The sequence below is a fragment of the Candidatus Planktophila sulfonica genome, from assembly GCF_002288065.1.
Taxonomy (GTDB): domain Bacteria; phylum Actinomycetota; class Actinomycetes; order Nanopelagicales; family Nanopelagicaceae; genus Planktophila; species Planktophila sulfonica.
Genome location: NZ_CP016773.1, coordinates 339,924 through 397,594 on the forward strand (window position 1 = coordinate 339,924; position 57,671 = coordinate 397,594).

Here is a 57,671-nt window from a genome sequence, read left to right on the forward strand (position 1 = left end):
CCAGATCGCCTACGTATCTACGATCATCCTAAAGAGAAGTTGTCGCACTATTCAAAGCGCACAGCCGATATCGAATACAAGTTTGAATTTAACGGCACTGAATGGGGCGAGCTCGAAGGAATTGCAAACCGCACAGACTTCGACCTTAAGGCTCACTCAGCAGCATCTGGCAAGGACCTTTCATACTTCGATCAAGAGAAGAATGAACGCTGGACTCCTTACGTCATCGAACCTGCAGCTGGTGTTGATCGTTGCACCCTGACATTCATGATGGATGCTTACACAGAAGATGAAGCACCTAATGCAAAGGGTGAGATGGAGAAGCGCGCAGTGATGAAGTTCGATCACCGCCTCGCACCTGTAAAGGCTGCAGTGCTTCCACTTTCACGTAACGCTGACCTTTCTCCAAAGGCACGCGACCTTGCTGCGCAATTGCGTAAGAACTGGAACATTGATTTCGATGATTCAGGTGCAATTGGCCGTCGTTACCGTCGCCAAGATGAAATCGGTACTCCGTACTGCATCACTATCGACTTCGAGACACTTGAAGATCAAGCAGTCACAATCCGCGATCGCGACACCATGGCGCAAGAGCGCATTGGTATTGATCAAGTAGAAGCATGGCTAGCGCCACGTCTACTCGGCTGCTAGATCCCTTACAACTCCCGCTCAAAGATGGAGTCCATCTAGTAGACCCTCCTGTGGTGCTTGCACCAATGGCAGGAATTACCAACGCTCCATTTCGCATGCTCTGTCGCGAACAAGGCGCTGGTCTCTTTGTCTCTGAGATGGTTACTGCTCGCGCACTTCTAGAACGTATTCCTGAAACGCTGCGCATGATTGAACCAGGTGCAGGCGAATGGCCTCGTTCGGTGCAGCTCTATAGCGTCGATCCACACCACATGGGTGAAGCGGTAAAGATGATCGGTCGCGAAAATTTAGCTGATCACATTGATATGAATTTTGGTTGTCCAGTTCCGAAGGTAACTCGTAAAGGCGGGGGAGCAGCGCTTCCCTTTAAACGTAATCTCTTCCGCGAAATTGTGAAGGCAGCAGTTGATAATGCAAAACCTTACGGAATTCCTGTCACTGTAAAAATGCGCATTGGTATCGATACTGATCACCACACATATCTAGAGGCAGCAAAGTCAGCCGCAGATCTAGGTGTTGCCTGGGTAGCATTGCATGCACGTACTGCACAGCAGATGTATGAAGGCAAGGCCGATTGGTCTGCTATTAAGAATTTAGTTGAACATCTGAAACCAACCGGAGTACCCGTACTAGGAAATGGCGATATCTGGTCAGGCGCTGATGGCGCAGAAATGGTGCGCCAAACAGGCTGCGCAGGCGTTGTTGTAGGTCGTGGATGTCTTGGACGCCCATGGCTCTTTGCAGATCTCGTCGAATCTTTTTCTGGCGGAGATAATCGCGTGCTGCCGACTTTGCATGAAGTGCGCGAAGTGATGTTCCGTCACGGTGAACTCATCGTTGATTACTTTGAATCTGAAGATCGCGGATGTCGCGACCTTCGTAAACATATGGCTTGGTATCTCAAAGGTTTCCGCGTTCCATCAGAGCTCCGTCGCCAATTCGGCATGGTGGGCTCACTTAAGGAACTTCGCTTCTTACTTGATCAACTCGATGATCAGCCATATCCCATTGAGATTGGCGATAAACCACGTGGACGCACAAGCAGTGGTCGTCCGCCAACCTTGCCTGATGGTTGGCTCAATGATCCTGACGAGATGATTCATCTCGATGCTGAAGATATGTTCTCGGGTGGCTAATGTTTAAGCTCATTCGTCGCCTGATTTCTCTCGTACTTGCCATCGTTGTCATCATTCCTACATACGCACTCTTCGTTACTTGGAACTCTGCAAAGAACCCAACAATTCGCACCTCAGCTGATGTCATCGTTGTGCCAGGAGCCGCTCAACTTAATGGCGCACCAGGTGAAGTTCTTCTTGCGCGCTTGCAAGAGGCGAAGCGAATTCAGAAACTTGGATATGCACCCCTCATCATTACCGTTGGCGCAGGTGCACCAGGAGATCGCACAACAGAGGCAGCTGCTGGTAAATATTGGTTAACCCGCAACGGAGTTTCACGCAGCAAAGTAATTTCACTTCCAGTTGGCCGCGATACTTTGACGCAGACAAAGAGTTATATCGATGAGATGCGCAAAAGAAAACTGACCAATGTCATCATCGCAACTGATGCCTATCACTGCCAGCGCGCAATGACGATGGCAAATGATTTTGGTGCAGTTGCAACATGTTCACCTGCTCAAACAGGGCCAAATACACTGGAAAATTCAAGGTACCGATACTTAATTCGCGAAGCGGGCGCTTATCTTGCCTACATCACCTTAGGTCGCCGAGGTATTCATATCTCAGACCATCTCACCAATAGCGGGCTTGTAAGGTATGTGTATGACATCGTCCAGTAATTACAGCGCAGCAGATCAAGAGCGCTATCTCGACGAGCCGGCAAAGCGTCCTGGCCGGACAGAATTCATGCGCGATCGCGCACGAGTTATTCACTCAGCTGCACTTCGCCGTCTAGCCGCAAAGACTCAAGTAGCTGTGCCGTGGGAGAACGATTTCCAACGTACACGTTTATCTCACTCACTCGAATGCGCACAGATTGGTCGCGAGCTCGGTGAATCACTGGGTGCAGATCCTGATTTACTTGAAACAGCATGTTTGTCGCACGATATGGGCCACCCGCCTTTCGGACACAATGGTGAAGAAGCGCTGGCAGAAGTTGCCGCCCCTTGTGGTGGCTTTGAAGGCAACGCGCAATCTTTCCGACTGCTAACTCGCATTGAGGCAAAGACAGTTGATACAGATGGAAAGACAATTGGATTAAATCTCACTCGCGCATCCCTTGATGCCGCAACGAAATATCCATGGGCGCGCGCAGAGAATCCTCGCAAGTTCGGCGTCTATGACGATGACACAGAGATCTTTAACTGGGTTCGCCAAGGCGCACCTGCAGGACGTAAATGTATTGAAGCGCAGATCATGGATTGGTCTGATGATTGCGCTTACTCAGTCCACGACCTCGAAGATGCAATCTTTGCTGGACAAATCACTGTAAAGAACTTTGATAATGACCTCGACATTCTCTACACAGAGATGGTCAATGGCTATGGTTCGGATGCGAGCAAAGATGAAGCAGCTGCTGCACTCACACGCCTGCAGGCTCTTTCCTGCTGGCCAGCATCATTCGATAGAACTCATCGCGCACTTGCTCGCTTGAAAGATACAACTTCACAGCTCATTGGTCGCTTTGTTCTTTCAGCCGAACTGGAAACTCGCAAGATTCATGGAGATGGTCCACTTACTCGATACAGCGCAAACCTTGAAATTCCGCGCGAGCAGAAGATTGAAGTAGATTTCCTTAAGGCTGTTGCTGGGCACTATTTGATCAATGCAGCAGCGTCGCAAGAGCGATATGCAAAGCAACAAGTAGTAATCCACGAACTCGTCGAGATGCTCTTTGAAGCAGCGCCTAATGAACTCGACCCCATCTTCGAAGATGATTGGAAGCTGGCCACTACCGATTCCGAACGCCTACGCGTTGTCGTAGACCAGATTGCCAGCCTGACTGACCCTGGCGCATATGCGCTCCATGCACACCTTTCAAAGCGTCGCTAAGGTAGGAACATGAGCGGTCGTATCAAGGCAGATGACATCGTTTATGTGCGCGAACATGCACATATCGATGAGGTCGTCTCTGCAGCTGGCGTTGCTCTCAAAAATGCTGGTGGGGGACAGAAGAAAGGTCTCTGCCCATTCCACGACGAAAAATCACCCTCGTTTCACGTAACTCCTTCTAAGAATTACTACCACTGCTTCGGTTGTGGCGTTGGTGGCGATGTCATCGACTTCATGATGAAGACAGATCACCTTTCATTTACTGAAACTATCGAACGTCTGGCATCTCAAATCGGTTACACACTTCGCTACGAAGAAGGTGGCCCTACCCAGCCAACGTCACAACGCTCACGTCTCTATGCAGCCAATCTTGCAGCGGCGAAGTTCTTTCAAGATTTACTCAACACATCTCCTGACGCAGCACATGGTCGCGACTTACTGACCAAGCGCGGCTTCGATAAGGCTGCATGTGATTCATTTGGAGTTGGGTATGCACCGAATGGTTGGGATGGACTTACCAAACATCTTCGTGCAGCTGGCTTCACAATCGACGAACTTGAAGAAGCTGGACTTTCCAAGATGGGCGAACGTGGTCCTATCGATAAATTCCGCAATCGCGTTATGTGGCCGATTAAAGATATCTCAGGTGACATCGTTGGATTTGGTGCACGCAAGCTAGCAAGCGATGAAGAAGATCAAGGCCCTAAGTATCTCAACACCTCTGAAACTCCTATCTATAAGAAGTCACAAGTTCTATACGGACTTGATATGGCAAAGAAAGATATTGCTAAGAATCGTCAGGTAGTAGTTGTTGAGGGTTACACCGATGTGATGGCCTGCCATTTAGCGGGAATTACAACTGCGGTTGCAACCTGCGGAACCGCTTTTGGTGATGATCACATCCGCATCATCCGCCGTTTGCTTATGGATGCCGATGCATTCCGTGGCGAGGTTATCTTCACCTTCGATGGAGATGCAGCCGGACAGAAAGCTGCCATGAAAGCTTTCGGCGATGATCAGAAGTTTGTTACCCAAACATTCGTTGCCGTCGAACCCGATGGCCTTGATCCATGCGACCTACGTCAACATAAAGGTGACTTAGCTCTGCGCGATCTCATTGCAAAGCGAGTACCACTCTTTGAATTCGCAATCCGCACCGAGCTCAAGAAGCACAATCTAACAACGGCTGAGGGTCGAGTTAATGCTCTCAATACTGCAGCACCATTAGTTGCGGCTATTCGCGATAAATCACTTCGCCCTGAATACATTAAATCTCTCGCTGGATGGCTCGGTACAGAAACTGAAGTCGTAACCGCTGCCGTTAACACCGCGCTTAAGAAAGTTTCAACAACATCTGCGCCTGTTGAAGCACCTTCCGCAGATACTGCCTGGCGACCAAACCCAACAGAACCAACGTTGATGTTGGAACGTGAAGTATTGAAGGCAAAACTTCAGATGTCAGGGTTAGTTACCGACTGGAAGACAATCGAGGATGATGCCTTCACGCATCCTGCCTATCTCGAGCTTCGTCGCATCATTGATTCATTTGGTACCGAACCAGTTCTGCTTGAAAATGTCACAGATGAACGTATGCGCCAACTCTTTACCGAGCTTTCTGTAGAACCGGTGCGAACAGATGGAGCGGTATCTGAGAAATATGTTTCCAGCATTGTCGCTCGCCTGCGCGAAGTATTGGTAAGTCGCAAGATTGCAGATCTCAAATCTAGTTTGCAGAGACTTAATCCTGTTGAAAATGAGGAGCAGTACAACGCAGCTTTTGGCGATTTGGTAGCCCTGGAAACCCAGAAGCGCGGCCTTCACGAACTCTCTATTGGTTCGCTCTAGTTCCTTTCCCTTCGCTCATTTCTTCTCATTTTGGCAGGGGTTAAACCCTGAGGTAGAGTTGCGCCCGATACATTCCCTGATAGCTCAACGGCAGAGCAGTCGACTGTTAATCGACAGGTTCTTGGTTCGAATCCAAGTCAGGGAGCCATTTACACCCATTTGCCTTACCCTTTTTCCATGAACGTTAATCCCAATTTTCAGCGTCGTGGTTTCTTAGGCGCCCTTGTGGTTTCGGCTCTTGCCGCAATTTCTGGAAGCAAACTTTCACCTGCAACAGCTGCTGCAAAGGGAAAGAACATCGTCAAGCTCGCAAAGGTTCCTGTGGGTGGAACATTTAATTTCACGCACTCAGCGCAAGGAATGCCAGCAATTCTCTTTCGCACCAAAACCGGAGTCTTCGCATATTCAGCTATCTGCACACACCAAGGTTGCACCGTGGCCTACAACCCATCTTCAAAACGACTTCGCTGTCCATGTCACGGCGCTGAATTCGATCCACTTAAGGGTGCCAAGCCAATCGGTGGCGTGGCTGAAGTTCCGCTTGGAAAAGTTAAGGTTGCAGTCAAAGGCGCGTGGATAGTCGAAGCGTAGGCAAGCCGAAGCTGGAAATCCCCCACAAGTCCAAAAGTAGTATCAGGAAAATCTCAGGAAGATAAGACAGGATCATTTTCATGAAGAACACAAAAACAATTGGCGCATTTGTAGCCGGAGTCGTTTTAGCAGGCTCTGTTGCAACTGCTGCGATCACACCTACCGCCGGCACTCTCAAAGCTTGTGCAGATAATCGCACTCAGGCTTTATACCTCTCTTCCAATGGCACCTGTTCTTCCAGCCGCACACTCGTAGAAATCGGTGGCAACGGCATGAACACCAAGACGATTTCATCTCTTGTTACTCCTTCTGTTGTCTCCATTTCGGCCACAACATCAAGTGGCGAAGGAACCGGATCAGGTTCGATTTACAAGAGCAATTCATCTTCTAGCTACATCATCACCAACAATCACGTGATTGAAGCAGCTGCAACTACTGGCACCATCAAGGTTGAACTCACAAATGGCGAGCAGTACACCGCCAAGATTGTGGGACGCGATCCTGGTTATGACATCGCCGTGCTACAGATTCAAATTGGCAACTTGCCAGCTATCGCACTAGGTGATTCTTCTAAAGTCAGCGTTGGAGACCCAGTTCTCGCTATTGGTTCTCCACTTGGCTTAGCAAGCACCGTGACAAGCGGAATCATTTCCGCGCTTAACCGTCCGGTCTCTACCGGAACTGCTGATGCGCAGTCATATGTGAATGCTATTCAGACCGATGCTGCAATTAACCCTGGAAACTCAGGTGGAGCCCTTATCGATTCACAAGGTCGCATCATCGGCGTGAACTCAGCAATTGCAACGCTTTCTAGTGGATCTGCCAGCGGTTCAATTGGACTTGGTTTCTCAATTCCAATCAATGAAGCAAAGCGCGTCATCGATGAAATCATTGCAACAGGTAAATCAACTCGTCCAGTACTCGGTGTCTACTTCGATCCAACCTTTACAGGCATTGGTGCGAAGATTGCACGATTGAGTGCAGGTGAAGGTGCCGAGAAAGCTGGCATCCCAGTTGGTTCAGTCATTCGCAGTATCGATGGAGTGAAAGTTATTGATAATGACACTGCCATCGTGCGCATCAGATCCTACGTTCCTGGAACTGTCGTTTCAGTACTCGTCGATCTGCCAACAGGCGGAAGCAAGACTTTCAAGGTCACTTTAGGGTCGGCGCCGTCGCTCTAAGAATTCTGTAAGAAACATACCCGTTACCTTAAATACACAGGTAGCGGGTATCTTTCTGCCATGGCTCTCTTCACATTGCAGGTATCTCTTCCAGACCGTCCTGGCTCACTCGGAATGCTCGCATCTGCAATCGGTTCTGCAGGTGCAGATATCCGCGGACTCGAAGTTCTTAAGAGCGAAGATGGAACTGGCTACGATCAAATTACAGTCGCTGTCCCAGGAACTGATCCTTCAGATCTCGTTGAAATTCTTAACTCAATTGGCGGAGTCGAAGTACTCTCTATTGAGCCCCTCGCAAATTAATTCTTAATTAAGCAGGTTTGCGCTAGCACCAGCACTCGGTAGCGATGTAAAGAATCGTGGCTTCTTAAAGCCTTGTGATTCAAATGCCTCAGAGACCGCTTCTCGTGTCTTCTGAACGTCACTGGCTTTAATCAGCGCAATAGCGCTTCCACCAAAGCCGCCGCCCACCATGCGCGCACCCATGGCACCTGCTTCAAGAGATGCATCGACTGCAACATCGAGTTCAGGGCAAGAGACTGTGTAATCATCGCGAAGCGAAATGTGGGATGCGTTAATCAATTTCCCTAAAGTCACGAAATCTGATGCTCGAAGAGCGGTCACAGCATCAAGGACTCGCGCAATTTCAGTAACAGCGTGACGAGCGCGGATGAACTCTGTTTCGGTCAACTTGTCGCGATTTGCTTCTAGCGATTCGAGAGTTAAGTGGCGCATTGATGGAATATTTAACTTTGCAGCAACAGATTCACAGGAAGCGCGACGTTCTGCATAACCGCCATCTACTAGCGCGTGGTGTGCTTGTGTATCGATAATGAGAAGTTCAAGCCCAGCATCGGCTACGTTAAAGGGAATTGATTCGGTGCTGAGGTCGCGACAATCGAGAAGAAGCGCAGCTCCCGCTTGAGCCATAAGTGAAACAGATTGATCCATGATTCCGCAGGGCATTCCAACGTAATCATTTTCAGCCTTCTGTGTTGCTCGTGCTAAATCTTCCTTGCTCTTACCGAGCTCGAAGAGAGTATTGAGGGCCACAGCGACTGAACATTCGAGGGCGGCAGAGGATGAAAGTCCGGCACCGGATGGAACAGTTCCGTCGACCAATATATCTACGCCGGTTGAAATGCCAAGAGTCCAGATAACGCCGAGAACATATTTCTCCCAATCACCTTTACTGCCAGGCTTCACATCGTTGATATCAATAGTGAAAATCTTCTCTTTACGTTGATGAGATGCGATGCGGACTAAACCATCTTTGCGAGCAGCAATTGCCGCGTAGGCGCGATCGGCAATAGCAAAGGGGAGAACGAAGCCTTCGCTGTAATCGATATGTTCGCCGATGAGATTGACGCGACCTGGAGCTTCAGCGAGAACTTCGGGTTTACGGCCATAAAGCTCTTCAAAGGTACGTGCAATGGACGCCATGGTTTAAAGCTTTACATCTTTTAGCTGCTGGGCAGATTGCTCTGGCTTCATATCCATAATGAATGCACCCATGGCAGATTCTGAACCAGCGAGATATTTAAGTTTTCCAGGTGCGCGACGCACGCTAGTGATTTGCCAATGAAGGCGAAGGAGATCACGACCTTCGCGCACTGGTGCCTGATGCCATGCAGCGATGTAGGCCATATCAATACCAAAGACGCCATCAAGACGTTGCATGACTTCGATTGCAATCGATGGGAATGAATCACAGGCAGCTGGTGCTAGCTCGGTCAGATCTGCTACTGGCTGCAACGGAACAACATGAATTTCAAATGGGTAACGAGATGCATAAGGTGTGTAAGCGACCCAATGTTCATTACGAGCAATGATGCGGACGTCATCGCGAAGTTCGCGGGCTAGAACGTCATCAAATAAGACGCGACCGGTTTTTTCATGGTGCTTACGCGCAACTTCAAGCATCTTGGTGACGCGTGGGGGAAGGTATGAATACGCATAGATCTGACCATGTGGGTGCGCCAGAGTCACACCGATTTCTTCACCGCGGTTCTCAAAAGGTGCGATGTGAGAAATGAATGGAAGTTTCGAAAGTTCTGCTGTGCGATCGCGCCACGCTTCAAGAAGAGTGCGTACTCGCTGAGGTGAAAGGGATTTGAATGCGCCACCGTGGTCTGCGGTAAAGCAGATAACTTCACACTTTCCTGCTGCAGCACCTTCATCGGTATCTGAACCGACCATGTCAGGAAGAGCGAAATCGCCATCAGGTGGTCGAAGAGATGGTGAACGATTATCAAAGACAACAACTTCAAAATCATTTTCAGGAATTTCAGTGAGAAGTTCGCCTGTTGTTGGGCAGAGTGGGCAGAGTTCTTTTGGTGGCAAGAAGATGCGACCTTGGCGGTGCGCAGCCATTGCAACCCATTCGTTGACCAGGGGATCGAGGCGAAGTTCACCGATTCCAGGCTGCTCTTCTTCAGGGCGTTGATCAGGAACGGTACGGGTCTGGCCCGCTGTGTCGTAATAGCGGATGGTGCGACCGTCGTTCATAGTGCGGCTTGTGCGCACTACACCTGCTGAAAGTTCGACTATCTCATCCATGATGAACGTACTCTACCTTGGGTTAGGCCCAGTTGAGGGTGCGTTCAATCGCTTTCTTCCAACCGGCATATCCAATTGCGCGATCTTCGCTACTTGATGTTGGGTTCCAGCGACGAGATTGTTTCCATTGTTTCTTCAACTCATCAGTATCTTTCCAGAATTCAACTGCGAGACCTGCTGCATATGCAGCACCAAGTGCGGTTGTCTCTGTAATCAATGGTCTGGTGATATCGATTCCCATAGTGTCTGCCTGCATCTGCATGCAAAGCGCGTTGGCAGTGATTCCACCATCGACGCGCATTTCTGTCATGGGCACACCGCTATCTGCAACCATCGCATCCATGACGTCACGAGTTTGATAACAGATTGCTTCAAGTGCTGCGCGCGCCAGGTGTGCCTTTGTGGCTGCGCGAGTGAGTCCGACGATCACACCACGTGCATCGCTGCGCCAGTATGGAGCAAAGAGCCCAGAGAATGCTGGAACAAAATAGACACCTGCTGTATCGGTAACAGAGGAAGCAAGAGATTCAGTTTCGGCTGCATTAGTGATGATTCCAAGCTGATCGCGTAGCCACTGAATGGCAGAACCAGTAACAGCTACTGAACCTTCGAGCGCGTACATCGCAGGCGCATCACCAAATTTATAGCAGACAGTCGATAGAAGACCGTTCTTGGATCGAACAATCTCTTTGCCTGTATTAAGAAGCGCGAAGTTTCCGGTGCCGTACGTTGTCTTTGATTCACCGCGTTCGAAACAGACTTGGCCAACCATCGCAGCATGTTGATCGCCCAAGATTCCTGCGATAGGAACAGCAGATCCAAGAGGTCCATGCGGATCGGTCAACGCATATTTTTCAGATGAAGATTTGATCTCCGGAAGTACAGTGCGAGGAATATCGAAGTAACCCAGAAGTTCGTCATCCCATTGCAAGGTTTCGAGGTTCATTAACAAGGTGCGGCTTGCGTTGGTGACATCGGTGAAATGGACTCCGCCTTGAGTTCCACCGGAAAGGTTCCAGAGCAACCAGGAATCAATCGTTCCAAAGCGCGCTGAACCTGATGCAATAGCTGCCTTTACGGCATCAGAATTTTGAATCAACCAGTTCATCTTGCTGCCCGAGAAGTAAGGGGCGATGGCTAGACCGGTCTTAAATGTAATTGCATCTTTAGCGCTCTGCGCAAAACCTTCGAGGTAATCAGCTGTGCGAGTGTCCTGCCAGACGATTGCGTTATGAAGTGGACGTCCTGTTGTGACATCCCATGCGACAGTGGTTTCGCGCTGATTGGTTATTCCAATTGCAGCTAAATCCGAACCCAAGATATCGGCTTGTTTGAGAGCTCCGGCAATGACCTCTTTGGTGCGATCCCAAATTTCTGCGGCATCATGTTCGACCCAACCTGCTTGAGGAAGTATCTGACGGTGCTCCATTTGATGTTGGCCGACAACTTTTCCATCAGCATCGAAGATCATGAATCGTGTGCTGCTAGTTCCTTGGTCCAAACTTCCGATGTATGCCATATAGTTAAGACTATTCAAACCCTTGAAAGTACTCAAGCACACTAAGGAATTGGTAGCTCTCAACACCGATGTTTACTTCACAGCTCAATGCGCAGCAACGCGAGAAGGCCATCGCCTCGCTGACCTCTGAAGAATTCGACATCCTGATTATCGGTGGCGGAGTCAATGGCGTCGGAGCAGCCCTCGATGCAGTTTCGCGTGGATTGAAAGTTGCCCTCGTTGAAGCTCACGATTATGCAGCAGGAACATCAAGCCGTTCCAGCAAGTTAATCCATGGTGGCCTTCGCTATCTCGAACAATATGACTTTAAATTGGTGCGCGAAGCTCTTCACGAGCGCGAACTCATGGTTTCAACTCAATGTCCTCACCTCGTAAAGCCAGTCAGCTTCCTCTATCCGCTCACGGAAAAAGTTAAAGAGCGCACCTACGTTGGTGCGGGGCTTGCTCTCTATGATGCACTACGCGGATTTAAGCGCGCACTTCCTTCCCATAAGCATTTAACTGGCAAAACCATTGCAACAATTTCACCTTCGTTGCGCCAAGACATCATTACTGGTGCGATCCGTTACTTCGATGCACAGGTCGATGATGCCCGCCACACCATGATGATTGCTCGTACAGCTGCCCGTCATGGCGCGGTGATGGCAACAGGCGTTCGCGTTGAAGATTTAATCCGAACCGGCAAGAAAGTTACTGGCGTCGTTGCTCTCGATACCCACACAAATAAGAAGTTAAAGATTTCTGCCAAAGCAACCATCATGTGTGCTGGCGTCTGGAGCGATGAGCTTCACGAGCAATTCGGGCTCACAGCAGGCTACTCAGTTGCGATGTCTAAAGGTGTGCACATTGTTGTTCCAGGAGATGCCATCCACTCTAAAGATGGAATCATCTTGAAGACTCCGGTATCAGTGCTCTTCCTTATTCCTTGGGGAGATAAGTGGATTGTTGGAACTACAGATACTCCTTACGAAGGAGATCGCGCTAAGCCACTTGCTACACAAGAAGATGTGCAATATATCTTGGATCAAGCAAACCGTGTTCTTGAACCAAAACTAAAGAGCGAAGATATTCTCGGAGTATTTGCAGGCCTTCGCCCACTAGTAGCTAATAAGACAAGCTCTGCGACAACAAAGCTTTCTCGCGAACATACTGTCGATCGTCCTGCACCAGGATTTGTCAGCATTGCAGGCGGTAAATACACCACCTATCGCGTCATGGCTAAGGATGCTGTTGATCTTGCAGTTCTAGATCTTCGCCGCTTAGTGAGTGACTCTGTTACCGAAAAGCTTCCGCTCATCGGAGCAGATGGATACTTTGCTTTGAAGCAGCAGGTAGCAAAGATTGCCGAAGAGAATTCCATCTCTGAAGCAACTGTTACGCACCTACTCGATCGTTACGGCTCACTCATCGAAGAAATTCTCGGACTCATCGCCGATGACGCATCACTTGCCGAAAGACTTATCCCAGATCTGCCTTATATCAAGGCTGAAATTCTCCACGCAGCTTCTCATGAAGGCGCACTTTCGGTCGAAGATGTACTTCTTCGCCGCACACGAATTTCTTTTGAAGCTGCCGATAGTGGGGCAGAAGCTGCAAAGGAAGTTGCCAAGATTATCGGCGATGAACTTGGCTGGGGCACAAAGGAACGTAACGCTTCAGTGAGCGCCTTCCTTGAAGTAATTTCTCAAGAAGAGGCTGCTTTAGTAGAGCTAATTAATTCTTAATCTGATTTCTACAACTATCTGTCGCTGGCTTCACTGAAGGCTTCTTTGTTGGTGCAGGTGGCGGAGTTGGACCCTGTTCGATAGTCAAAGTCAGGGGCGCTTTAACTTCTGCGTGAGTTCCTGATGCATCTTTAAATCCAACGTTGCCAACCCATGTACCTGCAGGAAGTCCAACAATAGATAACTTCCATGAACCGCTTGTTTCGCGAGCAATAGTCTGAGTTACTTTTGGAATAACGGAATTAGATGAGTGGAAGTAATACTTAACCGCTCCTGTAACCACCGGTGAATTATCTGGTCGTTTTACTTCAACAGAAATCACGGCGTTCTTATTAGTTGTTGATGCGCTGACGGCCGTGATGGTGATGGTCGACGTTTCACCTTGTGGCATAAAGTCAGCGGTATCAGGCAACCATGTGCCAGTTAGCAGACTCTGGAACTTCTCTGGTCCGCCGCCAAATACATTGAGATCTAAGCGACTACCGGGAACTCCATACTTAGGCGCAATTCCACATGATGTGTACTGCCAGACGGTCCAGTTTGCAGTACATCCTGCTGTTGTCCATGAATGAACATAACAACCCGCTGCCTTCACATGTGAGCCCAATTTAAAGTTTGGAAGCGCTCCTTCTTTTGCTGGATCGATCGCATATTGCGCAATCCAGAGTGGATACGAGCTGAGCTCCTTATCTCTAATCAAGGAATTTTCAAGGAAGTAAGGCGATGAGTAGATCAACGGGGTTCGGCCCGTCTTCTCCTTGATGGTCTTTAGGAATGTCTTAGACCAGAGAGTGGCAGCGCTGCGGGTCGCTGTCTTCTTGCAAACCTTTGTGCTGCTAAGGCGCACGCAGTTATTTTCAATGTCGAGTGCGACAGGTAGATCCATCTCGTTATAACCGCCCAATGAAGCGATACGCCAAATTACTTTCTGCGCTTGAACTTGGGCATCTTTGATAAGAGCAGAAGGTGCTGTGACATCCGGAAGAATCGCGTAGTGATAGAAGCCGGTATAGATACCAGCTGCTTGCGCGCCCGTGCGATCCATCTTCACGTACTTGGCTGCAAGTTGATCTGCATCATCTCGAGAATCTGAAGCTTTGATCATGACAAATGCGACACCTGCATCGTGCATCTTGACGAAGTTAATTGGCTTTCCATTGGGATGTTGCCATCTACTGATGTCGGCGCCATGAATGCGACCACCAGGACCATTTACATTGAGGTCTTTGGCTGAAGCAGGGGAGATGCTTGTCAGTGAAAATGCTGCAATAACTGAAGCAGAGAGGAGCGCGCCAAACTTCTTCACTTTTCTACAACCACAGCTGTGATGCCAAAAACATCGAAGATTGCACTTTGTAGCAGGGAACGGTGGCGCAGGCGCGCTTCCTGATAATCGTGGCCAGTTGCCAACTTGTTGCTATCGCGGAAATCTAAGGTGAGTCGACCATTTTCGAAGGATTCTAAACGCGCATCAAAGTATGCAATCCAGACAACACGATCGCGACTTTCAACGAGGTCGAGAACTTCATTCCATCGCTGGCGTAGATCAGTGAGGGTCAGTTCTGCGGACATGCGGCGACTTTACCGCACGAGAGTTAATGTCTAGGGGCGCCGAGCCATTTGAAGTACTCGCCGGCAAGAATCACTCTCAGGTTACGACTGCGATCAGGTGAGATAGAAAGGTGTTGAGCGATGCGCGCCACAATCTGTTCAACAGACTTTTCAGAAACATAGCGAATGCGTGCAATTTCAGAGTTACTTAAGCCCTGTGCAACCAACCGCAGAGTTTCAATTTGAATATCAGTTAAATCGCTCAGAATGCTGATGAAGGAGTTTTCATGAACAGCTGAGTGTGCGCTGATCCATTTCATGGCAGATCCATCGTGAGCAGAATCAATGCTCTCTGAAAGTGCGTAGGTAATGATGGAAAGGTCTGAAACCGATCTCTTGAGAATGATTTTACTTCCGTGCGGGATATTCTTTTCGAGAAGTCCGAAGAGTCGAAGATCTGGGCACGATGTAGTGATGACTATTCCTAAATCAGGTTCTACTCTACGAAATTTTTGAAGCAAAGCCACCGCTTCTTCGCCTGAAAATTGCAGATCAATCATCACCACTTCAGGCTGTAGTGAATTAAAGAGATTCTCGGCCACAAAGACATTAGCCGCTTCGCCAACTACGTTGATGCTGTGCAATCGAAGCGAAGCAGACATAGTCGCGAGCTCGAAAGCATCATCATTCACAAGTAAGACGCGAGCAGGGTTTGCCAGAGTTTTAACCATGGATAAGGGTAAATCTCCTCTCTTGCTTTCGTGGAGAGGGGATATCCCTAGAATTTACTTAATGATTTTTCGGATTGCGTTCTGAATCTCATCAACGATCATCGATGCTGAGATAGGAGCGCCTTGCGAAGCAAGAAGAGCTGCTTGGTTATGAATATATGCACCTGTTGCAGCAACGTCCGCTAATCGTTCCGGAGAGTTGAGAATTTCAATGTAATTAGTAGCAACCAGGGCTCCAATTATTCCGGCAAGGACATCTCCTGAACCAGCTGTTGCAAGCCATGGAGTTGCTTTAGAAAGAGCGATAGCGCGATCGTTATAAGCCACAACTGTCTTCGAACCTTTGAGCAGAACTGTCACATTAAGCAGCTGTGAAGTCTTCTTTGCCCAAGTTTGCGGATCGGCTTCGATTGCTTCAGAACTTACTGTTATTGAATGCGATGCCAGCAAGCGAGAAAGTTCACCAGCATGTGGCGTAATGAGCGTTGGCTGACTTAACTTTCCTGCATACGAAAGAGCTCCTGCATCAAGAACTGTCGGAACAGTTTGCGCCTTCATGAGCGTGAACCAACGATGACGAAGCCATGTCGTGAAGTCGCTGTACTTCTTATGATGGATACCCGAACCTGCAAGCCAAGCTGTAACTGGACCAGGTTGCACAACGGTTTCAGGTGCATCGTGCAAGACAAGATGGGCTAAGCCTGATGAACTGTGGAAGCGGACCATGCCGATACCTGTGGCAAGGGCTGCAGATGTACTGAGTACGGCAGCGCCTGGATATTGCGCAGAACCAGTGATTGCTCCTAGTACTCCACGAGAGTATTTATGATCAATATCGCTAGGAGTAATGATGCATCGAGCTGCATCTCTTGCGGTAAATGTGCGAACGCTTTTCTCAGCCATAGATTGATTCTACGCCTCGAACTTGTAACCCAATCCACGAATAGTTTGAATCAAGAGCGGATTAGCTGGATCGACCTCAATCTTTGAGCGCAAACGTTTAATGTGAACATCGAGAGTCTTTGTATCACCGTAATAATCGCCGCCCCACACGCGATCGATGAGTTGACCGCGCGTAAGGACGCGTCCCGCGTTTCGCATCAGGAATTCAAGAAGTTCAAACTCTTTGAGAGGGAGATTGATAGCGACTTCATTTACCGTCACTTGGTGGCGCTCGATATCCATTTTGATTCCAGCAATGCTGTGCACGCTTGTGCTATCAGAAATTTCACCATCGCTGGTTCCTCGACGAAGCACAGCTTTGATTCTTGCCACTAGCTCACGTGATGAATATGGCTTAGTTACATAATCATCAGCACCAAGTTCGAGACCAACGACCTTATCTATCTCAGAATCCTTAGCCGTCAACATGATAATCGGAACTGCTGAAGTCGTGCGGATTGTTCGGCAGACATCAATTCCAGAAACTTCAGGAATCATTAAATCGAGTAGGACTAAATCAAAATTATCGCTCTTAAATGCATCGAGTCCTTGTTTCCCAGTTTCTGCGACAACAGTGGAGTAGCCCTCTTTCTCAAGAAGAAAGCTGAGTGCTTCTGAAAATGAAATCTCATCTTCAATTATCAAGATCTTTGTCATGATAGGGACTCTCCAGGGCTTGAGTAGATTGGAAGTCGAAGTGCAAATGTAGAACCTACATTTGGCGAACTCCAGACTTTAACTTCGCCACCATGATTGGTCGCGACATGTTTAACAATGGATAGACCTAATCCCGTACCACCGGTTTCACGCGAACGGGCAGGATCTACTCTGTAGAAACGTTCAAAGATGCGAGCCTGGTCGCTCTCTGGAATTCCAATACCCTGATCGGTAACAGAGACTTGGACAATTCCATCTTCGAGGCTCGTAGTCACCGAGACCTTCGTATTCTCAGGTGAATAGTTAATGGCATTCTCAATCAAATTATGAATTGCCATGGTGAGTTGTTCAGGGTCACCTAAGACATTTGCATCAGGGGAGTCTGCGACCGCAACTTCAATTTTTCGAGCCGATGCAATCGTCTGACATTGATCTATAGCTACCTGGATCATGTCGTTGACGCTATTTTCATGAGCAATAGAGAGCGGGTCAGAATCTTGCAGCCGTGAAAGATTGATGATTTCTTGAACCAAGTCAGTGAGTCGCTTTGCTTCGTGCTGCATTCGAGATGCAAATTTTGTGACAGAGTCCGGATCGTCTTTAGCTGATAGGACAGCTTCGCTGAGCAGAGAAAGTGCACCAATGGGAGTCTTAAGTTCGTGAGAGATATTGGCGACAAAATCTCGTCGCACTTCATGTACTCGTTGAGCTTCAGATTCATCGCTGATAAGAATCATTACTAGTGAGTGCTGCTCTAGCGCCACAACTTTAAGAGTGAGTTCTCTTGTTCCTTCACCGATAGGGCCGCGTGGAATATCTAGCTTGCCCGTGTGCTGATTACCTGTGCGCCGCACAGCGCGCACGATGGCAAGAATCTCCGGAGAAAGAAACTTTCCGTCACGCAAAATATTCAGATTTTCGACTCCCGCCGATGCGATTATTGGAGTATCTCCGCCAGATAGCAGCAGAACATCCTGATCTAACTCATTGATGAGATCGAAGAAGAGATCCGGGGCAGGACTCTCAGTAATTTCATCCGAGCCCTTGCGAAACCACATGATGTAAGCCTAATGCCGCCTCACCCCTGTTTACCTTCCGTTCACGTGAATGATTTCCATAATTCACCAATACCCCTTACTTTTGCCCAATGGCTCTTATCCGCTCGATATTTCAAGAAGAACTCGATGCCGTTTCTCAGACTCTCGTAGACCTGACAAAGATGGTGAGTGATTCAATCAATAAGGCGACGACTTCTCTTATTGATGCCAACATCACTTTGGCCGAAGAAGTAATTTCCTTTGACGAAAAAATCGATCAGATTCAGCATGACTTAGATGCACGCATCATCGACATTGTTGCGCGTCAACAACCGGTGGCCACAGATCTTCGAGCCCTGCTAACAGCCCTTCGTATGAGCGCAGATCTAGAACGCATGGGCGACTTGGCTCACCACGTTGCAAAGGTCGCACGTCTTCGCCATCCTGATTCGGCAGTACCTCTAGAACTTCAGACAACGTTGCAACGCATGGGACATGTCGCAGAAAACATGGCTCGCAAGGTCGGAACCGTTATCGAATCTCGCGACACTGCTCTGGCTTTGGAAGTAGAGACTGATGATGATGAGATGGATAAGCTCCATCGTGACCTCATCTCGATTCTAGTTTCATCAGAATGGAAAGCAGGAGTTGCATCAGCAATCGATATCACTCTCCTGGGTCGCTACTACGAGCGATTTGCAGACCATGCGGTCTCTGTCGCCCGTCGCGTTTACTATCTTGTAACCGGCGAGTTCGCTCCACAAAAGTAAATTTCGCTAAATACTTTTGAAGTAGCGCAATTTCCAATAGGGTCAGAACATGACCTACACACCCACACCTGCGGATAAATTCACATTCGGTCTCTGGACTGTCGGCTGGCAAGCTCGTGATCCCTTCGGAGATCCAACTCGTGAAGCGCTAGACCCAGTTCGCACAGTCAATGAACTTGCAGCTCGTGGCGCCTATGGTGTGACCTTCCATGATGATGATCTATTCCCATTTGGTTCCGATGATTCAACACGTCAGGGACATATCGATCGATTTAAGAAAGCACTCGCTGAGACCGGAATGAAAGTTCCGATGGCAACAACAAACCTCTTTAGCCATCCCGTCTTTAAAGATGGCGCACTCACCAGCAACGACCGCGATATCCGCCGCTTTGCTATTCGCAAGGCGATGCGCAATATTGATTTAGCAGTTGATCTAGGCGCCAAGATCTATGTCTGCTGGGGCGGGCGCGAAGGCGCTGAATCTGAAAGCTCAAAGGATGCCTACGTTGCTCTCGAGCGTTATGCAGAAGGCTTCAACATTCTTGGTCAGTACGTCATCGATAAGGGTTATGACATTAAGTTTGCTATCGAACCAAAGCCAAATGAGCCACGTGGAGATATCTTCCTTCCGACGATTGGCCATGCACTTGGATTTATCGAGATGCTCGATCACCCAGAGATGGTTGGTCTTAACCCAGAAGTTGGCCACGAGCAGATGGCGAACCTCAACTTTGTTCACGGAATTGCACAGGCGTTGTGGCAGAAGAAGTTATTCCACATCGACCTCAATGGTCAGCGCGGTCCAAAGTATGACCAGGACTTCGTCTTTGGCCATGGCGATGTAAAGAGCGCCTTCTTCCTCGTCGATCTTCTTGAGCGCTACGGATATTCAGGACCGAAGCACTTTGATTACAAGCCTGTACGCACCGATGGTGACTCAGGTGTCTGGGCATCTGCAACATCGAATATGCGCATGTACTTAGTTCTCAAGGAGCGTGCAGCTGCATTCCGTAAGGATCCACGTGTCATTGCAGCGATGAAGGAATCAAATATTCCAGGTCTTTCAGAGCCAACTCTTGCAGCAGGTGAGACATGGAAGGATCTTGCAAAGGATTCATTCGATGCAGATGCAGCCGGTAAGCGCGGTTATGGATATGAAATCCTCGACCAACTCGCTATGGAGCATTTGATGGGCGTTACTCCCTAACACTCGTTAGACTTCGCAAATGCGACTTGGTGTACTAGATGTTGGCTCCAACACCATTCATCTACAGGTAGTCGATGGCCACCTTGGTGGACCGCCAGTTCCTAACTCATCGCACAAATCAGTTATTCGTCTTACTGAATATCTAGATGAGACCGGTGCAATTACCGATCTTGGAATTAATCGCATCACGGATGCAATTCAGAGCAATATGAAGAGCGCTGAGCACTTAGATATCGATGAACTTCTAGCTTTTGCAACTTCTGCAATTCGTGAAGCAACAAATTCGGATCAAGTTATCGCTCATGTAAATAAAGCATGCGGTATAGATCTTCAAGTATTGAGTGGCGAAGAAGAGGCACGCTTTACATTTCTCGCCGCCCGACGTTGGCTCGGTTGGTCTTCGGGAGATTTACTTGTACTCGATATCGGTGGGGGATCTCTTGAAATCGCGCGAGGTGCAGAAGAAGACCCAACTTTTAAGACTTCGATGCAGCTCGGTGCAGGGCGTCTCACTCGTCAATTTCTTAAGGGCGATCCATTTACCTCGAAGTCGCTTAAAGCGCTGGAGGAATACCTCGAAGAGAAAATCGAACCACTTGCATCTTCGCTATCTACCTTTGAGAAAGATAACGCAGCCGGAACAAGTAAAACCTTCCGCACTTTGGCGAAAATTTCACAGAATATGTTTCCGAAATTTGGCCCACATTTAACTCTTGCGGCACTTGATGCAATGGTCCCAAAGCTGCAAGCACTTGATATCCAATCACGAAAAGAACTTCAGTCAGTATCTGCAGAGCGCGCCCCGCAGATTGTTGCTGGCGCCATGGTTGCTAAACAGTTAATGCAGACACTTGAGTTAAAAGAGATTCGTATCTGTCCGTGGGCTCTTCGCGAAGGAATTGTTCTCCATCGCCTCGACTGGATTGAGCGTTAATTCCCGATACTTAAGTAATCGAGCCCAACTATCTCTCCACGTACGCGATGCACGATCCAAGCATCACCTGGTTCAAGCTTGATTAAATCTTTATTCTTCAACTTGGTATTGAGAATCCCGCGCAACATTGTTGGAATCACCGGGTTGTGGCTGCAGATAAGGATGTTCTTCTCATCTTGCTTGAGTGCATTGGCGAAAGAAACTGATCGAAGTGGGTCTGTCTCAAAAGTCTCTTCATTAAGACTAGGTACTTGAGTGATAGTTAAGCCGCGTGAATGAGCTAGCGGCGTAACAGTCTGGACACAGCGAACATAATCTGAGGTGTAGACCTCTTCGATTGCAAAAGGCTCGAGGTGCTTCAGTAGAAGCTGTGCTTGATCAAATCCAACTTCACTGAGCGTACGTTGAGAGTCTTCCTCATCCCAATCACCGCGTTCGAGAGCTTTTGTGTGGCGAAGGATGATGAGAGTATCGGTGCGCCCTTCTTGGCTCATGAAGTTCTCAATAATTTCTTTATCGGATCCATGTGTTGCGGCGACAAGTGCATCCTCGGCACTCAGCCAGCACATCTCATCAACTTCTTCATTTGGGATAAATGCGCTTGCGTCGAGTGCGCAATGAGCGGCCCAGAAGATAACTCTCTTACGTTGTCCACTTTCTTCATATTCAACCGAACCAAGCTGGCGAGTAAATGCCGCCTTGATTCCAGTCTCTTCAATCAATTCTCGATATGCGCACTGCAACGCGGTTTCGCCTTCTTCAATCTTGCCCTTTGGAAGGGTCCAATCGTCATACTTTGGTCGATGGATAAGTGCGATCTCTATAGATCGATCGCCTAGTTCGCGCCATAAAAGTGCGCCAGCGGCTCTCATCATGCGCGATTGAATTTTTCGATGAAGTGATCTTGGAAATTAGCCAAGTACTTACCCTCGTGATCTTTCACATTACGGACCCATCTATTTTCATCGTTGAGGCTCCAGGTTGAGTAAACATCTGAGACGGAGTCATCAAGAATAGATTTCAGCGATTCCTTATGTTTTTCAGATTCAATTCGAACCAGCGCTTCAACGCGGCGATCTAGATTTCGGTGCATGACATCGGCGCTACCAATGAAGTAATCCTCCGCGCCATCATTTCGGAAGTAGTAAATACGTGAATGCTCAAGGAAACGGCCAAGAATTGAGCGTACTTTGATGTTGTCACGACGTGCTTGATTGTTGAGTTGAATTGCACAGATACCGCGGACGATAATTTCAATCTTGACGCCTGCATCTGCTGCCTCATAGAGAGTGTCGATGATTTGCTCATCGAGCAATGAATTGAGCTTGAGTCTGATCCAAGATGGTTTTCCGTCTAAGTGATTCTTTGTCTCGCGCTTGATTCGCGCGATGAGTCCGTTACGAAGACTATGAGGCGCCACTAGAAGTCGCGAGTATTCATGCTTAGCTGAATAGCCAGATAGCTCATTGAAGAGCCGTGAAAGATCTTCACCAAGAACGGAATCTGAGCTTAAGATTCCAAGGTCATCATAGAAACGTGCCGTCTTGGGGTTGTAATTTCCGGTTCCCACATGGCAGTAGCGGCGAAGTACATCGCCTTCATCACGGACAACAAGTGAAAGCTTGGCGTGCGTCTTAAGTCCCATGAGGCCGTACACAACGTGCACACCAACTTCTTCCAATTTTCTTGCCCAACGCACATTCGCCATTTCATCAAAGCGAGCACGAATCTCAATGACTGCAAGTACTTGCTTGCCTGCCTCCGCTGCTTCAATCAAAGCCTCGACGATTGGTGAGTCACCAGATGTGCGATAAAGCGTCTGCTTAATCGCTAAAACATGTGGGTCACGAGCAGCGTTTTCAAGGAATTTCACAACCGATGAAGTAAAGGATTGATATGGGTGGTGAAGAAGGATTTCGCCCTTACGGACTGCAGAAAAGAATGAATCTGTTGATTCAGGATCTACATCACGGAGTTCGTGCGCAGTCTCACTTCTAAATGGCTTGTACTTCAAGTGCGGGAAATCGAGGTCTGCAATCTGATTAAGGCTACGAAGATCAAGGGGGGAGTCGTACTTAATGACATCGTGCGGTTCAATCTGAAGCTCGTCCATGAGTTCATTGAGAACATCTGCGTGAATGACTTTATCCACCTCAAGGCGAACAGGTGGTCCAAAGCGACGGCGAGTGAGTTCTTTCTCCATCGTTTCTAAGATGTCATCAGTCTCATCTTCATCAAGATCAAGATCCTGGTTACGAGTCACACGGAAGAAGAAATGATCCTTGAGCTTCACGCCTGGGAATAGTTCAGCAAGGTGCTCAGCGATAAGTTCGTCAATCAAGACAAATCTAAATTTAGTTGTATCTGAAGTTCTGATGAAACGTGGCAGATTTGAAGGAACTTTTACTCGAGCAAAGCTGATGTCGTGGTCTTCACTTGATTCGATATTGACGCCGATGTTGAGTGAGAGACCAGAGATATATGGGAAAGGGTGTGATGGATCAACCACAAGCGGAGTAAGAACAGGGAAAATTCGGTTGTTGTAATAATCCTTCAGTTGATTTCGTTCTTCGTCGGTGAGGTCAGCAATCTTTACAAATTCGATTCCTTCGGCACGTAGCTCAGGAATGATGACATCGCGGAAGCGATCAGCTTGTGTGTTGACCAACTCTTGAGTGCGCTTAAGTACAACCTTGAGAAGTTCTTTTGGCGCATAGCCTGCCGAGTTAACGGTGGTGCTTCCGCGTTCAATTTTGGCTTTCACTGAAGCAACACGAACCATGAAAAATTCATCAAGGTTCGAGGAGAAGATGGCTAAGAAGCGAAGTCGTTCGAGAAGGGGAATAGTCGGATCCTCAGTGAGTTCGAGGACTCGGGTATCGAAGTCGAGCCACGTAAGCTCTCGATCTTGATATGGCGCTACTACTTCTTTCACGGGATAAGAATGGCTTATAGAGGTGAACATCAGGTAATCGCTGGATGAACCTAGCTTTTGAATACCAATAAACGTGAGGCGGGTCGGGCTCGAACCGACGACGACCGAATTATGAGTTCGGGGCTCTAACCAACTGAGCTACCGCCTCGTCCTGGCCAATCTTACGGGGTGGCTCATTAGGATTAAGCCATGATTCATCTCAGCCAATCGCGCTCATCAATCATCTTCGCTCATAATGGAGACTCACTTGAAGTTCTTTATTGGGGCAAGAAGTTAGGTGCTATTGATAAGGCAGCTGCTGAATCAATTCGTGCAGCGCGCACCAAGCCTGCTTTCCATGGCGGCCTTGATGTTGCACCTGGCAACCTGATTCTTCGCGAACATGCACGTGGCTGGATTGGTCATCCTGCACTCCGCGGTCATCGCGGGGGAGTAAACGCAACTAACTCCTTCGCAGTAACGAGCGCGGTTCAAAAAAATCAATCGATGATTGCGGTCTTCACAGATGCAATCGCTGGCATTGAAATTGAAATTACATACACGCTCACACCATCAGATATTTTGTTGATGGATGCGAAGGTCACCAATACATCTGAAGGAGATTATTTCCTCGAGCAATTCCTTTACTGGTTACCGCTTGCCGAGCAAGCAGATGAAGTTCTTGATTTCTACGGACATTGGACAAAGGAACGTCAGCCGCAGCGTCGTTCGATTGATTATGGTGTTATTACTCGCGAAGGTTTCGAAGGACGTTCAGGCCATGATTACACAATTACGCAGGTAGCGCTTAACCACAACACAGGATTCCGTCATGGTGAAGCATGGTCACTTGCCATGGCATGGTCTGGAAACAATATTCATCACGTAGAACGTTTGATTGATGGACATAAATCAATCGGAGCGGGCGAGTATCTGCTTCCTGGTGAAGTAATTTTGAAGAAGGGCGAGAGCTACGCAGCCCCTCGCGCAGTTGCAACATTTAGTGATCGCGGTCTTGATGGCCTCACCAATAATCACTATTCCTGGATTCGTTCGCGCACCAATCACATTACAAAGGTTCGCCCACGTCCGCTCACACTCAATATGTGGGAAGCCGTCTACTTCAATCACAATGAAGAAGGCATCCGAAAGATGGTTGATAAGGCTGCTGAAATCGGAGTCGAGCGCGTTGTTTTAGATGATGGTTGGTTTGGTTCACGCCGCAATGACCGCGCTGGTCTTGGTGATTGGGTTGTCTCAAAAGATGCATGGCCTAATGGTCTTGCTCCAATCATTAAGTACATCAATGACAAGGGAATCGAATTCGGTCTCTGGTTTGAAGGCGAGATGGTCAATCGCGACTCTGATTTGTATCGCGCTCATCCTGATTGGATTTTGCAGGAACCTGGACGTATTCCGGTTGAAGGTCGCTGGCAGCAAGTTCTAGACCTTACAAAAGAAGGCGCTTATAACCATGTGCTTAACCAAGTAGATGCAGTCCTCTCTGAATACAACATCGCCTACATCAAGTGGGATCACAACCGTCATTTAACGGATCCGATTTCAGATGGGCGCCCTGTTGTGCGCAAGCAGACTGAAGCCATCTATCGCATGTTCGATGAGCTGAAGAAGCGCCACCCAGGACTTGAAATCGAGTCTTGTTCATCAGGTGGTGGACGTATCGACCTTGGCATGATCGAACATGCAGATCGCTTCTGGACATCTGATCAGAACGATCCTCTTGAACGCCAGCAGATTCAGCGTTGGACAGGCCTTGTGATTCCACCAGAATTCCTTGGCACTCACGTTGGTCCAACTGTGGGACATCAGATGCACCGCACCCATTCAGTTTCATTCCGCGCTCTTAACGCACTCTTTGGCCATGCTGGTATCGAGTGGAACATCAACGAAGCAGATGCGCAAGAGACCGAAACTCTTAAGGCATATATCAATTTCTATAAGAAGCACCGCGGTCTTCTACATTCAGGAACAGTTGTTCGCAGCGATGAAATTATTGGCGATGCCCAGTTATATGGCACGGTTGCACACGATAAGAAGGAAGCAATCTTTACTTATATGCAGCTCACCTCTGCGGATAACTTCGGTCCACTTGTGACAACATTCGATGGACTTGATAAAGAAACTATGTATCAAGTCACCGTTGTTGAAGAGTTAAGTGCATCAGACTTTATTCAGAAGAAGGCGCCAGGTTGGTGGCCAGCACTCACATTAACTGGTGATCAACTTGCACATATTGGGCTACAACTTCCAGTCTTAAAGCCAGAGACCGGGTTGTTATTCCACTTTAAAGCTCTTTAGGAGTAGCATCGGCTAAGTCCAGTCAACGTCGACTATAGGAGTTAATTGTGCTTGTCGGTATTCCAAAAGAAGTTAAGAACAACGAATTTAGAGTCTCAACTACACCGGCAGGAGTTCACTCTCTCATCATCGCTGGCCACACTGTTTTTGTTGAAAAGAACGCAGGCGTTGGCTCGGCAATTACCGATGCTGATTATGTAAAAGCTGGAGCGACAATCCTCGATACCGCCGATGAAGTATGGGCGAAGTCCGAGATGATTATTAAGGTCAAAGAGCCAATCGCTGAGGAATACCACCGCATGCGTAAGGGCCAGATCCTCTTTACCTATCTCCACCTTGCAGCTTCACGCGAATGCACCGATGCCATTGTTAAATCAGGAATCACTGCGATCGCCTACGAAACTGTTGAAATCAATCGTTTCCTCCCGTTACTTGCTCCTATGTCGGAAGTTGCAGGACGTATGTCTATTCAAGTTGGCGCAGCTGCACTTCAGCGCCCAGCTGGTGGACGCGGAGTATTACTCGGGGGAGTTCCTGGAGTTGCTCCAGGCAAGGTCGTAATTTTGGGCGGCGGAAGCGTAGGAGTTTCTGCTGCTGCAATGGCTATCGGTCTTCGTGCCGATGTCACTCTTCTTGATATCAATCTCAAGCGCCTTGGCGAAATTGATGAAATGTTCCATGGCCAGGTTAAGACCGTTGCTTCATCTCCATACTCAATCGAGCAATACTGCATGGAGGCAGATCTCGTTGTTGGTGGCGTACTTATTCCAGGAGCAGCTGCTCCAAAGCTTGTTACAGATGCAATGGTTGCAAAGATGAAGCCAGGATCCGTTCTCGTCGATGTTGCTATCGATCAAGGCGGATGCTTTGAAGGTTCACATGCAACAACACATACTGATCCAACATTTAAGGTTCATAACTCTCTCTATTACTGCGTGGCAAATATGCCGGGCGCAGTTCCTGCAACATCTACAGCAGCGCTATCCAATGCAACGCTTAAGTACTCACTTGCACTTGCAAATAAGGGTTGGCAGAAGGCATGTGCAGATGATCCAGCTCTAGAAGCAGGGTTGAATGTGCATGAAGGAAAGATCATGTACGCCGCAGTTGCTGCAGCGCATGGCTAAATCAGATTCTTGAAAAGCTAATTCTTGAATCGTTAGTGGCGCTGGAAGCCTTTGCGGCCCCAGACTTCCCACAACCCCATCACGCCTAACAAGAGCGCGAAGCCGAAGAGAACATCTTCGGCAGGGGCGGAGAAGAATCGCAGTCCCATGATTGCATCGGGGTTGTACATAACGATATTTCTTGATGTCAGCCACCAATTTGTTAAGAATTGAAATGGCAAGATGATTGCGTAGGAAGTCCAGAACGCTGGTCTTGTCAGCATCGATGTCTTAAAAACAAAGAGGTCGACCATGACAGCAATAGCAAAAGCAGCAATCGCAATATCTGAATAGATCATTCGCCGAATTCATCCTTTCGCCAATGTGGTTTTACGGTAGTAACACCTTCGATAGTGAAGATTGCTGCCATCGGAATCACCATGAAGAAGAGGTACTCCTCAAGCGGAATATTGAGCGGGCCGTAAATTCCTAAAATTTGTTCGCGATCAAAGAACCAATGGCCTTGCGCAATCGCATAGGCATCCCATGCCAGGAAAAGGATGCTGATTGGTAGAACGCTGATTGCGACTCTTTTGATGCGGCGTAGAACACCCGTCTTAAGGTAAATCTCGAGCCAAGCAGAGCCACAGAAGGTGAAAATCAGCATCGCCATATATGACCACTGTTTCATATTCGTATTTTTGCATACATCCTCATGAATCTTGCTACTGTGACGTTTATGGACACAGCAAAGTTGAGAACCTTTTCAACAGTCCGAACCGCATCTTCCCTTGCTACATTAATCGGAATCGTCCTCTCTTTGGTCTTCTCTTCATGGCTTGGTGCCGATTCACTCAATTGGCAGGTAGCTATTGCAGTTCTTGCATTGGCAGTAGGAATTCCGCATGGATCACTCGATCACTTGGTAACTCTTCCAAAATCTAAGCCTCTGCTGATGGCTTTCTTCATAGTTATATATGTAGCAATTGCACTTGCCGCTATTTGGGCGATTTTGCAGTGGAACGTCTATGGATTTATTGCCGTGGTTCTTATGAGTGCAACTCACTTTGGAATCGGCGATAGCGCATTTATTGCAGAACTTGATCGCGAGCAGGGCCGCACAGGAAAAAGCATTCCTGTCTTTGCCTATGCTTCTGCCGGCGGGTTATTGCCCGTTGTCATTCCTCTTGTGCAGAGCCGAAGCACTGAAGCTCTTGAGAAGGTAAATGAGAACTTAGTTGATTGGCACTATGGATTTACATCAGAGATTCAAATCATCGTTGCGGCAATTGCAACCATTAGCCTTCTGATTCTTATCTCCCGAAAGCGCTATCGCGATTCAGTGGATATTGCACTACTTGCAGGGCTTGCATCGATTGCACCGCCGCTTGTCTCGTTCGCCATCTACTTTGGTTGCTGGCATGCAATGCGCCATACAGCGCGATTGACCTCATTACTCCCACGTTCGCAGGCTGCGTATCAACAATCACGCGGCTTTAAGGCTTTCAGTTATGCGGTTATTCCAGGGCTACCGGCACTGGCCGGCACATTTATCTTTGTCATTCTCCTTGCTGCAATCGCTCGTGAAAATATCAGCGATCACTTTCTCTGGCTTACATTGGTCACAATCTGGGCGCTCACGGTTCCTCACATGATTGTCACAGCCAAGTTAGACCGCGCCGCTCTCAAGGATTAACCCCTCATTAGTTAGGCTTCGCAGCATGTTGAGAAAAATACTTCTGCTCACTCTTGTCTTCACATCAATTCCTTCAGCTCAAGCAGCACCGGTCTATCTCTTTCCGGTAGCTAATTGCGAAGTCAATTACGCACGTGCACATCACGACTATGCAGCGACAGATATTTTGGCAAAGGCTGGATGCCGCTTTGTCGCCCCCATCAATGGAATCGTCGATGAAGTAAATCGGGTTGATAAATGGAGCGGTAAAACCAATCTAGGAATTGATCGCGGCGGTCTTTATGTCTCGATCATCGGAGAAGATGGAGTTCGTTATTACGGCTCTCACCTACGCTCAATTCCGGCAAGCATTGAACCTGGAGTAGAAGTTAAGGCTGGACAGGTATTGGGCGCGATCGGATCAACAGGCAGCGCGCGCGGAACGGCCCCGCACCTTCACTTTGGTATTTCCTGGCCAACGCCTGCAGATATTTGGTGGGTACGTCGAGGTGAAGTTCTGCCTTGGAAGTATCTCGATGCATGGAAGAGTGGAAAAGATTTATCGCCAGTAAAAGCTGTTGCTGCGCTGAAAGCTAAAGTAGGCGAGATTCCGCCTGAGCCAAAAAAGTAGAAAAAAATAAGGCCCACCGATTTCTCGGCGGGCCTTATTCGTAAGTGAAATTAGTTAGCGTTCACTGCGTCTGCCTGAGGACCCTTTGGACCCTGGACGACCTCGAATGAAACTGACTGACCCTCTTCAAGGCTCTTGTAACCGTTTCCCTGAATTGCTGAGTAGTGAACGAATACATCTTGTCCGCCACCATCAACTGCAATGAAACCGAAACCCTTTTCAGAGTTGAACCACTTAACTGTACCTGTTGCCATATTTTTTACTATTCCTTCGATATGTTGGGAGTTCGAGAATTCCTCAAACTCCAGTCTTCGTCTTGCTACAGCCATACCGAGTAAAGAAGTAAATCTAACAACGGGTACTGATAAAGCGTCCGACTAGGAATAAGGGTACCTGCTACTTCCGCGTATTCCTATTCCCAGCTTCCATCGATCACGCTCAAATCAGAGCTCGAAAACGCTCATATTCACAAAGTCGGTGGAAAGTTGTATAAATAGAGCACTCACTAGCAATTGGTAGTCGTTGTGGATCGGGGAAGGTCGCACAAATCGCACCTTGCTAGGAGCACCACATGCATGAAAAAAACCTCGCCGGTCTGGTCGTCATCCACTCCGCGCCTACTGCGCTGAGCCAACATATTGAATGGGGACTGAACTCTCTACTGGGCGCACCTCAACAAATCTTCTGGCGCGATCAACCACTTACTCCTGGCAGCGTTCGCACTTCACTCGAATTTCGTGCACCCACCGGAACTGCTGCCAAGATAGCAACCGCACTTAAGGGATGGCATTACCTACGTTTTGAAGTCAGCGAACTCAGCGCGCATACCGGTGAACTCTTTAGATTTACCCCTGAACTTGGAATCCATCGCGCAACTGTCGACCAAGTTGGAACAATTCATATAAGCGAAGATCAGATTCGCAAAGCACTCGCACACTTTGATGAGTTAGAAGTTCGTGAGAATCTCGAGAGAACTCTTGGAAATGAGTGGGAGGTAGCACTCGAACCTTATAGAGGAGTGGACCTTCAAGAAGTTGCGCGACTTCGCGCTATCTAAACGGAGATAGAATCCAACCATGACAACTCAAGCACCTATGACCTCAACTGAACGCCGCCGCTCCATTCTCTACATCGCAATCGCACTTATTCTTGCGATCGCCCTAGGCGGTGGACTCGTCAAAGTTGGTGCAGGATTTGCAGCACGTAATGCAAATGGAATTACCGTTACTGGATCTGCCAAGACCTCTGCAACAGCCGATAACGTTGTATGGACACTCAATGTTTCACTTACACGCCCAACAGTTTCTGAAGCTGTCGCCAGAGTCGGAAACGACGTCGCAGCAGTGAGCAAATATTTGACCAATGGTGGAATCCCGGCAGAAGAGCTGACTCTTGGATCTGTCTCTACCTACGCGAACGAGCAATGGGTCAACGGCAACAACACAGGCAAGATTCTGAACTACCGCGCATCACGCGATGTCGTTGTTCGCTCAAAGGATGTCGAACTCGTTTCAAAGCTTTCGCAGGGAATCGGAACAATCTTGCAGCAGGGCGTGACCGTAAATAACTACGGACCTCAGTACTACCTTTCTACTCTTCCTAAGCTTCGCCCACAACTTCTTGAAGAAGCGATGAAGGATGCCAAGATCCGCGCTGAAGCAATTACGAAGGCAGTGGGCGGCAAGGTTGGATCAGTGCAATCAGTTCGTTCAGGCGTATTCCAGGTGACAACACCGGATTCAACAATGACTCAAGATACTGGTGCTTACGACACTTCAAGTATTGAAAAGACTGTTACATCAACAGTCTCAGTAACTTTCTCAGTTAAGTAAGAGAACTAGAGCGGAATATTGCCGTGTGAACCACGGCGATATTCAGTCTCTGCCAAGACCTTTGCAATAGCGCTACGAGTCTTATCTGGCTCAATCATTTCATCGACCGCCCCGATTTCAATTGCGCGAGCAACGCCTCCAGAAACCTTTTCATGTTCTGCCGCAAGCTCTAGTTCCATATCCTCACGCTGATCAGCAGGAAGATCAGCAAGTAAGCGACGGTGCAGAACGCGTACGGCAGCAACTGCGCCCATCACGGAAACTTCTGCTTGCGGCCAAGCAAATACGCGTGTGGCACCAAGTGATTTTGAGTTCATCGCAACAAACGCTCCGCCATAGGCCTTGCGGGTAATAACGGTAACGCGTGGAACAACGGCTTCAGCAAATGCATGGAGCAGCTTTGCACCGCGTCGCACAGCGCCTTCCCACTCTTGTCCGATGCCAGGTAAGAAGCCGGTGACATCTGCAATCACAACGAGTGGAATACCGAAGGCATCACAGGTGCGAACAAAGCGCGCAGCTTTTTCACCTGCTGCAGAATCTAGAACTCCGCCGATTACTTGAGGATTATTTGCAATCACTCCAACTGTGCGACCACCTAGGCGACCAATAACAGTCGTCATGTTTTCGGCCCACATATCCAATAGTTCGAGCTTCTCTCCATCTTTATCGAGAATGGCATCAACGAGTGGATGCACTTCATAAATTCGCTTCGCTGAATCAGGAACAAGTTGGGCAAGAGGAACATCATCAACGTTTGGCGACATCAGCCCTTGGTTGGCAAAGAGTGAGACAAGATCTTGAATCTCGCGGAAGGCAACCTCTTCAGATGGTGCGATCACGTGAGCAACGCCCGAATTCTTGCTATGTGCTTCAGGTCCACCGAGTAGAGCCATATCGACAATATCGCCCGTTACAGATTTCACGACATCAGGACCTGTTACGAAGATGCGACCTTCGGGTGCAAGAACAACAACATCTGTAAGTGCAGGCCCATATGCACCGCCGCCAGCAGTTGGTCCTAGGACGAGAGATAGCTGCGGGATTCGACCACTTGCTGTGACCATCGCTTGGAAGACTTCACCAAATGCATTGAGCGATGCAACGCCATCACTTAAACGCGCACCACCAGAGTGCCAGATTCCAATAACAGGAATTTGCCCACCCATCGCAGCGCGATATGCCTGAACAATTACTTGCGATCCTTCGATTCCGAGTGCGCCGCCTTTTATTGTTGGATCAGATGCAAAGACGACAACTTTATTTCCTTTAACCAGACCAGTGGCCGCAACCATTCCGCAATCAGTGCGAGGTATGAGAAGTTCGTAACTGCCACCATCTAGAAGAGTGGCTATACGTGATTCAGGATCAAGTGGGTTGATCGGTGTTGCCATGGCTCTAGATTAGAGCGATTTAAATGCAAGTACTACGTTGTGGCCACCAAAACCGAAAGAATCATTAAGCGCTGCGATATCTCCCGCTGGAAGTTGGCGAGGTGTGTCGCGAACGACATCGACAGTCACAGCTGGGTCTAAGTTTTCAATATTGATTGTTGGGGGAGCAAGGCGGTCTTGTAGAGCCTTGACGATAAAGACGGATTCAATTGCGCCAGCGCCACCAAGTAAGTGACCTGTCATCGACTTTGTTGCAGAAACTGCAACGTGGTCCGCATCCGCACCGAGTGCTTTTCGAAGCGCATTAGCTTCAGCAACATCGCCTGCAGGAGTTGAGGTTGCATGTGCATTGAGGTGCACGATGTCCTTAGTTGATAGTCCAGAGTTTTGAAGTGCAAATTTGATTGCGCGCTGTACGCCACTGCCTTCTGGGTCAGGAGCAGCAATGTGATAACCATCAGAGGTTAAACCTTGTCCGCCGATTTCACAGTAAATCTTTGCACCACGCGCCTTGGCATGTTCGTACTCTTCAATAACAAGAATTCCGCCGCCTTCGCCCAATACAAATCCATCGCGATCGACATCATATGGACGTGATGCGCGAGCAGGCGCATCGTTGCGAGTAGAAAGTGCTTTCATTGCGGCAAAGCCCGCCATCGGAAGCTGGTGGATCGCAGCTTCAACGCCACCGGTCACGATGATGTCGGCGCGATTGTTCTTAATCATTTCAAAGGCATAACCGATTGCTTCGGCACCGGACGCGCATGCGCTGACGGGTGTGTGCACGCCAGCCTTTGCTTGAAGTTCGAGGCCAACATTTGCAGCTGGTCCATTAGGCATCAACATTGGGACAGTGTGTGGGCTGACTCCGCGTGCGCCTTTTTCGTTGAGATTAACAAATTGGTCAAGAAGGGTGATGACTCCACCGATACCTGAAGCGATTACTACGCCAAGACGTTCCTTATCGATGTCATCAGGTGAGCCCGCATCTTTCCAGGCCTCGCGTGAAGCAACGAGAGCGAACTGCTCTGAACGATCGAGGCGACGCATTTCAACGCGCTCCATCTGATCTGCAGGTTCTGTCGCAACGCGCGCAGCGAAGTGCACAGGTAGGAGCTCACGCCAATCTTCGGTGAGAAGACGGACACCAGACTGGCCGGCCAATAAAGCCTTCCATGTCGAATCCACATCTCCACCAAGGGGCGTTGTTGCACCTAAGCCTGTAACGACTACGCGACGTTGTGACATACCGCTAGATCAATTCTTCTTTTGGATCTTTACTTATGCAGCAGCGTTAACGATGAAGTTGACTGCATCGCCGACTGTAGCGAGTTCAGTTACTTTTTCATCAGGAATCTTTACGCCAAAGCGCTCTTCGCATGCAACTACAACTTCAACCATGCTGAGTGAGTCAACTTCGAGATCTTCTGTGAAGTTCTTATCGAGTTCGATTGATGCAGCTGGAATACCCGCTACTTCTTCAACGATCTCTTTGATTCCTGCAAGTACATCTGCTTGTGAAAGCGCCATTGTGTTTCCTTCTCTGTTGTTATCTGGTGTAACCAGTACTTCATTTCTTGAGGTTGTAATTGTCTACGACAGGAGGGCTTACTTCCCAGTAAACGGGCGGGTAATCCCAAAAAAATTATGGTTTTGGAGGTAATTTCACAACTTGTCCCGCGTAAACGAGACCTGCGCCATATCCGATGAGTAGCGCTAATTTGCCGTGAAGCTCAGGATGTTTCTGCAAGAGAGCATCCATTGCAAGAGGAATCGATGCTGCAGATGTATTGCCGTTCTTGCGAATGTCATCGGCGATGATCACTGAATCTGGCATATCCATCTCTTTTGCCATCGTTTCAATGATGCGCACATTTGCTTGGTGTGGAATGAATGCATCAATATCGTTGACGGTAAGTCCTGCTGATTCAAGGGCTTTCAGCGCCGCCTTACTCATTGAAAATACTGCCCAACGGAAAACTTTCTGGCCTTCTTGAGAAATATTTGGCCACTTGCTGCCGGCCTTAGTCAGCTGTGTCTCTGTATCGCGAACTTCCATCCAGGAAGGATTCATCTGAATCGCATCGCGATTATCAGCATCTGAGCCCCATTCGACTGGGCCAATACCTGCATCCTGTGAGGCACCGATAACAACTGCTCCTGCGCCATCGGCAAAGATGAATGCAGTTGCGCGGTCATCAGGATCTGTGAAATCGGAAATCTTTTCTGCACCAATAACTAGGACATTCTTTGATGTTCCAGATTTAATGAAATCGTGCGCCATAGCAACGCCATATGAGAAACCAGCGCAGGCTGCATTGATATCAAAGGCAGCTGCCTTGGGGTGGCCTAAGCGTTGCAGGATTGCAGTTGCAGCAGATGGAGCTTGGAATGGGAAGGTAATTGTTGCAACGATGATGGTGTCGATATCGGTAATTGAAAGCTTTGCTTTCTTCAGCGCATCTTCAGCTGCCCATGTGGCCATATCGAGAACTGTTTCGGTCTCATCTGCAAAGCGACGAGATTCAATTCCGGTGCGCTGCTGAATCCATTCATCACTTGATTCGATGCGATCGACGATTTCAGAGTTAGGGACAAGACGCTTTGGGCGATAGGAACCGACGGCAAGAATCTGGCTCTCGCTACCTGTCTTTGATGCAATCATCTTTGACATTACTTACCTCCGTGGTTTGCAACGAAGGCACGCGCTGCATCGAGATCTTCTAGGCTCTTGAAAGCAAATTGTTCGATAGTTGGCGCAGCGCGCTTAATCAAACCTACGAGCGTTCCTGCAGGTGCAACTTCGATCACTCCGGTAACGCCAAGTGAAACGAGAGTCTCCATGCACAGATCCCAGCGAACGGGATTGGCAATCTGATTCACGATGCGCTCGAGTACTTCAGCGCCTTCAGTTAAGACTGCGCCATCTTTATTGGAAAGCACTCCAACGCTGGGCGCTGACGTTGTCATTGTTGCAGCAAGTGTGCGCAGAGGTTCGACTGCCGGTTGCATATAAGAGGTGTGGAATGCACCGGCCACAGCAAGTGGGCGAACACGGGCACCCTCAGGCGCCAGCTGCGCAATAGCATCCAAATCACCGGCGGCAACAATCTGGCCACCACCATTGTCGTTAGCTGCAATCAGACCAAGATCTGCAATTGCGCTCAAGACCACTTGGCGATCTCCACCGAGAACGGCGGCCATTCCTGAAGGGGTTACCCCTGCAGCCTTTGCCATTTCAACGCCACGTGCACGAACTAACTTCATTGCATCAATGGGTGTGAGCGCGCCTGCAATTGCTGCAGCAGTAATTTCGCCAACAGAATGGCCAGCTACATATGAGAATGAACCGGTTGCGCCGAGTGCGTGTGCACTCATCAATCCTGCAGCAACAATCAGTGGTTGAGCATTAGCCGTATCTTTAATTTCATCTGCATCTGCCGTTGTTCCAAGGCGAACAACATCAAGACCAATTGCATCTGAAATTTCTTGTGCCAAAGTGCGAATCTGTGCATCTTCAAGCCATGCGCTTAACATTCCGGGAGTTTGTGAACCTTGACCTGGAGCGATGATTGCGAGCATGTCTTTAATATAAAGGATTACGAACGAGTAACTAGCCAGACTTGAGCGCAGTGTGGCGAAACATTCACTTTTTCTGATGGCATATTGATGATTGGTTCGTGTGTATCTACAAAAGAGGATGCATCAAAGATGCGACGGAAACTTGTTCCCCACTTGCTATCAGGAAGAGTGAACGCTGTTTCTTCTCGTGAGGAATTAAGGAAGAGAAGCAATCCGCGATCAGGACCGGCTTCAATTAATACAGTCAAACTTCGCTTTTCACCATCAGCCCAATGGTCTTCAGTCATTTCACGACCACCCAAGCTAAACCAGGCGATATCTTTTCTCTGCGTTCCAAGATCAACGCGACCTGTAAAGAATTCTGCTGCAACATCTGCAAGGTATGTCTTGCGAATGCGTATTAGTTCAGAGACCGAATCGCGCATATCGCGTTGCAGTTCATTGAGATCCCAATTATTTGCCCAGCCACCCATAAATGTTTCAGGAGAATCAGTGATACCTGCAGACATGTCGCGCGGCATGGAATACGCATTATTTGATCCTGCTTGTGTGCGACAGAGTTCATCGCCCATCGTGATCATCGGAACACCAGCAGAGAGCAGCAAGGTTGCCATCATCGACTTCTTGAGTGAGTGGCGAAGTGAGATTAACTCAGGGTCATCAGTAGGCCCTTCAACACCCATATTCCAGGAACGATTCTCATTGGAACCATCTCGATTTTCTTCTTGGTTCGCTTCATTACGCTTTTCCGAATACATCGTTAAATCTGTGAGAGTGAAGCCATCGTGGGCAGTGACAAAGTTAATTGATGATGTTGGCCCGCGGTAGTAAAAGACATCTGATGAACCGCTGATGCCTGCTGCAATATCGGCAACGCCTTCACCGTAGCCACGAGCCAGATCGCCTAGCCAGAACTGACGCACAGAGTCGCGATAGCGATCGTTCCACTCGCGCCATGGATGTGGGAAGTCACCGAGTGAATAGCGCGAAACATCCCACGGCTCTGCAATCATCTTAAAGTTACGTAGTACTGAATCTGATTCGATAGCTGACATCAGAGATGAATCAAAAGCTGAACCCGTTGAATAGAGCGCAGTAGCTAAATCGAAGCGGAAACCATCGATTCCAACTACTTCTACCCACCAGCGAAGTGAATCGATGATGTGGCGCACTCCGTGTGGGCGAGATGCCGCAACGGTATTTCCGCATCCTGTGACATCAACATAATTTCCACTGCCGTCATGGCGATACCAAGCGTTGTTATCTATTCCTTTAAAACTTAACGTTGGCCCGCCAACGCCACCTTCGGCAGTGTGGTTATACACAACATCGAGAAATACTTCGATTCCTTCGTTATGCAATTGATCGACAGCCCATTGCAACTCTGAAACAGGATCATCCGTTGCTGCATATTCACCGTGAGGGGCTGAAAATGCAATCGCGTTATAGCCCCAATGATTCTTACGACCGCGTTCCCAAATTCCTGGCTCAGTTGCATAAGAGTGAATAGGCAATAGCTCGAGCGCTGTGACACCTAAATGCTTTAGGTGAGCAATGGTGCTGGGATGCCCGAGGGCTTTATAGGTTCCGCGTTCGCCTTCAGGAATCTCGTGGTTCTTCGCAGTAAGGCCCTGCACATGTGCTTCATAGATAACTTCTTGAGTCCATGAATAGATAGGACGGTTGAATTGGCGAGGACGATAATCGGTAACGACAGAGTACGGAATGAAACCTGCACTGTCGCGATCATCGCGAATCGTCGTATCTCCAGTGCCAGTTGCATCAGTACTTACATGTCCGTAAATCTGCGGAACGTATTGCAGCGTTCCATCGAGTTTATGAGCGTATGGATCGATTAATAATTTGGCTGCGTTGAATCGTGAACCATGTTCAGGCGCCCATGTGCCATAGACGCGATAGCCATAGCGTTGACCGACGCGAACCCCGGCAAGGTAGCCATGCCAGATTGGTCCATTTCGGTGTGAGAGCGCAAAGCGGGTTTCAACCAACTTGCCATTGACTTCGTTAAAGAGACAAAGTTCGACAGCTGTCGCAGCATTGCTCCAGATAGCGAAGTTGCATCCACCATCAGTAAGGGTGGAGCCGAGAATTCGGGGGTCTGCTGGGAGCACTGGCCTATCTTGCCCGTGAAATGTTTCGTTTTCATTAAGAAACCCACTCTTTTTCTAATTGATTATGCGAAGTAATTGGCGTAGCGAACTCGGGAAAGAAGATTTCTGCACCTTCAGAGTCAAGTCCATGACGAGCGATATGTATCAATTCGACAATTGAAAGAAAGAGAAGTGCCGGCAGAAGATCGAGGCTGCGCTTTAAGAACCAGGGAGTTCCATTCTTGAGCATCCAAATAATCGAATCTCTACGGCTTCTATTATTAGATCGTGTGAATTTCACATTTCCAACTTCAAACCCTCGCATTCGCAAGAGATGGGCGAAGTTTTCGGCAATAAATTGATGGCCCATCTTGCTCGGGTGCATGCGGTCCACATGCCATTTTTCGCGTTGATAGATTCCTTCGAGGGAGCGCGTCTCTAGCAAAATGGAGCTATAACGTCGAGCCAATTTACGAGTAGCTCGATTGACTGCATTGACGCGGCGACGGCAGACTCGAGCAACCAGAGCGGGCATCGGAACTATTTCTGTTGGATCGTGCAATTCAAGGAGCATTGAAGTCGCACCGATTTTTTCGACCTCTGCAAGAATCTCATTGAGATTTTCTTCGAAATCTCTTGGGGAAAATCCATTTCGGAGTAAATCGTTACCGCCAACAATGACTGCGACAAGTTCGGGTTCATGAATCAAAACCTTGTGAAGTTGCTCGTGCAGAACTTCCTTTGATTGAGCCCCCGGGCGGGCCGCATTGATGTACACCACAGGCTCAGTAAATGCTTGAGCAAGGTGATAACCCCAGCCGAAGTAATTACCGTTTGAGTCGGAATCGCCCACGCCCGATCCTGCGCTATCACCAATAATCGCAAGCGTTAATGGTTGGTTCACTTTACGCAGCTTTCAGGGTGTTGATGTTCTCGAGGCGATTGATAGTTGCAGACCATGGAAAGAGTTCAGCTTGAGTTCGGCATCGATCCGAGAGTGTGGCATCTTCACGAATTTCATCGAGAATGATTTGGACTGCATCTGCAAAGGCGGCGCCGTTATTGGCAGCTGTTAACCCTACAAAATCGCCATTTTCTTGAGTGAGAAATTCTCCAACGGCACTGGTTTCTGATGCCACTACCGGCGTGCCACTTGCCAGTGACTCGAGTGCTGCAAGGCAGAAAGTTTCAATAGGTCCTGGAGCAAGCGAGACATCTGCCGAAGCGATCATCTGAGCGAGCAAATTCTTATTGGCAACGTAACCCCAGAATGTAACCGGGATGTCGCGAGATGAGTCATATAACTTCTTATGCAGAGGTCCGCTACCAATATAGACAAGGCGAGCATTGACGCCGCGGTTTAAGAGTTCGCGAAGGACTTGAAGAGAACGCTCTGGTTTCTTCTCAGGGGATAGTCGCCCGCAATGAACGAGAAGAACATCCCCACCCTTAAGCATCTTTGCTCGCAGCTCTTCGTTGCGATGAGCTGGTGAGAAAGTTTCTAAATCTACTCCGAGTGGAACACGGACGATATTAGATGTTCCTATCTCGTTGAACTCGGCTGCGGCAAAATTCGTAGTTGTCACTACGTAATCAAACTTGCCAGCAAGTCTTGAGTTATGCCAGCCAACAAATGGGTTCAGTGATAATCCAAAGTAATTCTTCACTAAGCCGCGCAGCGTTTCATGGCTAAAGACAATTGCAGGAATTCCTCTGCGGCTCGCCCAGTTACCAAGACAAGAGAGAGTGAAGCGATCAGAAACTTCTAGGCGGTCTGGTTTCAGTGATTGCAGAATTGTTTTGACTTGTCGTGTTGAGCGAATAACTCTGTATCCGCCGCTAAAGGGAATAGTCCATGATGGAAGAGTGATACACCCACCGTGTTCAGTCTTCTCTCGAGAGAACTTCTTTCCCGGAACCACGTAGATAAATTCGTGGCCAATTTTTCCGTACTCGGTTCCTAAGTTGTGGAGCGTGGTCTTGATGCCACCAGACTTTGGACCGTAGAAATTGGCGATGTGGATGATCTTCATGCAACCATTCCTCGTTTCTTGGAAAGCTCGAATATGGCATCTCGGTAATGATCTATGAGCTGAGCATTGATGTAATCCCATGTGCGGTGTTCAACAGCTCGGCGTGCTGCAATCTGCATGAGGTCAAAGGATGAGTGCGAGCGCAGCGTTTCAACGGCTTCAAGGAGTTGATGTGAATCTGCAGTATCAATAAGAAGGCCAGTAACGCCGTGATCGATGAGATCAACTGGCCCACCAGTATCTGGACCAATGACCGGTACTCCTGAAGCGAGCGCTTCTTGAATACCTTGGCAGAAAGTTTCGTGCTTGCCGGTATGTACGAAAATATCGAAGGAAGCAACATAGCGAGCAAGCTCTGTTCCGGATTGGTACCCCACAAATCGCGCGTTTGGAAGTTCTTTCTTAAAGCGTGGAGCAGCTGGTCCGTCGCCAACAATCACAAGCTGTATGTCATTCTGGCGATCCAATATTGCTAAGTCATCAAGACGCTTCTCATTTGCCAGGCGACCGACATATCCAATAATCAATTTCTCGCTCTTGCCTTTGATATTGGTGCGCAAGGATTCATCGCGACGCGCAGGAGTGAAGTTAACAAGATCAACGCCGCGCTTCCAGAGACGAACATTCTTTACGCCATTCACTTCAAGATCACGACAAGCCCACTTAGATGGCGCCAAGGTAATGTCAGAAACTTGATGAATACGTGAGACCCACTTCTTTAGCGTTGAATGCGCAATAGTGAGTCCGTAGTGGCGAGCAAAACCTGCGATATCTGTTTGATAGACCGAAACTGTTGGGATGCCCATCTTCTTTGCAATACGAGCGACGTAATGTCCAAGAAAGATTGGAGATGCTAGATGAATAACATCGGGTGCAAATCCTTCGAGAAGAGGTTCGAGATATTTACGGGGAACGCCCATAGGAATTAACTTCTTCATGGCAATACTTGGTACATGCTTAATTTTGTAATCTAGATATCGAGTTGGAGCGCCTTCGCTTTCAGGAGCGATGATGAGAACTTCATGGCCTTGCGCCTTGCAGTATTCCAAGAGGCGCAGGACCGAGTTGGTGACACCGTTGACCTGGGGCAGAAAGGCCTCAGTCACCACTGCGATGCGCAGCTTCTGGCTAGATGTCATCTCGATCATGGAATGAAGAGTGAAGGGGCGAGCAATCTGGGAATTCGCCGAGAGGTTACGTGTTCCTGAATAGAAGATGAAGTATTAGTTGAGACTTTTACGCTCCCTCATCCTTCCCAAATGGGCTACTGGTCAGTAACATACCCGCCATGAAGATAGCAGTGTGCGTAAAGCAAGTTCCCGATTCATGGGCTGAGAAGAAGATGGTCAACGGAGTACTCGATCGCGAGAACGTTGACGCTGTTCTTAATGACCTTGATGAATATGCCGTTGAAGAAGCCCTTCGTATCGCAGAAGCGCATGGCGGTAATGAAGAAGGTGGCGCACATACCGTCACTGTTATTTCAATGGGACCAGAACGCGCAACTGAAGCTGTCCGTAAGGCGCTTTCCATGGGTGCCAACGATGCAATCTTGGTTTCCGATAGCGCACTTGCTGGATCAGATGCGCTCGCAACATCAGCTGTCCTTGCAAAGGTAATCGCAGATGGTGGTTATGACCTTGTTATCTGTGGAACTGAATCAACCGATGCGCGGATGAGCGTTGTACCAGCGATGATCAGCGCTCGCCTTGGTTGGGCGCAACTGACATTTGCATCAAAGGTCACCGTGAATCCTGCCGGCAAAGTTTCCATCACTCGCGTTACCGAAGCAGGCGTTGATGAAATCTCTGCAGCATTTCCTGCAGTCATTAGCGTTGTAGAAAAAATCAACGAACCTCGCTACCCATCCTTTAAGGGAATCATGGCTGCGAAGAAGAAGACTATTGAGCAGAAAGATTTAGCTGCAGTTGGCGTATCTGTGCAGAGCGCATGGTCACAAGTTAACGATGCAACACCACGTCCACCGCGCGCAGCTGGTGTCAAAGTAACCGATGAAGGAAACGGCGGAGAATCCCTCGTGAACTTCCTAGCAGAGAAGAAGTTGATATGAGCAACGTATTGATTCTCGCTGATTTTTCAGGCGATAAGGCAACAAAGACCACTGCAGAACTCGCTACTGCAGGTGCACGAATCGGCTCTGTCACAGCAGTTGTTCTTGCCGGCAACGGAAAAGGCGCAGCACTTGCTGCAACCGTTAACCAAGGTCCTATCGCAAACGTTCTTGTTATTGAATCTGATGACTTTGCGTCCCACGGAGTTGCGGCATCAGCAGATGCTCTTGCTCAGGTAATTAAAGAGAAATCACCAGCTGCCGTGCTTATTGCATCCCATGCATTCGGCAAGGAAGTTGCTGCCCGCGTTGCAGTGCTCACTGAATCCGGAATCATCACAGATGCAGTCGATGTTGCAGCAGATGCAACGGCAACTCAGTTGGTATTTGGCGGATCAACAACTGTGCACTCAAAGGTTTCACATGGCGTTGCCATCATCACTGTTCGTCCCAATAGCGTTGAAGCTGATTTCTCTGCATCTTCTCCTGCTATTGAAAATGGAACAGCTGAAGTGGGTGCTGATGCAAAGAAGGCAACCATCTCTTCTTCGCAACCTCCAGTAAAGGGCGGACGTCCAGAACTGACTGAAGCAAATATCGTTGTGTCAGGCGGTCGTGGAACAGATGGAAACTTTGCGCCTGTCGAAGCATTTGCAGATTCATTGGGTGCAGCTGTTGGCGCATCACGAGCTGCAACAGATGCTGGTTGGTATCCACATTCACATCAGGTCGGCCAAACTGGAAAGACTGTCAGCCCGCAGCTCTATGTCGCATGTGGAATCTCTGGCGCAATCCAACACCGCGCAGGAATGCAGACTTCAAAGACAATCGTTGTAGTCAATAAAGATCCTGAAGCGCCGCTCTTTGATATCGCAGATTTCGGTGTAGTTGGCGACCTCTTCAACGTGCTGCCGAAGGCGACCGAAGGCGTAACTGCCCGAAAGTAAGCCAACAACTCGAAATTAACTAGCGCTCGGCACGAACTAGACTGCTCCAATGAGCGTCTATCTCGACCATGCGGCTACTACGCCGATGTTCGACGTTGCCATCGAGGCGATGAATTCATCGCTGCGCAAACTCGGTAACCCATCATCGCTTCATACCGAAGGACGTTCGACTCGTAAAGATGTTGAAGATGCTCGCGAAAAGATTGCAAAGGCCGTTGGTTGCTTAGCTAGCGAAGTGATCTTCACTGGATCAGGAACTGAAGCCGATAACGCTGCAATTAAGGGTCTGTTTTGGCACACAGATAAGAAAGTCATCCTAGTTTCAAGCATCGAACACCATGCAGTTCTCGATCCTGCACATTGGTTAGCTGAACACGAAGGCGCTGAACTTATTCAGATTCCCGTGAACACCGATGGCGTTATTGATCTTGAATTTCTCAAGAAGACCATTGCAGAGCGCGGTTCAGAGATTGCGCTGATTTCGGTGATGCATAGCAATAATGAAACCGGCGTTATTCAACCGATTGCAGAAATTGTTAAGGCTGCTGGTGATATCCCAGTTCATTGCGATGCTGTTCAGAGCTTTACCAAAGTGCCAATCTCATTTAAAGAGTTGGGTCTCTTTGCCATGACGATCAGTGGCCATAAAGTTGGCGGCCCACTCGGAATCGGTGCACTGATCTTGCGTCGCGCAGTTGAAATTCCTGCGTTGTTACATGGCGGGGGACAAGAGCGCGATATTCGAAGCGGTACCTTGAACGCTCCATCGATTGTGGCACTTGCTGCAGCAGTGGAAGCCAATCTTTATGATGCAAAGAAAGTCGCAGTACTGCGAGATTCTTTTGAAGCTGGAGTTATGGCTGCTCGACCTGACGCAGTTATTAACGGCAAGAATTCAGAGCGCCTTCCAGGAATTTCAAATATCACTTTTCCAGGTACGCAAAGTGATTCGCTCTTGCTCCTTATGGATTCAGAGAAAGTTTCTTGTTCAACGGGCGCTGCTTGCACTGCAGGTGTTCATCGCCCTAGCCATGTCTTGATGGCGATGGGCTTATCTGATGTGGTTTCGCAATCATCTCTGCGCTTCTCATTCGGCAGCACCAATACGCAAGCAGATGTTGATTTTGCACTCTCTGTTCTTCCAACCGTTATTGAACGTGGTTTAGCAGCAAATGCAGTAGGTAAAAAATGAAAATCATTGCAGCCATGAGCGGTGGCGTTGATTCAGCAGTTGCTGCAGCGCGCGCAGTTGAGGCAGGACATGAAGTCATTGGTGTGCACTTAGCGCTGTCATCTAATCCTCAGAAGTATCGCAGCGGTGCACGTGGGTGTTGCACCATTGAAGATTCACATGATGCACGTCGCGCAGCCGATGTCATCGGTATTCCTTTCTATATCTGGGATATGGCCGATGAATTCCATGAAGGTGTTGTCGAAAACTTCATGAGCGAATACAAGGCAGGCCGCACACCTAACCCATGCTTGCGTTGCAATGAAAAGATTAAATTTGCCGCAGTTCTAGATCGCGCAAAGGCAATGGGATTCGATGGCGTTGTCACAGGGCACTATGCACGTACTCGCGAAAGCGATGCAGGTCGCACACTTCACCGCGCAGTAGATCCTCTCAAGGATCAGTCTTATGTTCTGGCAGTTCTTAATCGCGAACAAATTAATGGTGCAATCTTTCCGCTTGGAGATACCGAGAAGGTAGATATCCGTAAAGAAGCAGAAGCTCGCGGGTTGGCTGTTGCACAGAAGCCAGATAGCCATGACATCTGTTTTGTTCCATCAGGAGATAACGCAGGTTGGTTGCGCGATCGCATGGGTAGTGAAGTCGGCCCCATCGTTGATCAAGATGGAAATAAGTTGGGCGAACATAAGGGTGCTTACACCTACACAATCGGTCAGCGCAAAGGTTTGGGTCTTACAGTTCCAACAGCCGATGGATCACCACGTTTTGTTTTAAAGATTGAACCTGTTTCAAACACTGTTGTCGTAGGTGCGCGCGAAGATCTCGCTGTGACTTCAATGCGCGGTGAGCGACCAATCTTCTGTGGCCCCGAAGTGGGCGCTGCACCATTACGCGGCTTTGTTCAGGTTCGTGCACATGGCACCGCACTTGATTGCACTTATTACATGGATAACGACCAACTCGTTGCCGAGCTTGATCAACCACTATTGGGCCTTGCAACAGGTCAAGCAATGGTTATCTACGATGGCGACCGCGTCGTTGGTTCGGCGACAATCTGCGAGACCGCATGACAAACGCAGCACGCCATCGCATCACTGAACTCACCCAAGAGATTCGCGATCACCAATTTAAGTATTACGTTCTCGACGCTCCAACAATCACAGACGCTGCCTTCGATAAGTTATTAAAAGAGTTACAGGCGCTTGAAGCAAAGCATCCTGAACTTCTTGAACCAGATTCACCGTCTCTTGGCGTAGGTGGGGGATTTGCAACCACCTTTGATCAACATGATCACATCGAGAAGATGATGAGCCTTGATAACGTCTTCGATTCAGATGAGCTAAATACCTGGTTTGATCGCGTTGAAAAAGATTCTCCCAGCCCCGATTACTTGTGCGAACTTAAAGTCGATGGACTTGCCATTAACTTGCTCTACGAGAACGGCCAACTTACCCGCGCACTTACTCGCGGCAACGGCGTTACCGGCGAAGATGTCACGCTCAATGTAAAGACCATTAAGGGTTTGCCTCACACACTTTCCGGAAAGAAGATTCCATCTCTGGTTGAAGTACGCGGTGAAGTTTTCTTACCTGTTGCTGCCTTTAACCAACTTAATGAAGAGCTCGAAGAAGCTGGCAAGCCACTCTTTGCCAATCCTCGTAACTGCGCCGCTGGTTCACTGCGCCAGAAAGATCCTCGCATAACCGCTTCTCGCGCACTCGATGTTGTTGTGCACGGAGTCGGAGCAAGTGAAGGAACCTCCTTTGATTCGCAATCTGATGCTTATGCGCAACTCAAGGCGCTCGGTCTTCCGACATCGAATCGCTTTAAAGTCTGCAAGAGCCGCAAGGAAGTCCTTGATTTCATTGAGAATTACAACGTTCATCGCCACGATGTCGAACATGAGATCGATGGCGTAGTTATCAAAGTAGATGACATCGCTGAGCAGAAGAAGCTCGGCTTTACATCGCGCGCTCCTAAGTGGGCTATCGCTTATAAGTACCCACCTGAAGAAGTAACAACGAAGTTGCTCGATATCAAAGTCAGCGTTGGTCGCACAGGCCGTGTAACACCATTCGCATTTATGGAGCCCGTCAAAGTCGCAGGATCCACAGTCACCAATGCAACGCTGCACAACCAAGAAGAGATTGAACGCAAAGGCGTATTGATCGGCGATACCGTCATCATTCGTAAAGCTGGCGATGTCATCCCTGAAGTACTGGGACCAGTTCTTGATAAGCGCACGGGTAAAGAGAAAGCATTTGTGATGCCAACTCACTGTCCTGAATGTGGCGCAGAACTTCGCGCAATCGCTGAAGGCGACGTTGATATTCGCTGTCCCAACACCCGTAGCTGCCCAGCGCAACTGCGCGAACGTATTTACTACATTGGTTCTCGCGCAGCGCTCGATATCGATGTCTTGGGATATGAAGCAGCAGTAGCCATGTTGCAGGACAAAATCATTACCGATGAGGCGGATATCTTCTCGCTCACCGAAAGCGCTTTGATGAAATCATCTTTCTTTACAAAGAAAGATGGCAGCAAGGGCAAGAACCTTGAGAAGTTACTTGAGGCGCTTGAAGAAGCGAAGGGTCGTCCGCTGTGGCGCACAATCGTTGCGCTCTCCATTCGCCATGTAGGACCAACAGCTGCACAGGCGCTTGCTACAAACTTTGGAAGTATGGATGCGATCGCAAAGGCATCTGTTGCAGAACTTGCTGATATCGATGGTGTCGGTGAAGTCATCGCACAATCCATCGTCGAATGGTTTGAAGTCGATTGGCATCGCAACATCATTAAGCAGTGGACCGCAGCCGGTGTTGCCATGGTCAATGCAAAAGGTGAAGACCTGCCACAAACTCTTGCTGGTCTTACCTTTGTCGTAACCGGCGGCCTCGAAGGATTTACTCGCGATTCGATTGCTGAAGCAATTACTGCGCATGGCGGCAAGCCATCGTCATCGGTTTCGAAGAAGACGGATTATGTTTTGGTCGGAACAGACCCAGGTTCAAAGCTGGCCAAGGCGCAAGAGTTAGGCGTCACAATCATCGATGAAGCGCGCTTTTTAGAACTTCTTGAGGGTAAGTAGTAATCTTCACTCATGATCATGCTCAACGCTGAAGAAGCCGTCCGCGAACTTCCGATTCCTCCTTATGCATTCGGACTCATTGCATTTGGCGTCTTTGTATTCCTTTTGTACGTAACGCTTCGTCTAGATAAGTAGTTCACTTTGCGCGTTGGGCTCTACGGCGGAACATTCGACCCGATTCATAACGGTCATATCCACGTCATCCAAGAGCTCATTACTCGCAAGATTGTCGATCACCTTTTAGTTCTTCCAGCAGGGCAACCGCGTCTTCGCGATAACGAACCACACGCAACAGGTGCTCAGCGCCGCACCATGTGTCAGTTAGCAGTGAACGAACTACCTGCAGAGATTAAGAAGCACATCGAAGTTAATCCGATTGAAGTATTACGCGAAGGACCGAGCTACACCATCGACACTGTCGAAGCAGTTGCTCAGTTCTACGAAGGCGACACCATCGTTTTAATCGTAGGTACCGATGCTTACGAGAAGATTGATCAATGGCACCGTGCCGATGAGTTGAAGAAGATGGTCGAGTTCGTCGTTATTGATCGCCCAGAATTTCCAGGAGAGCACAACACCAGCATCGATGCGATTGCAGTCTCTGCAACCGATATCCGTGCCCATAAATCTGATGCAGTACCCGCAGCAGTTGCGGCCTTTATTAAGGAGAATAACCTCTATGCCAGCAAGTAAAGCCTGCGTCGAACGCACACAGATTGCAGCACGCGCTGCTGTCGATAAATTCGGTACTGAACTCGTTGCACTCGACCTATCTGACCAGACTGTGCTCAGCGAGGTATTCCTTATTGTTACCGCTTCTAACTCAAAAATTATCGACACCATCGCTGATGAAGTTGAAGAGCAGCTGCGCCTCGTAGGCGACAAGCCATTGCGCCGTGAAGGAACCGATGAATGGGTACTTCTTGATTACTCAGATCTCGTAGTCCATATCCAATCAACAGAGCTACGTCGTTATTACATGCTTGATCGTCTATGGAATGACTGCCCGAAGATTGAGCTCGATGTTGTGCGCGAGGAAGCGGCTCGTGGCTAATCAAATTATCTTATGGCGCCACGGACAGACCGATTGGAACGTTGCCAATAAGTTCCAGGGCCATACAGATATTCCCCTAAATGATGTTGGGCAATTTCAAGCAGGTCATGCAGCGCCACTGATTGCGGCAATGAATCCAACTGCGATTATTGCTAGCGATCTGAGTCGCGCTCAAAGCACTGCGCATGCGTTGGTAAAGCTCACCGGATTAGAGGTAACAACCGATGCCCGTTTGCGTGAAACCAATTGCGGAAATTGGGAAGGACTTACAGGAGATGAGATTCGCAAGGTAGATCTTGATAATTTAAAGGAATGGTCACTTGGTGGAGATAACCCAGCTGGTGGAATCGGCGAACGTCGCAGTGAAGTAGGAGCTCGAGGCTTTGCTGCCATTTCAGATTTCTTGAAAGATAAAGATAATCAGCGACTAGTTGTCGCAACTCATGGCGGTACATCGCGAGCGATTATCGGAACGTATTTAGATTTACCAATTCCTTATTGGTCTCGTATCGGCGGATTATCAAATGCTCAATGGTCGATACTCGACCATTCGCCCAAGGGCTGGTTATTGGTCGAACATAATGCGGGATCTATTCCAGAGCCTGTTTACGGCGAAGAATCCGGCGCAGTCATACCCGACTCCGTGCGCTAAACTCTGCGCTCCATCAATGATTAAAAACCTCATAGTGAGATCGACAAAAGCCGAAGGCGATATGGCGGTCTTGAATGAGGGATGGGGATATGGCGCAATTGGTAGCGCGCTTCCATGGCATGGAAGAGGTTAGGGGTTCGATTCCCCTTATCTCCACGTGAGTACTGAACGCGAACACGCGGCATACGACTTTGCATACGTGCAAGAGAAGTGGCTGCCGATTTGGGACAAGCTCGAACCATTTAAATCTGGTCGAGCAGATGATGCACGCCCAAAGAAGTATGTACTCGATATGTTCCCTTACCCATCAGGTGATCTTCATATGGGTCACGCCGAGGCATATGCACTTGGCGATGTCATCGCTCGTTACTGGATTCAAAAAGGTTTCAACGTCATGCACCCAATCGGTTGGGATGCATTTGGATTGCCGGCAGAAAATGCTGCAATTAAGCGCAATGAAGATCCACGTATCTGGACCTACGAAAACATTGCAACACAGAAAGCTTCGATGCGTCGCTACGCATGTTCATTCGACTGGGATCGCGTATTTAATACATGCGACCCCGAGTACTACAAGTGGAACCAGTGGCTCTTTACCAAACTTCACGACCGTGGCTTGGCATACCGCAAGGACTCTGCAGTTAACTGGTGTCCAGGTTGCCAGACAGTATTGGCTAACGAACAGGTAGTTGCGGGTCTCTGCGAACGTTGCGATTCCGCAGTCACAAAGAAGAAGCTCAACCAGTGGTACTTCAAGATCACTGATTATGCAGATCGCTTGCTCGATGACATGTCAGAACTCGAAGGCAAGTGGCCTGAAAAAGTATTGCTCATGCAGCGCAACTGGATTGGTCGCTCACAAGGCGCCAACGTCAACTTCGTCATCGAAGGTCGCACAGAGCCTGTAACTATTTATACAACTCGTCCCGATACTTTGTACGGTGCAACATTTATGGTCGTTGCAGCTGACTCAGCACTTGCTGCCGAACTTGCAGCAGGAACACCTGTTGAATCTGAGTTCACTTCTTATCTTGAAAAGATTAAGGCAGCATCAGATATCGATCGCCTTGCAACTGATCGCCCTAAATCTGGAGTTGATCTCAAGCGCTTTGCAATTAACCCAGTAAACGGTGAGAAGTTACCTATCTGGGCATCCGATTACGTATTAGCTGATTACGGAACTGGCGCAATCATGGCTGTTCCAGCTCACGATCAGCGCGACCTCGACTTTGCAAAGGCGATGGGACTACCTGTTCGCGTTGTTGTTGAAACCGGCGAAGAAGATCCCAATGAGACAGGCGTTGCCACAACTGGCGATGGAAAACTCATTAACTCTGGCGCACTTAACGGATTAACTAAGGTCGATGCAATCGCTGCAATAAATAAGCAGCTAGAAGCAGATGGTCTTGGAAAATCTGCTCGTAACTATCGTCTGCGCGACTGGCTTGTATCTCGCCAGCGTTACTGGGGCACGCCAATTCCTATCGTTCACTGCGACAAGTGTGGCGAAGTAGCTGTTCCAGATTCAGAACTTCCTTTGCTCTTGCCTGATGCAAAGGGACTTGATCTCAAGCCAAAGGGTCAATCACCACTTGCTGCAGCAACTGAATGGGTTAATACAAAGTGTCCAAAGTGTGCAGGCCCTGCAATGCGCGATACCGACACTATGGATACCTTCGTTGATTCATCTTGGTATTACCTGCGCTACCCATCTTCTACCAATGCAACCGAGCCATTTAATCGCGCAGATGTTGATACCTGGTTGCCAGTTGATCAATATGTCGGCGGCGTAACCCACGCAATCTTGCACCTTTTGTATTCACGCTTCTTCACCAAGGTCTTGTATGACATGAAGATGCTTTCATTCGCCGAACCATTTACACGTCTTCTCAACCAAGGAATGGTTGTCATGGATGGCTCTGCGATGTCGAAATCTCGCGGCAACCTTGTGCGACTTTCTGATGAACTTGAAAACCATGGCGTCGATGCAATTCGTCTTTCAATGGTCTTCTCAGGTCCACCTGAAGATGACGTTGACTGGTCAGACGTTTCACCATCAGGCTCAGTTAAATTCTTAAGCCGCGCATGGCGTCTTTCAGGTGATGTCACATCAGCACCTGGCGTTGATTTCAGCACTGGTGATATTTCGCTACGTAAGGCAACACATAAAGCGCTTCACGATGCCGGCTTTGCAGTCGAATCATTCCGTTTCAACGTAGCTGTTGCTCGCGTGATGGAACTTGTGAATGCAACACGTAAGGCAATCGATTCAGGATGCGGAGCTGCAGATCCTGCAGTCCGCGAAGCAACTGAGGCGACCGCAATCATGTTGTCACTCGTTGCTCCATTTACCGCAGAAGAGATGTGGGAGCGCCTTGGCCACAAGCCTGCTATCGCAACTGCTGGTTGGCCTGCAGTAGATCCAGCGCTCCTTGTGGATGATGAAGTCGAAGCTGTTATTCAGATCAACGGCAAGATTAAAGATCGCATGAGCGTTTCTCCAACGATTTCAGATGCTGATTTCGAAGCGGCTGCCCTTGCTCTTCCTTCGATTATCGCTGAACTTAACGGTGCGACCCCTAAGAAGGTTATTGCTCGCGCACCAAAGCTCGTCAATATCGTTCTGTAATCAACAGCCCGCACCTTTTCGCGCGTATACCTGCGCAACTTCCACCACCATCCGCGGATGGACAATAAATATCTAGATCAATTACATAACTGGTGGGGCACTCTCCACTATTCATCGCTACAGAAACGTGGGCTCGCAATCATCGCCGGCCTCGTACTTCTGATTTCCGGCCTCTTCGTTGCACGCGGTGCGTCGCAAGAAGTTGTTGCCGCCCCTGCGCCTCTCGAAATCGAAAGCATCTCACTACAGACCTTGATGGTCGATGTTGCCGGCGCTGTCGTAAACCCTGGCGTGTATTCGCTTCCCCTGAATGCACGCGTTGTTGAAGCGATAAAAGCTGCCGGCGGAATAAAGAAAGGTGCGGATACATCTGACATCAATCAAGCGCGCATTTTGAAAGATGGCGAACAGATTTATGTATATCCAGCGGCTTCAAGTGGGGGTGGAACTTCGTCGCGCCCTGCTGTACGCAAGAACGGTCCCATCATGATTAATCGAGCAACCGTGAAGGATTTCGAATCTCTCGATGGAATTGGCCCGGTACTTGCTAACCGCATCGTTGGTTATCGCAAAGTAAATGGACCATTTAGCGCGGTGGAAGATCTCTTGAAAGTTCCAGGTATTGGACAGAGCAAATTCGCTCAATTCAAAGAGAAGCTGCGCGTGTAACCGATAGCCGCGCCCTTGCACTTGGGGGAGCGGTCTGGGTTGGTGCACTGACGCAAAGTTGGAGCGCACCGTGGAGAATCTCTGCGGTTGCGCTCCTTCTGACGTTGGTCACTAGTAAGAAGAGACGGTTTAGCGTTCTTATTGTCGCGCTCTTAGTTGGAGCATCAGTGATGTCGATTCGCATCGGTGCGCTGCAATCAAGTGCGATTCATAACTATCAAAATGCGACAACGGATGTGGTTCTGCAGGTAACAACAGATCCCACAAAGATTGCACCAAAGATTATGGGTACCGCCTTTGCGCCCACATCATTTAGCTTTATCGGGCAGGCGCTAGAAGTTGATAATCGCTACCGACTGCGAATTCCTGTGCGAGTTATTGCTGCAACTAAGAGCGTTCAGGGCTTGTTACCAGGTCAGAAGATTCGGGTCAGCGCCAAAGTTCTAACCAGTAAAGAGAAGCGAGTTGCCGCTCTTCTCATTGTGAGCAAAAAGATTGAAGTACTTACTCCGCCATCGATGTGGGCGCATTCCTTATCAACTATTCGTTCAGGCCTTCGAAGTGCAACCGGCACAGGGGACGCAGGTGCGCTAATTCCTGGAATGGTGATCGGAGATGTCAGTAAACAGAGTGTGGATTTCAAGAACGATATGCGCAGGTCGGGGCTAACCCATCTTGTTGCAGTAAGCGGCGCCAATTTCGCCATCGTTTCAACCTTTGTCTTGTGGGGGATGCAATTCTTCTTCCGTCGCGTTAACCACCGCTTGATTGCAACTGCTATTTCATTGACCGCATTTATTGCGTTGGTCCGCCCTTCTCCATCGGTTTTGCGTGCAGCAGCAATGGCTGCGGTCTTGCTCTTTGCTCATGGAACTCGGCAAGGGCGAGATTCACTACCGGCACTTGGTTTTGCAATCGGCGCTGTAGTGATTGCCGATCCTTTCCAAGCGCGAGATCCGGGTTTTGCTCTCTCTGTTCTTGCAACAGCTGGCTTATTACTGCTTGCACCGAAGATAAAGCCAAAGATCTTGGCGCCGCCCATTGCTGCAATGGTCTTCTGTACACCCGTCATTGTTGCGATATCGGGCTACATCAGTCCCATGAGCATCATCGCAAACGTTCTTGCAGCTCCTGCAGTCACACCTATAACGATTGTCGGATTTATTGCAGCATTGATTTCGCCAATCTCGCCGCCACTTTCATCAGCGCTGATATTTCTCGTTAAACCTTTTGCGACTTGGGTTGTCTGGGTGGCACGGTGGATTTCACAGTATCCAGTTCTTACTCTGCGCACGGGTCTCTATGGATTCGCGATTGCCGCAGGTGTTGTGGCACTTATCTACTTTGGTCGCAAGAAGTTCGCTATTGCACTTCTTATTTTCATCATCTCTATCTCATGGTTGCAACGCTTTCCTGCTGGAGATTGGCACGTAGCTAATTGTGATGTGGGGCAGGGAGATTCAATGGTGATTAATCTTCACCACAACCGTGCAATTGTCATCGATGTTGGACCTGATCCACAGCTGATAGATAGATGCCTTCATCAACTTGGAATTAAAGAGATCCCGTTACTCATTCTTACCCACGTGCATGCAGATCATGTTGGGGGATTGCAGGGAGCAAAGAAGAACCGCATCGTTGGCACAACATGGTTTGGCAATATCAATGCAGGAGCTAAAGCACGCATCGATAACATTGAAATCGATGTGAAGTGGCCGCAACAAGGTGACTTCGATGGCAACCCCAACAACTCGAGTATCGCTGCAACATTTACATCACCTGACTTCACCCTCTTCGCCGCCGGTGATATCGAACCCCCAGTGCAGGCGCAGCTCCTATCGCGGATAGGAAAAGTTGATATCTATAAAGTCGCACATCACGGTTCGCGCTTCCAAGATTTCGATTTATTGCGCGAACTTTCACCCACCATTGCGGTGGTGAGCGTCGGTAGCGAGAATAGCTACGGACATCCCGCACCCAGCACTATCGAAGCTTTGACCCAGTTAGACGCTAAGGTATTGCGTACTGATGTCGATGGCGCTGTTGCTATCCGGGCTGAGCGCCATCGATTATCTATTCAGCGCAGCAAGCGCTGGGCACGCCTATTCTTCTGGAACTAATGAAAGGAGCAGACCATGAACGCTTTCTATCTGCTCCTGGGTTCTGAAGGCGCACTCGCCGATCGCGCGCTGGCAAAGTTACAAGCGCAGCTCAAGGAAGAGAAGGCTGAATCCACCACCATTGATGCATCCGATGCACAGGTGGGCGATATCGCCGATGCCCTTGCTCCATCACTCTTCTCCGAACGTCGCGCACTGATTATTAAAGATTTGCAAGATCTGCCCGAAGATTCCAAGGCAGAAGTAACTCGCTACCTTGATCAACCAGATCCCACCATGACTGTCATCTTCGTTCACAAAGGTGGCGTCAAAGGCAAGGCTCTGCTTGATGCAATCAAGAAGATCAAACCCGAAATCATTCCTTGCGATGCCATTAAGAAAGAATCTGAAAAAGAGGATTTCGTTAAAGGCTTATTCCAAGATGCAGGACGCAAAGCAACACCAGGTGCCATTAAGGCAATGGTTGGCGCACTCGGTACTGACCTTCGCGAACTTCAATCCGCAGTCTCACAGATTGCACTCGACGCACCAGCCGGTGCAATCGATGAAGCGATGGTCGATAAATTCCACCAGGGACGAATCGAAACCACAGGCTTCGATGTTGCCGATGCAACTATCGATGGCAATTTGCCCGTTGCACTGATTACTTTGCGCAGCGCACTAGAAACAGGCACAGATCCAGTCATGGTCACATCTGCAATTGCAGCCTCACTTCGTTCTCTTGCAAAAGTTTCCGGAACAAATCGCGGAACAAAATCATTTGAATTAGCGGGACAACTCGGAATGGCTCCATGGCAGATTGATAAAGCTCGTCGTCAGCTTCAATCCTGGACTCCTCGCGGAATCGCAACGGCTGTCGAAGCGATCGCCAAGGCTGATGCCGATGTGAAGGGCGCCTCATCTGACCCCATCTTCGCGCTGGAAAAAGCCCTCCAAACCATCACCGCCGCCCACGGCCAGCGCTAATTTCAGGCTCAATCTCGATTTTGGGGTGACCCCCCTGCGCTGATAACCTACGCGTCTGCACAAATCACAAGGTTTGGCTAAATCACACAGACGGAGCAATACACGTGGCAAATATCAAGTCGCAAATCAAGCGTATTAAGACAAACGAGAAGGCATACCTTCGCAACAAGTCTGTCTCATCATCAATCAAGACTGCTGTTCGCAAGTTCCGCGAAGCTGTCGTAAAGGGTGACGCTGCTGCAACTACTGCTGAACTCCGTGCAGCTTCAAAGGCTCTCGATGTTGCAGTTTCAAAGGGCGTTATTCACAAGAACGCTGCTGCAAATAAGAAGTCTTCAATGGCTAAGGCTGCTGCTAAAGCCGGCGTTCGTTAATTCTTACCGAACCAGCGAAATAAAGGTCTCTTAAGTGCCTGCAATATCCATTGCTAAGGCGCCACAACCAGCTTCAACAAATCCGGCGCAGATTCGCAATTTCTGCATCATCGCCCATATCGATCACGGTAAATCAACTCTTGCCGATCGCATGCTCCAAATTACAGAGGTAGTCGAAGCACGCAATATGCGCGCGCAATATCTCGATCGTATGGATATCGAACGCGAACGCGGAATCACCATTAAATCTCAGGCAGTACGTCTGCCTTGGCGCAGTGGTCTTGATGGACAGGAATACATCCTGAACATGATCGATACACCTGGCCACGTCGACTTTACCTACGAAGTGTCACGATCACTTGCTGCATGCGAAGGCGCTGTATTGCTCGTTGACTGCGCACAAGGAATCGAAGCGCAGACTCTGGCAAACCTTTATCTTGCGATGGAGAACAACCTCACCATCATTCCTGTTCTTAACAAGATCGATCTACCTAACGCGCAACCAGAAAAGTTTGCAGCAGAACTTGCCGGGCTTATTGGCTGCAAAGTTGAAGATGTACTGAAAGTTTCTGGAAAGACTGGCGATGGCGTTGCAGATCTTCTTGATCAGATCATCGCTCAGATTCCTGCACCTGTCGGAGATGCCGATGCACCAGCGCGCGCACTGATCTTTGACTCTGTCTACGATGCTTATCGCGGTGTTGTTACCTATGTTCGAGTGATCGATGGTCACATCAATCCGCGCGAACAGATTCAAATGTTCTCAACAGGCGTTAAGCACGAAGCTCTCGAAGTCGGCGTCATTAGCCCAGAACCGCTTCCATCAAAGGGACTTGGCGTTGGCGAAGTAGGTTATTTAATTACTGGCGTGAAAGATGTTCGCCAATCACGAGTAGGCGACACCATCACCAACTATGCGCGCCCAACTAAGGAAGCGCTCGGCGGATATAAAGATCCAAAGCCAATGGTCTTCTCTGGTTTGTTCCCACTCGATGGCGCTGATTTCCCTGTACTTCGCGATGCGCTAGAAAAGCTTCAGCTCAACGATGCAGCACTTGTCTACGAACCAGAAAGCTCTGCAGCTCTCGGTTTCGGCTTCCGTTGCGGCTTCCTTGGTCTTCTTCACATGGAAATCGTGCGCGAACGCCTAGAGCGCGAAGCAAAGCTCAACTTGATTTCAACTGCGCCAAACGTGGTTTATCGCGTCACCATGGAAGATGGCAAAGAGTTTGTTGTTACCAACCCATCAGAATTTCCTGACGGCAAGATCAATAGCGTGAAAGAGCCGATTGTTAAATCAACGATTCTTGCGCCTTCTGAATTTATCGGCACCATCATGGAGCTCTGCCAAGAGCGCCGTGGCGTCATGTTGGGTATGGATTACATCTCCGAAGATCGCGTT

The 57,671-nt window shown here is 48.8% G+C and carries 56 protein-coding genes and 3 tRNA genes (2 of these 59 cut by a window edge); 35 read left to right on the plus strand and 24 right to left on the minus strand.

The window, feature by feature from the left end:
• From A1sIA56_RS01705 to A1sIA56_RS01745, 9 genes are all read left to right on the plus strand, one after another.
• Positions 1-651, plus strand: partial view of a glycine--tRNA ligase gene (locus tag A1sIA56_RS01705; protein ID WP_095673236.1) — the final stretch only. It extends 729 nt beyond the left edge of the window; the window shows 651 of its 1,380 coding nt (coding positions 730-1,380); its start codon lies off the left edge, out of view; the stop codon is at positions 649-651.
• A complete protein-coding gene (gene dusB / locus A1sIA56_RS01710) occupies positions 621-1,787 on the plus strand; it encodes a tRNA dihydrouridine synthase DusB (RefSeq protein WP_095673237.1) in 1,167 nt (388 codons plus the stop codon). Before A1sIA56_RS01705 ends, dusB begins: the two co-directional genes overlap by 31 nt.
• Entirely contained in the window at positions 1,787-2,446 is a 660-nt protein-coding gene (locus tag A1sIA56_RS01715) for a YdcF family protein (RefSeq protein WP_095673238.1), read from the plus strand. The genes dusB and A1sIA56_RS01715 overlap by 1 nt, the downstream gene beginning before the upstream one ends.
• Positions 2,430-3,659 (plus strand): deoxyguanosinetriphosphate triphosphohydrolase, encoded by a 1,230-nt coding sequence (locus A1sIA56_RS01720; RefSeq protein ID WP_095673239.1) that lies wholly within the window; start codon positions 2,430-2,432, stop codon positions 3,657-3,659. The genes A1sIA56_RS01715 and A1sIA56_RS01720 overlap by 17 nt, the downstream gene beginning before the upstream one ends.
• Positions 3,660-3,668: 9 nt before the next feature.
• Entirely contained in the window at positions 3,669-5,504 is a 1,836-nt protein-coding gene (gene dnaG / locus A1sIA56_RS01725; protein ID WP_095673240.1) for a DNA primase, read from the plus strand.
• Positions 5,505-5,577: 73 nt separating this feature from the next.
• Positions 5,578-5,652 (plus strand) — tRNA-Asn (locus tag A1sIA56_RS01730).
• A gap of 29 nt (positions 5,653-5,681) precedes the next feature.
• Complete coding sequence (locus A1sIA56_RS01735; RefSeq protein ID WP_095673241.1) at positions 5,682-6,095, plus strand: QcrA and Rieske domain-containing protein; 414 nt, start codon at positions 5,682-5,684, stop codon at positions 6,093-6,095.
• 80 nt (positions 6,096-6,175) lie between these two features.
• On the plus strand, positions 6,176-7,279 hold the full coding sequence (locus tag A1sIA56_RS01740) for a S1C family serine protease (protein WP_095673242.1): 1,104 nt from the start codon (positions 6,176-6,178) through the stop codon (positions 7,277-7,279).
• Between the two features lie 60 nt (positions 7,280-7,339).
• Positions 7,340-7,582, plus strand: a complete 243-nt coding sequence (locus A1sIA56_RS01745; protein ID WP_095673243.1) for an ACT domain-containing protein — start codon at positions 7,340-7,342, stop codon at positions 7,580-7,582.
• A 3-nt stretch (positions 7,583-7,585) separates the two neighbouring features.
• Here the strand turns inward: A1sIA56_RS01745 and galK are convergent, their stop codons facing one another.
• Genes galK through glpK form a run of 3 tightly spaced genes read right to left on the minus strand, consistent with a single transcriptional unit; the run spans position 7,586 to position 11,357 of the window.
• A complete protein-coding gene (gene galK, locus A1sIA56_RS01750; RefSeq protein ID WP_095673244.1) occupies positions 7,586-8,722 on the minus strand; it encodes a galactokinase in 1,137 nt (378 codons plus the stop codon).
• A 3-nt stretch (positions 8,723-8,725) separates the two neighbouring features.
• On the minus strand, positions 8,726-9,838 hold the full coding sequence (galT, locus tag A1sIA56_RS01755; protein WP_095673245.1) for a galactose-1-phosphate uridylyltransferase: 1,113 nt from the start codon (positions 9,836-9,838) through the stop codon (positions 8,726-8,728).
• A 22-nt stretch (positions 9,839-9,860) separates the two neighbouring features.
• Positions 9,861-11,357 carry a glycerol kinase GlpK gene (gene glpK, locus A1sIA56_RS01760; RefSeq protein WP_095673246.1) on the minus strand — a complete coding sequence of 499 codons (1,497 nt, stop codon included), beginning with the start codon at positions 11,355-11,357 and terminating at the stop codon, positions 9,861-9,863.
• A 68-nt stretch (positions 11,358-11,425) separates the two neighbouring features.
• Between glpK and A1sIA56_RS01765 the strand changes: the two genes are divergently transcribed.
• Positions 11,426-13,081: a glycerol-3-phosphate dehydrogenase/oxidase gene (locus tag A1sIA56_RS01765; protein ID WP_095673247.1), complete on the plus strand. Its 1,656-nt coding sequence runs from the start codon at positions 11,426-11,428 to the stop codon at positions 13,079-13,081.
• On the opposite strand, the gene A1sIA56_RS01770 is transcribed toward A1sIA56_RS01765, so the two are convergent.
• The 6 genes from A1sIA56_RS01770 to A1sIA56_RS01795 are packed head-to-tail and all read right to left on the minus strand — an operon-like array spanning position 13,071 to position 18,020.
• A complete protein-coding gene (locus A1sIA56_RS01770) occupies positions 13,071-14,387 on the minus strand; it encodes a glycoside hydrolase family 25 protein (protein ID WP_095673248.1) in 1,317 nt (438 codons plus the stop codon). The two genes, A1sIA56_RS01765 and A1sIA56_RS01770, sit on opposite strands and share 11 nt — an antisense overlap.
• A complete protein-coding gene (locus A1sIA56_RS01775; RefSeq protein WP_095673249.1) occupies positions 14,384-14,653 on the minus strand; it encodes a hypothetical protein in 270 nt (89 codons plus the stop codon). Before A1sIA56_RS01775 ends, A1sIA56_RS01770 begins: the two co-directional genes overlap by 4 nt.
• Positions 14,654-14,676: 23 nt before the next feature.
• Positions 14,677-15,363, minus strand: a complete 687-nt coding sequence (locus tag A1sIA56_RS01780; RefSeq protein WP_095673250.1) for a response regulator transcription factor — start codon at positions 15,361-15,363, stop codon at positions 14,677-14,679.
• A 54-nt stretch (positions 15,364-15,417) separates the two neighbouring features.
• Positions 15,418-16,266, minus strand: a complete 849-nt coding sequence (locus A1sIA56_RS01785) for an ADP-dependent NAD(P)H-hydrate dehydratase (RefSeq protein WP_095673251.1) — start codon at positions 16,264-16,266, stop codon at positions 15,418-15,420.
• Positions 16,267-16,275: 9 nt separating this feature from the next.
• Complete coding sequence (locus tag A1sIA56_RS01790; protein WP_095673252.1) at positions 16,276-16,962, minus strand: response regulator transcription factor; 687 nt, start codon at positions 16,960-16,962, stop codon at positions 16,276-16,278.
• Positions 16,959-18,020: a sensor histidine kinase gene (locus A1sIA56_RS01795; RefSeq protein WP_095673253.1), complete on the minus strand. Its 1,062-nt coding sequence runs from the start codon at positions 18,018-18,020 to the stop codon at positions 16,959-16,961. Before A1sIA56_RS01795 ends, A1sIA56_RS01790 begins: the two co-directional genes overlap by 4 nt.
• 98 nt (positions 18,021-18,118) lie before the next feature.
• Between A1sIA56_RS01795 and phoU the strand changes: the two genes are divergently transcribed.
• The 3 genes from phoU to A1sIA56_RS01810 are packed head-to-tail and all read left to right on the plus strand — an operon-like array spanning position 18,119 to position 20,910.
• Positions 18,119-18,769, plus strand: coding sequence for a phosphate signaling complex protein PhoU (phoU, locus tag A1sIA56_RS01800; protein WP_095674168.1), 651 nt, complete (start codon positions 18,119-18,121; stop codon positions 18,767-18,769).
• Between the two features lie 49 nt (positions 18,770-18,818).
• Entirely contained in the window at positions 18,819-19,976 is a 1,158-nt protein-coding gene (gene xylA, locus A1sIA56_RS01805; protein ID WP_095673254.1) for a xylose isomerase, read from the plus strand.
• A gap of 19 nt (positions 19,977-19,995) precedes the next feature.
• Positions 19,996-20,910 (plus strand): Ppx/GppA phosphatase family protein, encoded by a 915-nt coding sequence (locus tag A1sIA56_RS01810; RefSeq protein ID WP_095673255.1) that lies wholly within the window; start codon positions 19,996-19,998, stop codon positions 20,908-20,910.
• Here the strand turns inward: A1sIA56_RS01810 and A1sIA56_RS01815 are convergent.
• From A1sIA56_RS01815 to A1sIA56_RS01825, 3 genes are all read right to left on the minus strand, one after another.
• Positions 20,907-21,785 (minus strand): NUDIX hydrolase, encoded by an 879-nt coding sequence (locus tag A1sIA56_RS01815; protein ID WP_095673256.1) that lies wholly within the window; start codon positions 21,783-21,785, stop codon positions 20,907-20,909. The genes A1sIA56_RS01810 and A1sIA56_RS01815 overlap by 4 nt on opposite strands.
• A complete protein-coding gene (locus A1sIA56_RS01820; protein ID WP_223298460.1) occupies positions 21,782-23,845 on the minus strand; it encodes an RNA degradosome polyphosphate kinase in 2,064 nt (687 codons plus the stop codon). The genes A1sIA56_RS01815 and A1sIA56_RS01820 overlap by 4 nt, the downstream gene beginning before the upstream one ends.
• A gap of 74 nt (positions 23,846-23,919) precedes the next feature.
• A tRNA-Ile gene (locus A1sIA56_RS01825) sits at positions 23,920-23,993 on the minus strand.
• Between the two features lie 41 nt (positions 23,994-24,034).
• On the opposite strand from A1sIA56_RS01825, the gene A1sIA56_RS01830 reads away from it, so the two are divergent.
• The gene (locus tag A1sIA56_RS01830) at positions 24,035-26,143 is read left to right on the plus strand and encodes an alpha-galactosidase (protein WP_095673258.1); all 2,109 of its coding nucleotides are present in this window, start codon (positions 24,035-24,037) and stop codon (positions 26,141-26,143) included.
• 47 nt (positions 26,144-26,190) lie between these two features.
• Positions 26,191-27,270, plus strand: a complete 1,080-nt coding sequence (gene ald, locus A1sIA56_RS01835) for an alanine dehydrogenase (protein ID WP_095673259.1) — start codon at positions 26,191-26,193, stop codon at positions 27,268-27,270.
• 32 nt (positions 27,271-27,302) lie between these two features.
• Here the strand turns inward: ald and A1sIA56_RS01840 are convergent, their stop codons facing one another.
• On the minus strand, positions 27,303-27,608 hold the full coding sequence (locus A1sIA56_RS01840; protein ID WP_095673260.1) for a lycopene cyclase domain-containing protein: 306 nt from the start codon (positions 27,606-27,608) through the stop codon (positions 27,303-27,305).
• Positions 27,605-27,940 carry a lycopene cyclase domain-containing protein gene (locus tag A1sIA56_RS01845; protein ID WP_223298461.1) on the minus strand — a complete coding sequence of 112 codons (336 nt, stop codon included), beginning with the start codon at positions 27,938-27,940 and terminating at the stop codon, positions 27,605-27,607. Before A1sIA56_RS01845 ends, A1sIA56_RS01840 begins: the two co-directional genes overlap by 4 nt.
• A gap of 48 nt (positions 27,941-27,988) precedes the next feature.
• On the opposite strand from A1sIA56_RS01845, the gene A1sIA56_RS01850 reads away from it, so the two are divergent.
• Both A1sIA56_RS01850 and A1sIA56_RS01855 read left to right on the plus strand, forming a co-directional pair.
• Entirely contained in the window at positions 27,989-28,945 is a 957-nt protein-coding gene (locus tag A1sIA56_RS01850; protein WP_095673261.1) for a Brp/Blh family beta-carotene 15,15'-dioxygenase, read from the plus strand.
• 25 nt (positions 28,946-28,970) lie between these two features.
• The gene (locus tag A1sIA56_RS01855) at positions 28,971-29,555 is read left to right on the plus strand and encodes a M23 family metallopeptidase (protein WP_095673262.1); all 585 of its coding nucleotides are present in this window, start codon (positions 28,971-28,973) and stop codon (positions 29,553-29,555) included.
• 50 nt (positions 29,556-29,605) lie between these two features.
• Here the strand turns inward: A1sIA56_RS01855 and A1sIA56_RS01860 are convergent, their stop codons facing one another.
• On the minus strand, positions 29,606-29,809 hold the full coding sequence (locus A1sIA56_RS01860; protein WP_017955223.1) for a cold-shock protein: 204 nt from the start codon (positions 29,807-29,809) through the stop codon (positions 29,606-29,608).
• 317 nt (positions 29,810-30,126) lie between these two features.
• Between A1sIA56_RS01860 and A1sIA56_RS01865 the strand changes: the two genes are divergently transcribed.
• A complete protein-coding gene (locus A1sIA56_RS01865) occupies positions 30,127-30,612 on the plus strand; it encodes a DUF3145 family protein (protein ID WP_095673263.1) in 486 nt (161 codons plus the stop codon).
• A gap of 19 nt (positions 30,613-30,631) precedes the next feature.
• Complete coding sequence (locus A1sIA56_RS01870; RefSeq protein WP_095673264.1) at positions 30,632-31,387, plus strand: SIMPL domain-containing protein; 756 nt, start codon at positions 30,632-30,634, stop codon at positions 31,385-31,387.
• A gap of 5 nt (positions 31,388-31,392) precedes the next feature.
• On the opposite strand, the gene A1sIA56_RS01875 is transcribed toward A1sIA56_RS01870, so the two are convergent.
• From A1sIA56_RS01875 to A1sIA56_RS01915, 9 genes are all read right to left on the minus strand, one after another.
• The gene (locus A1sIA56_RS01875; protein WP_095673265.1) at positions 31,393-32,781 is read right to left on the minus strand and encodes an acyl-CoA carboxylase subunit beta; all 1,389 of its coding nucleotides are present in this window, start codon (positions 32,779-32,781) and stop codon (positions 31,393-31,395) included.
• A 9-nt stretch (positions 32,782-32,790) separates the two neighbouring features.
• The gene (gene fabF, locus A1sIA56_RS01880) at positions 32,791-34,029 is read right to left on the minus strand and encodes a beta-ketoacyl-ACP synthase II (RefSeq protein ID WP_095673266.1); all 1,239 of its coding nucleotides are present in this window, start codon (positions 34,027-34,029) and stop codon (positions 32,791-32,793) included.
• 33 nt (positions 34,030-34,062) lie between these two features.
• The gene (locus tag A1sIA56_RS01885; protein ID WP_095673267.1) at positions 34,063-34,311 is read right to left on the minus strand and encodes an acyl carrier protein; all 249 of its coding nucleotides are present in this window, start codon (positions 34,309-34,311) and stop codon (positions 34,063-34,065) included.
• Between the two features lie 115 nt (positions 34,312-34,426).
• On the minus strand, positions 34,427-35,455 hold the full coding sequence (locus A1sIA56_RS01890) for a beta-ketoacyl-ACP synthase III (protein WP_095673268.1): 1,029 nt from the start codon (positions 35,453-35,455) through the stop codon (positions 34,427-34,429).
• Positions 35,455-36,363 (minus strand): ACP S-malonyltransferase, encoded by a 909-nt coding sequence (locus A1sIA56_RS01895; protein ID WP_095673269.1) that lies wholly within the window; start codon positions 36,361-36,363, stop codon positions 35,455-35,457. The genes A1sIA56_RS01890 and A1sIA56_RS01895 overlap by 1 nt, the downstream gene beginning before the upstream one ends.
• A 17-nt stretch (positions 36,364-36,380) precedes the next feature.
• The gene (gene glgX / locus A1sIA56_RS01900) at positions 36,381-38,495 is read right to left on the minus strand and encodes a glycogen debranching protein GlgX (protein ID WP_095673270.1); all 2,115 of its coding nucleotides are present in this window, start codon (positions 38,493-38,495) and stop codon (positions 36,381-36,383) included.
• 34 nt (positions 38,496-38,529) lie between these two features.
• Complete coding sequence (locus A1sIA56_RS01905) at positions 38,530-39,378, minus strand: SGNH/GDSL hydrolase family protein (RefSeq protein WP_095673271.1); 849 nt, start codon at positions 39,376-39,378, stop codon at positions 38,530-38,532.
• Between the two features lies 1 nt (position 39,379).
• Positions 39,380-40,507 carry a glycosyltransferase gene (locus A1sIA56_RS01910; RefSeq protein ID WP_095673272.1) on the minus strand — a complete coding sequence of 376 codons (1,128 nt, stop codon included), beginning with the start codon at positions 40,505-40,507 and terminating at the stop codon, positions 39,380-39,382.
• Positions 40,504-41,655, minus strand: coding sequence for a glycosyltransferase family 4 protein (locus tag A1sIA56_RS01915; protein WP_095673273.1), 1,152 nt, complete (start codon positions 41,653-41,655; stop codon positions 40,504-40,506). Before A1sIA56_RS01915 ends, A1sIA56_RS01910 begins: the two co-directional genes overlap by 4 nt.
• Before the next feature lie 140 nt (positions 41,656-41,795).
• On the opposite strand from A1sIA56_RS01915, the gene A1sIA56_RS01920 reads away from it, so the two are divergent.
• From A1sIA56_RS01920 to lepA, 16 genes are all read left to right on the plus strand, one after another.
• The gene (locus A1sIA56_RS01920; protein WP_095673274.1) at positions 41,796-42,578 is read left to right on the plus strand and encodes an electron transfer flavoprotein subunit beta/FixA family protein; all 783 of its coding nucleotides are present in this window, start codon (positions 41,796-41,798) and stop codon (positions 42,576-42,578) included.
• Positions 42,575-43,525, plus strand: coding sequence for an electron transfer flavoprotein subunit alpha/FixB family protein (locus tag A1sIA56_RS01925; protein ID WP_095673275.1), 951 nt, complete (start codon positions 42,575-42,577; stop codon positions 43,523-43,525). Before A1sIA56_RS01920 ends, A1sIA56_RS01925 begins: the two co-directional genes overlap by 4 nt.
• Before the next feature lie 49 nt (positions 43,526-43,574).
• Positions 43,575-44,717: a cysteine desulfurase family protein gene (locus tag A1sIA56_RS01930; RefSeq protein ID WP_095673276.1), complete on the plus strand. Its 1,143-nt coding sequence runs from the start codon at positions 43,575-43,577 to the stop codon at positions 44,715-44,717.
• Complete coding sequence (gene mnmA / locus A1sIA56_RS01935) at positions 44,714-45,787, plus strand: tRNA 2-thiouridine(34) synthase MnmA (protein ID WP_095673277.1); 1,074 nt, start codon at positions 44,714-44,716, stop codon at positions 45,785-45,787. The genes A1sIA56_RS01930 and mnmA overlap by 4 nt, the downstream gene beginning before the upstream one ends.
• Positions 45,784-47,805 (plus strand): NAD-dependent DNA ligase LigA, encoded by a 2,022-nt coding sequence (gene ligA / locus A1sIA56_RS01940; RefSeq protein WP_095673278.1) that lies wholly within the window; start codon positions 45,784-45,786, stop codon positions 47,803-47,805. Before mnmA ends, ligA begins: the two co-directional genes overlap by 4 nt.
• Positions 47,806-47,817: 12 nt before the next feature.
• Complete coding sequence (locus A1sIA56_RS06995) at positions 47,818-47,940, plus strand: hypothetical protein (protein WP_257789502.1); 123 nt, start codon at positions 47,818-47,820, stop codon at positions 47,938-47,940.
• Between the two features lie 6 nt (positions 47,941-47,946).
• Positions 47,947-48,498 (plus strand): nicotinate (nicotinamide) nucleotide adenylyltransferase, encoded by a 552-nt coding sequence (gene nadD / locus A1sIA56_RS01945; RefSeq protein ID WP_095673279.1) that lies wholly within the window; start codon positions 47,947-47,949, stop codon positions 48,496-48,498.
• Positions 48,485-48,859: a ribosome silencing factor gene (rsfS, locus tag A1sIA56_RS01950; RefSeq protein ID WP_095673280.1), complete on the plus strand. Its 375-nt coding sequence runs from the start codon at positions 48,485-48,487 to the stop codon at positions 48,857-48,859. Before nadD ends, rsfS begins: the two co-directional genes overlap by 14 nt.
• A complete protein-coding gene (locus A1sIA56_RS01955) occupies positions 48,852-49,511 on the plus strand; it encodes a histidine phosphatase family protein (protein ID WP_223298462.1) in 660 nt (219 codons plus the stop codon). Before rsfS ends, A1sIA56_RS01955 begins: the two co-directional genes overlap by 8 nt.
• 83 nt (positions 49,512-49,594) lie before the next feature.
• A tRNA-Ala gene (locus A1sIA56_RS01960) sits at positions 49,595-49,667 on the plus strand.
• A 1-nt stretch (position 49,668) separates the two neighbouring features.
• On the plus strand, positions 49,669-52,140 hold the full coding sequence (gene leuS / locus A1sIA56_RS01965) for a leucine--tRNA ligase (protein WP_095673282.1): 2,472 nt from the start codon (positions 49,669-49,671) through the stop codon (positions 52,138-52,140).
• 57 nt (positions 52,141-52,197) lie between these two features.
• Positions 52,198-52,809: a ComEA family DNA-binding protein gene (locus A1sIA56_RS01970; RefSeq protein WP_095673283.1), complete on the plus strand. Its 612-nt coding sequence runs from the start codon at positions 52,198-52,200 to the stop codon at positions 52,807-52,809.
• Positions 52,810-52,979: 170 nt separating this feature from the next.
• The gene (locus tag A1sIA56_RS01975) at positions 52,980-54,929 is read left to right on the plus strand and encodes a ComEC/Rec2 family competence protein (RefSeq protein ID WP_223298463.1); all 1,950 of its coding nucleotides are present in this window, start codon (positions 52,980-52,982) and stop codon (positions 54,927-54,929) included.
• A gap of 15 nt (positions 54,930-54,944) precedes the next feature.
• Entirely contained in the window at positions 54,945-55,895 is a 951-nt protein-coding gene (gene holA / locus A1sIA56_RS01980) for a DNA polymerase III subunit delta (protein WP_095673285.1), read from the plus strand.
• Positions 55,896-55,999: 104 nt separating this feature from the next.
• Positions 56,000-56,269 (plus strand): 30S ribosomal protein S20, encoded by a 270-nt coding sequence (gene rpsT / locus A1sIA56_RS01985; RefSeq protein ID WP_017955201.1) that lies wholly within the window; start codon positions 56,000-56,002, stop codon positions 56,267-56,269.
• A gap of 34 nt (positions 56,270-56,303) precedes the next feature.
• Positions 56,304-57,671, plus strand: the 5' portion of a protein-coding gene (gene lepA / locus A1sIA56_RS01990; protein WP_095673286.1) for a translation elongation factor 4. 513 nt of this gene lie beyond the right edge of the window; only the first 1,368 of its 1,881 coding nucleotides appear in the window; the start codon lies at positions 56,304-56,306; its stop codon lies beyond the right edge, outside the window.

Excerpts from the sequence above, each read along its gene's own strand:
- dusB (WP_095673237.1), top strand. The coding sequence starts at position 621 with ATGGCTAGCGCCACGTCTACTCGGCTGCTAGATCCCTTACAACTCCCG.
- A1sIA56_RS01715 (WP_095673238.1), top strand. The coding sequence starts at position 1,787 with ATGTTTAAGCTCATTCGTCGCCTGATTTCTCTCGTACTTGCCATCGTT.
- A1sIA56_RS01720 (WP_095673239.1), top strand. The coding sequence starts at position 2,430 with ATGACATCGTCCAGTAATTACAGCGCAGCAGATCAAGAGCGCTATCTC.
- dnaG (WP_095673240.1), top strand. The coding sequence starts at position 3,669 with ATGAGCGGTCGTATCAAGGCAGATGACATCGTTTATGTGCGCGAACAT.
- A1sIA56_RS01735 (WP_095673241.1), top strand. The coding sequence starts at position 5,682 with ATGAACGTTAATCCCAATTTTCAGCGTCGTGGTTTCTTAGGCGCCCTT.
- A1sIA56_RS01740 (WP_095673242.1), top strand. The coding sequence starts at position 6,176 with ATGAAGAACACAAAAACAATTGGCGCATTTGTAGCCGGAGTCGTTTTA.
- A1sIA56_RS01745 (WP_095673243.1), top strand. The coding sequence starts at position 7,340 with ATGGCTCTCTTCACATTGCAGGTATCTCTTCCAGACCGTCCTGGCTCA.
- galK (WP_095673244.1), bottom strand. The coding sequence starts at position 8,722 with ATGGCGTCCATTGCACGTACCTTTGAAGAGCTTTATGGCCGTAAACCC.
- galT (WP_095673245.1), bottom strand. The coding sequence starts at position 9,838 with ATGGATGAGATAGTCGAACTTTCAGCAGGTGTAGTGCGCACAAGCCGC.
- glpK (WP_095673246.1), bottom strand. The coding sequence starts at position 11,357 with ATGGCATACATCGGAAGTTTGGACCAAGGAACTAGCAGCACACGATTC.
- A1sIA56_RS01765 (WP_095673247.1), top strand. The coding sequence starts at position 11,426 with ATGTTTACTTCACAGCTCAATGCGCAGCAACGCGAGAAGGCCATCGCC.
- A1sIA56_RS01775 (WP_095673249.1), bottom strand. The coding sequence starts at position 14,653 with ATGTCCGCAGAACTGACCCTCACTGATCTACGCCAGCGATGGAATGAA.
- A1sIA56_RS01780 (WP_095673250.1), bottom strand. The coding sequence starts at position 15,363 with ATGGTTAAAACTCTGGCAAACCCTGCTCGCGTCTTACTTGTGAATGAT.
- A1sIA56_RS01785 (WP_095673251.1), bottom strand. The coding sequence starts at position 16,266 with ATGGCTGAGAAAAGCGTTCGCACATTTACCGCAAGAGATGCAGCTCGA.
- A1sIA56_RS01790 (WP_095673252.1), bottom strand. The coding sequence starts at position 16,962 with ATGACAAAGATCTTGATAATTGAAGATGAGATTTCATTTTCAGAAGCA.
- A1sIA56_RS01795 (WP_095673253.1), bottom strand. The coding sequence starts at position 18,020 with ATGTGGTTTCGCAAGGGCTCGGATGAAATTACTGAGAGTCCTGCCCCG.
- xylA (WP_095673254.1), top strand. The coding sequence starts at position 18,819 with ATGACCTACACACCCACACCTGCGGATAAATTCACATTCGGTCTCTGG.
- A1sIA56_RS01810 (WP_095673255.1), top strand. The coding sequence starts at position 19,996 with ATGCGACTTGGTGTACTAGATGTTGGCTCCAACACCATTCATCTACAG.
- A1sIA56_RS01815 (WP_095673256.1), bottom strand. The coding sequence starts at position 21,785 with ATGATGAGAGCCGCTGGCGCACTTTTATGGCGCGAACTAGGCGATCGA.
- A1sIA56_RS01830 (WP_095673258.1), top strand. The coding sequence starts at position 24,035 with ATGATTCATCTCAGCCAATCGCGCTCATCAATCATCTTCGCTCATAAT.
- A1sIA56_RS01840 (WP_095673260.1), bottom strand. The coding sequence starts at position 27,608 with ATGATCTATTCAGATATTGCGATTGCTGCTTTTGCTATTGCTGTCATG.
- A1sIA56_RS01845 (WP_223298461.1), bottom strand. The coding sequence starts at position 27,940 with ATGAAACAGTGGTCATATATGGCGATGCTGATTTTCACCTTCTGTGGC.
- A1sIA56_RS01850 (WP_095673261.1), top strand. The coding sequence starts at position 27,989 with ATGGACACAGCAAAGTTGAGAACCTTTTCAACAGTCCGAACCGCATCT.
- A1sIA56_RS01855 (WP_095673262.1), top strand. The coding sequence starts at position 28,971 with ATGTTGAGAAAAATACTTCTGCTCACTCTTGTCTTCACATCAATTCCT.
- A1sIA56_RS01860 (WP_017955223.1), bottom strand. The coding sequence starts at position 29,809 with ATGGCAACAGGTACAGTTAAGTGGTTCAACTCTGAAAAGGGTTTCGGT.
- A1sIA56_RS01865 (WP_095673263.1), top strand. The coding sequence starts at position 30,127 with ATGCATGAAAAAAACCTCGCCGGTCTGGTCGTCATCCACTCCGCGCCT.
- A1sIA56_RS01870 (WP_095673264.1), top strand. The coding sequence starts at position 30,632 with ATGACAACTCAAGCACCTATGACCTCAACTGAACGCCGCCGCTCCATT.
- A1sIA56_RS01875 (WP_095673265.1), bottom strand. The coding sequence starts at position 32,781 with ATGGCAACACCGATCAACCCACTTGATCCTGAATCACGTATAGCCACT.
- fabF (WP_095673266.1), bottom strand. The coding sequence starts at position 34,029 with ATGTCACAACGTCGCGTAGTCGTTACAGGCTTAGGTGCAACAACGCCC.
- A1sIA56_RS01885 (WP_095673267.1), bottom strand. The coding sequence starts at position 34,311 with ATGGCGCTTTCACAAGCAGATGTACTTGCAGGAATCAAAGAGATCGTT.
- A1sIA56_RS01890 (WP_095673268.1), bottom strand. The coding sequence starts at position 35,455 with ATGTCAAAGATGATTGCATCAAAGACAGGTAGCGAGAGCCAGATTCTT.
- A1sIA56_RS01895 (WP_095673269.1), bottom strand. The coding sequence starts at position 36,363 with ATGCTCGCAATCATCGCTCCAGGTCAAGGTTCACAAACTCCCGGAATG.
- A1sIA56_RS01910 (WP_095673272.1), bottom strand. The coding sequence starts at position 40,507 with ATGAAGATCATCCACATCGCCAATTTCTACGGTCCAAAGTCTGGTGGC.
- A1sIA56_RS01915 (WP_095673273.1), bottom strand. The coding sequence starts at position 41,655 with ATGATCGAGATGACATCTAGCCAGAAGCTGCGCATCGCAGTGGTGACT.
- A1sIA56_RS01920 (WP_095673274.1), top strand. The coding sequence starts at position 41,796 with ATGAAGATAGCAGTGTGCGTAAAGCAAGTTCCCGATTCATGGGCTGAG.
- A1sIA56_RS01925 (WP_095673275.1), top strand. The coding sequence starts at position 42,575 with ATGAGCAACGTATTGATTCTCGCTGATTTTTCAGGCGATAAGGCAACA.
- A1sIA56_RS01930 (WP_095673276.1), top strand. The coding sequence starts at position 43,575 with ATGAGCGTCTATCTCGACCATGCGGCTACTACGCCGATGTTCGACGTT.
- mnmA (WP_095673277.1), top strand. The coding sequence starts at position 44,714 with ATGAAAATCATTGCAGCCATGAGCGGTGGCGTTGATTCAGCAGTTGCT.
- ligA (WP_095673278.1), top strand. The coding sequence starts at position 45,784 with ATGACAAACGCAGCACGCCATCGCATCACTGAACTCACCCAAGAGATT.
- A1sIA56_RS06995 (WP_257789502.1), top strand. The coding sequence starts at position 47,818 with ATGATCATGCTCAACGCTGAAGAAGCCGTCCGCGAACTTCCGATTCCT.
- rsfS (WP_095673280.1), top strand. The coding sequence starts at position 48,485 with ATGCCAGCAAGTAAAGCCTGCGTCGAACGCACACAGATTGCAGCACGC.
- A1sIA56_RS01970 (WP_095673283.1), top strand. The coding sequence starts at position 52,198 with ATGGACAATAAATATCTAGATCAATTACATAACTGGTGGGGCACTCTC.
- A1sIA56_RS01975 (WP_223298463.1), top strand. The coding sequence starts at position 52,980 with ATGTCGATTCGCATCGGTGCGCTGCAATCAAGTGCGATTCATAACTAT.
- holA (WP_095673285.1), top strand. The coding sequence starts at position 54,945 with ATGAACGCTTTCTATCTGCTCCTGGGTTCTGAAGGCGCACTCGCCGAT.